This is a genomic window from Campylobacter concisus (genome assembly GCF_002913045.1).
GTDB lineage: Bacteria > Campylobacterota > Campylobacteria > Campylobacterales > Campylobacteraceae > Campylobacter_A > Campylobacter_A concisus_AP.
In genome coordinates, this window is sequence record NZ_PPAF01000008.1 from 1 (window position 1) to 57,671 (window position 57,671).

Annotated in this window: 51 protein-coding genes, 1 tRNA gene, 1 other RNA gene and 1 pseudogene (1 of these 54 running past the window's edge); 25 read left to right on the forward strand and 29 right to left on the reverse strand. The window is 37.8% G+C overall.

Annotated elements, in window-relative coordinates; all coding sequences use genetic code 11:
- Window positions 1-47: 47 nt before the first annotated feature.
- Together CYP43_RS01210 and CYP43_RS01215 are read left to right on the forward strand one after the other, a co-directional pair.
- Window positions 48-124 (forward strand) — tRNA-Asp (locus CYP43_RS01210).
- A 265-nt stretch (window positions 125-389) separates the two neighbouring features.
- Window positions 390-1,409 carry a bifunctional 3,4-dihydroxy-2-butanone 4-phosphate synthase/GTP cyclohydrolase II gene (locus tag CYP43_RS01215; RefSeq protein WP_103582204.1) on the forward strand — a complete coding sequence of 340 codons (1,020 nt, stop codon included), beginning with the start codon at window positions 390-392 and terminating at the stop codon, window positions 1,407-1,409.
- A gap of 36 nt (window positions 1,410-1,445) precedes the next feature.
- Here the strand turns inward: CYP43_RS01215 and panB are convergent, their stop codons facing one another.
- Window positions 1,446-2,255: a 3-methyl-2-oxobutanoate hydroxymethyltransferase gene (gene panB, locus CYP43_RS01220; RefSeq protein WP_103582205.1), complete on the reverse strand. Its 810-nt coding sequence runs from the start codon at window positions 2,253-2,255 to the stop codon at window positions 1,446-1,448.
- An 86-nt stretch (window positions 2,256-2,341) separates the two neighbouring features.
- Between panB and CYP43_RS01225 the strand changes: the two genes are divergently transcribed.
- Together CYP43_RS01225 and ssrA are read left to right on the forward strand one after the other, a co-directional pair.
- Window positions 2,342-2,746 carry a histidine phosphotransferase gene (locus CYP43_RS01225; RefSeq protein WP_035167557.1) on the forward strand — a complete coding sequence of 135 codons (405 nt, stop codon included), beginning with the start codon at window positions 2,342-2,344 and terminating at the stop codon, window positions 2,744-2,746.
- A 26-nt stretch (window positions 2,747-2,772) separates the two neighbouring features.
- Window positions 2,773-3,131: a transfer-messenger RNA gene (gene ssrA, locus CYP43_RS01230) on the forward strand.
- 44 nt (window positions 3,132-3,175) lie between these two features.
- Here ssrA and CYP43_RS01235 read toward each other — a convergent pair.
- From CYP43_RS01235 to CYP43_RS01245, 3 genes are read right to left on the reverse strand one after another with little or no spacing between them, the layout of a single operon-like run.
- Window positions 3,176-4,063: a cache domain-containing protein gene (locus CYP43_RS01235; RefSeq protein ID WP_103582206.1), complete on the reverse strand. Its 888-nt coding sequence runs from the start codon at window positions 4,061-4,063 to the stop codon at window positions 3,176-3,178.
- Window positions 4,056-4,427 (reverse strand): HIT family protein, encoded by a 372-nt coding sequence (locus tag CYP43_RS01240; protein WP_103582207.1) that lies wholly within the window; start codon window positions 4,425-4,427, stop codon window positions 4,056-4,058. Before CYP43_RS01240 ends, CYP43_RS01235 begins: the two co-directional genes overlap by 8 nt.
- A gap of 14 nt (window positions 4,428-4,441) precedes the next feature.
- Window positions 4,442-5,482, reverse strand: coding sequence for an AI-2E family transporter (locus tag CYP43_RS01245; RefSeq protein WP_103582208.1), 1,041 nt, complete (start codon window positions 5,480-5,482; stop codon window positions 4,442-4,444).
- 64 nt (window positions 5,483-5,546) lie between these two features.
- Here CYP43_RS01245 and CYP43_RS09440 point away from each other — a divergent pair, with 64 nt between their 5' ends.
- The gene (locus CYP43_RS09440; protein WP_180998624.1) at window positions 5,547-5,711 is read left to right on the forward strand and encodes a hypothetical protein; all 165 of its coding nucleotides are present in this window, start codon (window positions 5,547-5,549) and stop codon (window positions 5,709-5,711) included.
- Here the strand turns inward: CYP43_RS09440 and CYP43_RS01250 are convergent.
- The 13 genes from CYP43_RS01250 to galU form a co-directional block, all read right to left on the reverse strand.
- Window positions 5,699-6,778: a cytochrome C gene (locus tag CYP43_RS01250; RefSeq protein WP_103582209.1), complete on the reverse strand. Its 1,080-nt coding sequence runs from the start codon at window positions 6,776-6,778 to the stop codon at window positions 5,699-5,701. The two genes, CYP43_RS09440 and CYP43_RS01250, sit on opposite strands and share 13 nt — an antisense overlap.
- A 23-nt stretch (window positions 6,779-6,801) precedes the next feature.
- Window positions 6,802-7,812: a Holliday junction branch migration DNA helicase RuvB gene (gene ruvB, locus CYP43_RS01255; protein ID WP_009294236.1), complete on the reverse strand. Its 1,011-nt coding sequence runs from the start codon at window positions 7,810-7,812 to the stop codon at window positions 6,802-6,804.
- 49 nt (window positions 7,813-7,861) lie between these two features.
- Entirely contained in the window at window positions 7,862-8,968 is a 1,107-nt protein-coding gene (locus CYP43_RS01260; RefSeq protein ID WP_087580569.1) for a sensor histidine kinase, read from the reverse strand.
- Entirely contained in the window at window positions 8,952-9,620 is a 669-nt protein-coding gene (locus tag CYP43_RS01265) for a response regulator transcription factor (protein WP_054196949.1), read from the reverse strand. The genes CYP43_RS01260 and CYP43_RS01265 overlap by 17 nt, the downstream gene beginning before the upstream one ends.
- A gap of 90 nt (window positions 9,621-9,710) precedes the next feature.
- Window positions 9,711-10,646, reverse strand: a complete 936-nt coding sequence (nrfD, locus tag CYP43_RS01270) for an NrfD/PsrC family molybdoenzyme membrane anchor subunit (protein WP_103582210.1) — start codon at window positions 10,644-10,646, stop codon at window positions 9,711-9,713.
- Window positions 10,639-11,202, reverse strand: coding sequence for a 4Fe-4S dicluster domain-containing protein (locus CYP43_RS01275; RefSeq protein ID WP_103582211.1), 564 nt, complete (start codon window positions 11,200-11,202; stop codon window positions 10,639-10,641). Before CYP43_RS01275 ends, nrfD begins: the two co-directional genes overlap by 8 nt.
- A 9-nt stretch (window positions 11,203-11,211) precedes the next feature.
- Window positions 11,212-13,485 carry a thiosulfate reductase PhsA gene (gene phsA, locus CYP43_RS01280; protein ID WP_103582212.1) on the reverse strand — a complete coding sequence of 758 codons (2,274 nt, stop codon included), beginning with the start codon at window positions 13,483-13,485 and terminating at the stop codon, window positions 11,212-11,214.
- 294 nt (window positions 13,486-13,779) lie between these two features.
- Window positions 13,780-15,267 carry an anaerobic C4-dicarboxylate transporter gene (locus CYP43_RS01285; protein ID WP_054196953.1) on the reverse strand — a complete coding sequence of 496 codons (1,488 nt, stop codon included), beginning with the start codon at window positions 15,265-15,267 and terminating at the stop codon, window positions 13,780-13,782.
- A 91-nt stretch (window positions 15,268-15,358) separates the two neighbouring features.
- Complete coding sequence (locus CYP43_RS01290) at window positions 15,359-16,759, reverse strand: aspartate ammonia-lyase (RefSeq protein ID WP_072595163.1); 1,401 nt, start codon at window positions 16,757-16,759, stop codon at window positions 15,359-15,361.
- Window positions 16,760-17,423: 664 nt separating this feature from the next.
- On the reverse strand, window positions 17,424-19,013 hold the full coding sequence (locus CYP43_RS01295; RefSeq protein ID WP_103582213.1) for an ABC-F family ATP-binding cassette domain-containing protein: 1,590 nt from the start codon (window positions 19,011-19,013) through the stop codon (window positions 17,424-17,426).
- 63 nt (window positions 19,014-19,076) lie between these two features.
- Complete coding sequence (locus CYP43_RS01300) at window positions 19,077-19,622, reverse strand: DUF1287 domain-containing protein (RefSeq protein WP_103582214.1); 546 nt, start codon at window positions 19,620-19,622, stop codon at window positions 19,077-19,079.
- 3 nt (window positions 19,623-19,625) lie between these two features.
- Complete coding sequence (locus tag CYP43_RS01305; protein WP_103582215.1) at window positions 19,626-20,846, reverse strand: glucose-6-phosphate isomerase; 1,221 nt, start codon at window positions 20,844-20,846, stop codon at window positions 19,626-19,628.
- The gene (gene galU, locus CYP43_RS01310) at window positions 20,843-21,664 is read right to left on the reverse strand and encodes a UTP--glucose-1-phosphate uridylyltransferase GalU (protein WP_103582216.1); all 822 of its coding nucleotides are present in this window, start codon (window positions 21,662-21,664) and stop codon (window positions 20,843-20,845) included. The genes CYP43_RS01305 and galU overlap by 4 nt, the downstream gene beginning before the upstream one ends.
- 126 nt (window positions 21,665-21,790) lie before the next feature.
- Between galU and CYP43_RS01315 the strand changes: the two genes are divergently transcribed.
- The 16 genes and pseudogenes from CYP43_RS01315 to CYP43_RS01380 all read left to right on the forward strand — a co-directional run bounded on the left by CYP43_RS01315 (window position 21,791) and on the right by CYP43_RS01380 (window position 37,665).
- A complete protein-coding gene (locus tag CYP43_RS01315; RefSeq protein ID WP_103582217.1) occupies window positions 21,791-22,426 on the forward strand; it encodes an IMPACT family protein in 636 nt (211 codons plus the stop codon).
- Window positions 22,427-22,462: 36 nt separating this feature from the next.
- Window positions 22,463-23,278: a prolipoprotein diacylglyceryl transferase gene (gene lgt, locus CYP43_RS01320; RefSeq protein WP_103582218.1), complete on the forward strand. Its 816-nt coding sequence runs from the start codon at window positions 22,463-22,465 to the stop codon at window positions 23,276-23,278.
- A 119-nt stretch (window positions 23,279-23,397) separates the two neighbouring features.
- Window positions 23,398-24,096 (forward strand): fumarate reductase cytochrome b subunit, encoded by a 699-nt coding sequence (locus CYP43_RS01325; RefSeq protein WP_103582219.1) that lies wholly within the window; start codon window positions 23,398-23,400, stop codon window positions 24,094-24,096.
- A gap of 14 nt (window positions 24,097-24,110) precedes the next feature.
- Window positions 24,111-26,129 (forward strand): fumarate reductase flavoprotein subunit, encoded by a 2,019-nt coding sequence (locus CYP43_RS01330; RefSeq protein ID WP_103582220.1) that lies wholly within the window; start codon window positions 24,111-24,113, stop codon window positions 26,127-26,129.
- Window positions 26,122-26,841 (forward strand): fumarate reductase iron-sulfur subunit, encoded by a 720-nt coding sequence (locus tag CYP43_RS01335; RefSeq protein ID WP_021091811.1) that lies wholly within the window; start codon window positions 26,122-26,124, stop codon window positions 26,839-26,841. The genes CYP43_RS01330 and CYP43_RS01335 overlap by 8 nt, the downstream gene beginning before the upstream one ends.
- 362 nt (window positions 26,842-27,203) lie before the next feature.
- A complete protein-coding gene (locus CYP43_RS09445) occupies window positions 27,204-27,668 on the forward strand; it encodes a winged helix-turn-helix domain-containing protein (protein ID WP_180998625.1) in 465 nt (154 codons plus the stop codon).
- A gap of 50 nt (window positions 27,669-27,718) precedes the next feature.
- Complete coding sequence (locus tag CYP43_RS09610) at window positions 27,719-27,940, forward strand: restriction endonuclease (RefSeq protein WP_258032121.1); 222 nt, start codon at window positions 27,719-27,721, stop codon at window positions 27,938-27,940.
- Window positions 27,918-27,965 (forward strand): annotated as a pseudogene (locus CYP43_RS09615) (hypothetical protein); the annotation flags it as partial. The gene CYP43_RS09610 and the pseudogene CYP43_RS09615, both read left to right, overlap by 23 nt.
- A gap of 15 nt (window positions 27,966-27,980) precedes the next feature.
- Window positions 27,981-28,106, forward strand: a complete 126-nt coding sequence (locus CYP43_RS09620) for a hypothetical protein (RefSeq protein WP_258032126.1) — start codon at window positions 27,981-27,983, stop codon at window positions 28,104-28,106.
- Window positions 28,107-28,315: 209 nt separating this feature from the next.
- Entirely contained in the window at window positions 28,316-29,047 is a 732-nt protein-coding gene (locus CYP43_RS01350; protein ID WP_084041191.1) for a phosphatidate cytidylyltransferase, read from the forward strand.
- A complete protein-coding gene (dxr, locus tag CYP43_RS01355) occupies window positions 29,029-30,138 on the forward strand; it encodes a 1-deoxy-D-xylulose-5-phosphate reductoisomerase (RefSeq protein ID WP_103582222.1) in 1,110 nt (369 codons plus the stop codon). Before CYP43_RS01350 ends, dxr begins: the two co-directional genes overlap by 19 nt.
- Window positions 30,125-31,360 carry a uracil-xanthine permease family protein gene (locus tag CYP43_RS01360; RefSeq protein WP_103582223.1) on the forward strand — a complete coding sequence of 412 codons (1,236 nt, stop codon included), beginning with the start codon at window positions 30,125-30,127 and terminating at the stop codon, window positions 31,358-31,360. The genes dxr and CYP43_RS01360 overlap by 14 nt, the downstream gene beginning before the upstream one ends.
- Window positions 31,360-32,652, forward strand: coding sequence for a M99 family carboxypeptidase catalytic domain-containing protein (locus CYP43_RS01365; protein WP_103582224.1), 1,293 nt, complete (start codon window positions 31,360-31,362; stop codon window positions 32,650-32,652). Before CYP43_RS01360 ends, CYP43_RS01365 begins: the two co-directional genes overlap by 1 nt.
- The gene (gene tsaD, locus CYP43_RS01370; RefSeq protein ID WP_103582225.1) at window positions 32,649-33,656 is read left to right on the forward strand and encodes a tRNA (adenosine(37)-N6)-threonylcarbamoyltransferase complex transferase subunit TsaD; all 1,008 of its coding nucleotides are present in this window, start codon (window positions 32,649-32,651) and stop codon (window positions 33,654-33,656) included. The genes CYP43_RS01365 and tsaD overlap by 4 nt, the downstream gene beginning before the upstream one ends.
- Window positions 33,657-33,752: 96 nt before the next feature.
- Complete coding sequence (locus tag CYP43_RS01375) at window positions 33,753-35,840, forward strand: dynamin family protein (RefSeq protein WP_103582226.1); 2,088 nt, start codon at window positions 33,753-33,755, stop codon at window positions 35,838-35,840.
- The gene (locus CYP43_RS01380) at window positions 35,833-37,665 is read left to right on the forward strand and encodes a dynamin family protein (RefSeq protein ID WP_103582227.1); all 1,833 of its coding nucleotides are present in this window, start codon (window positions 35,833-35,835) and stop codon (window positions 37,663-37,665) included. Before CYP43_RS01375 ends, CYP43_RS01380 begins: the two co-directional genes overlap by 8 nt.
- Window positions 37,666-37,713: 48 nt before the next feature.
- Here the strand turns inward: CYP43_RS01380 and CYP43_RS01385 are convergent, their stop codons facing one another.
- Window positions 37,714-40,167, reverse strand: a complete 2,454-nt coding sequence (locus tag CYP43_RS01385; RefSeq protein WP_103582228.1) for a molybdopterin-dependent oxidoreductase — start codon at window positions 40,165-40,167, stop codon at window positions 37,714-37,716.
- A 161-nt stretch (window positions 40,168-40,328) separates the two neighbouring features.
- Here CYP43_RS01385 and CYP43_RS01390 point away from each other — a divergent pair, with 161 nt between their 5' ends.
- The 3 genes from CYP43_RS01390 to CYP43_RS01400 are packed head-to-tail and all read left to right on the forward strand — an operon-like array spanning window position 40,329 to window position 41,815.
- A complete protein-coding gene (locus CYP43_RS01390; RefSeq protein ID WP_103582229.1) occupies window positions 40,329-40,622 on the forward strand; it encodes a putative quinol monooxygenase in 294 nt (97 codons plus the stop codon).
- Between the two features lie 32 nt (window positions 40,623-40,654).
- A complete protein-coding gene (locus CYP43_RS01395) occupies window positions 40,655-40,876 on the forward strand; it encodes a hypothetical protein (protein WP_021091847.1) in 222 nt (73 codons plus the stop codon).
- Between the two features lie 51 nt (window positions 40,877-40,927).
- The gene (locus tag CYP43_RS01400) at window positions 40,928-41,815 is read left to right on the forward strand and encodes a hypothetical protein (RefSeq protein WP_103582230.1); all 888 of its coding nucleotides are present in this window, start codon (window positions 40,928-40,930) and stop codon (window positions 41,813-41,815) included.
- Between the two features lie 168 nt (window positions 41,816-41,983).
- Here the strand turns inward: CYP43_RS01400 and CYP43_RS01405 are convergent, their stop codons facing one another.
- The 6 genes from CYP43_RS01405 to CYP43_RS01435 form a co-directional block, all read right to left on the reverse strand.
- Complete coding sequence (locus CYP43_RS01405; RefSeq protein WP_103582231.1) at window positions 41,984-44,722, reverse strand: M16 family metallopeptidase; 2,739 nt, start codon at window positions 44,720-44,722, stop codon at window positions 41,984-41,986.
- A gap of 75 nt (window positions 44,723-44,797) precedes the next feature.
- Entirely contained in the window at window positions 44,798-45,514 is a 717-nt protein-coding gene (locus CYP43_RS01410; RefSeq protein ID WP_103582232.1) for a transporter substrate-binding domain-containing protein, read from the reverse strand.
- 194 nt (window positions 45,515-45,708) lie between these two features.
- A complete protein-coding gene (locus tag CYP43_RS01415; protein WP_103582233.1) occupies window positions 45,709-47,661 on the reverse strand; it encodes a methyl-accepting chemotaxis protein in 1,953 nt (650 codons plus the stop codon).
- Window positions 47,662-48,040: 379 nt separating this feature from the next.
- Window positions 48,041-48,814 carry a transporter substrate-binding domain-containing protein gene (locus tag CYP43_RS01425; protein WP_103582235.1) on the reverse strand — a complete coding sequence of 258 codons (774 nt, stop codon included), beginning with the start codon at window positions 48,812-48,814 and terminating at the stop codon, window positions 48,041-48,043.
- Between the two features lie 11 nt (window positions 48,815-48,825).
- Window positions 48,826-49,554: an amino acid ABC transporter ATP-binding protein gene (locus CYP43_RS01430; RefSeq protein ID WP_072595138.1), complete on the reverse strand. Its 729-nt coding sequence runs from the start codon at window positions 49,552-49,554 to the stop codon at window positions 48,826-48,828.
- Complete coding sequence (locus tag CYP43_RS01435; RefSeq protein WP_103582236.1) at window positions 49,547-50,257, reverse strand: amino acid ABC transporter permease; 711 nt, start codon at window positions 50,255-50,257, stop codon at window positions 49,547-49,549. The genes CYP43_RS01430 and CYP43_RS01435 overlap by 8 nt, the downstream gene beginning before the upstream one ends.
- Window positions 50,258-50,407: 150 nt before the next feature.
- Here CYP43_RS01435 and putP point away from each other — a divergent pair, with 150 nt between their 5' ends.
- Window positions 50,408-51,895: a sodium/proline symporter PutP gene (gene putP, locus CYP43_RS01440; protein ID WP_103582237.1), complete on the forward strand. Its 1,488-nt coding sequence runs from the start codon at window positions 50,408-50,410 to the stop codon at window positions 51,893-51,895.
- 58 nt (window positions 51,896-51,953) lie between these two features.
- Here putP and mnmC read toward each other — a convergent pair whose 3' ends face one another.
- The 5 genes in view from mnmC to CYP43_RS01465 are tightly spaced (at most 10 nt apart) and all read right to left on the reverse strand, a layout consistent with a single transcriptional unit that may run on beyond the window.
- Window positions 51,954-53,822, reverse strand: a complete 1,869-nt coding sequence (gene mnmC, locus CYP43_RS01445; protein WP_103582238.1) for a bifunctional tRNA (5-methylaminomethyl-2-thiouridine)(34)-methyltransferase MnmD/FAD-dependent 5-carboxymethylaminomethyl-2-thiouridine(34) oxidoreductase MnmC — start codon at window positions 53,820-53,822, stop codon at window positions 51,954-51,956.
- On the reverse strand, window positions 53,819-55,258 hold the full coding sequence (locus CYP43_RS01450; protein WP_103582239.1) for an N-acetylmuramoyl-L-alanine amidase family protein: 1,440 nt from the start codon (window positions 55,256-55,258) through the stop codon (window positions 53,819-53,821). The genes mnmC and CYP43_RS01450 overlap by 4 nt, the downstream gene beginning before the upstream one ends.
- On the reverse strand, window positions 55,255-56,346 hold the full coding sequence (locus CYP43_RS01455) for a nitronate monooxygenase (protein ID WP_103582240.1): 1,092 nt from the start codon (window positions 56,344-56,346) through the stop codon (window positions 55,255-55,257). Before CYP43_RS01455 ends, CYP43_RS01450 begins: the two co-directional genes overlap by 4 nt.
- Window positions 56,347-57,552, reverse strand: a complete 1,206-nt coding sequence (tyrS, locus tag CYP43_RS01460) for a tyrosine--tRNA ligase (protein ID WP_103582241.1) — start codon at window positions 57,550-57,552, stop codon at window positions 56,347-56,349.
- Window positions 57,553-57,562: 10 nt separating this feature from the next.
- Window positions 57,563-57,671: the final stretch of a RelA/SpoT family protein gene (locus tag CYP43_RS01465; protein WP_084041542.1), read on the reverse strand. It continues 2,081 nt past the right edge of the window; 109 of the gene's 2,190 nt are visible here — the last part of the coding sequence; its start codon lies off the right edge, out of view — the gene reads right to left on this strand; it ends in the stop codon at window positions 57,563-57,565.

Consider the following 57,671-nt stretch of genomic DNA (forward strand, 5'->3'; position numbering starts at 1 on the left):
AGGTGGATGTCATAAGTTCGAGTCTTATAGCGACCACCATTTTAGGTGCAGCGGTAGTTCAGTTGGTTAGAATGCCGCCCTGTCACGGCGGAGGTCGCGGGTTCGAGCCCCGTCCGCTGCGCCATCTATTATTCTTTGACTTTCATTTTCACCATTACTATAATTCTTAAAAATAGTGTATTTATTAAAAAATTTATGTTTTAAAATTTTACATATAAAATAAATTAAAAAGTAAAATCTAATTTATCGCCACTAAATCGCATATATTTAAAAATAAATCTTTTTCTAAAATTTCTAAATAATTGATACAAGACAAATCAAAATTAATATTTTTATCTCTAAGTTATCAAAAAATCAATATAATCGTAAAAATTTAATAAGGGAAATTTATGGCATTTGAAAATGTATTAAAAGCGATTGAAGATATAAAAAATGGCAAAATGGTAATTATGGTCGATGACGAAGACCGTGAGAATGAAGGAGACTTGGTCTTTTCAGCGGCAAGCAGCGATATGCAAAAGGTAAATTTTGCGATCACTCATGCAAAAGGTGTGCTTTGCCTTGCGATGGATGAAGCAAACGCAAAAAGACTTGATTTGCCGCTAATGGTTTCTAAAAATACATCTAGCCACGAAACCGCATTTACTGTCACAATTGATGCAAAGGAGGCAACAACAGGCGTAAGTGCTTATGAGCGTGATATGACGATTAGACTTGCTGCTAGTACTGATTCGGTGCCTGAAAATTTTGTAAGGCCTGGGCATATATTTCCGCTTATTGCAAAGAAAGGCGGCGTACTCGTTCGAACAGGTCATACTGAAGGATCAGTTGATCTTTGCAAACTTGCTGGCGTTAGTCCAATGGCAGCAATTTGCGAGATCGTAAAAGAAGATGGCACAATGGCCAGACGTGATTATCTGGAAGAATTCTGTAAAAAATTTAACCTAAATATGATAAGCGTTTCTGAATTAGTAGAATACAGACTTAGCCACGAAAGCTTAATAGAGGTTTCGCCCGCAAAGAGTGTAAAAATCTGTGGTTTTGAAGCAAAAAGATATGACATAAAAGATCACGAAAATAAAAATCACGCTGCCTATGTTTTCGGAGAGACAAAAGCGCAAGCTAATGTAAAATTTCAAAAAATAAGCAAAGACCATGAGCTTTTAAGCGGAGATAAATTTGATAATTTATTAAAGTCGTTGGATTTTTTAAGTAAAAATGGTGGAGTGTTACTATTTTTAGACAGTAATAAAAGCGATGCAAGCTCACAAAAAGATTATGGCATTGGGGCACAAATTTTAAAGTATTTTGGCATAAGCGAAATTGAGCTTTTAAGCTCAAATAAAAATAAAGAATTTGTAAGTCTTGCAGGCTTTGGACTTGATATAAAAGACTATAAAGAAATTTAATTTTGCCACGTTCTTTTAATGCGGATATTGATCATCCTAATAGCAAAATTCTTCACTTGGAAAAATTTTGCCTTTTACATCATTTGCGTAGGATTGCACACTCTTTCTTACAATATCCGCTCCATCAAGATATCTTTTTACAAATTTTGGTTTAAAGTCTTCAAAAAACCCAAGCATATCAGACCACACAAGTACTTGCCCATCGACGTTTACTCCAGATCCGATACCAATAACTGGTACATGAACTTGCTTTGTTATCTCGCTAGCCACGCTACTCATCGTGCCCTCAAGTAAGATACCAAATGCTCCAGCTTGCTCAAACGCCAAAGCCTCTTCAATTAGTTTTTTTACCTCGATCTCGCTTCTGCCTTTTATCTTATATCCACCTTCAAATTTATAAAACTGAGGCTTTAAGCCAATGTGAGCCATAACGTTTATGCCCTCTTCACAAAGGCGCTTCACTAAATTTACTTGGTGCATGCCAACTTCGAGCTTTACTGCATCGGCATTTGTCTGTTTGAAAAATTTCATCGCATTTTTTATCGCTTGCTTTTCATTTGTGTAACTACCAAATGGCATATCGGCCATGATAAAAGTATTTTTAGCTCCATTACAAACGGCCTTTGTATGATAAAGCATGGTATTCATGTCCGCACTTATCGTACTTTCTTGCATATTAAAACTCATATTTAAGCTATCGCCAACCAAAATAATATCAGCATAATCATCAAAAAGCTTAGCAAATAACGCATCATAGGCAGTTATCATTATAATAGGCTCAATGCCTTTTTTATTTTTTATATCATTTATGCTTAGTTTTTTCTTCTGAGTTTTTTCATTTTTCATTGCAAGCTCCAAGGATTTTTAGCTAAAAGGCTAACAATTTTATCAAATTTTTGCTACAATTACGCCAATTTCTTAAGGACATAAAAATGGGTATATTAAAAAGGCTTGAAATAGATTACTCTTATGATATAGTTGAAGAATTTTTATCTCACTATGCTTTAATGTGCGATTTACTTGAGCCTTTGATAATAAATTTAGGAAGAGCTGATAAATATAAAGATAGTATCTTAGAGCTTACTAGGATTTTTCATAATATTAAATCAGCAGCAGGATTCATGCATCTTGATCCGATATTAAAGCTTACAACTTTAGCTGAAGAGATAACTCAAGAGGCAAGAAGTCTAAAAGGGCCAGCAAATGATAAATTTATAGATTGGTTGCTACTTATTAGCGATCAGTTTAATAAATATAAAGATGATGTCGAGAACGATTTTGAATATTTTAGCGTTCTTGAACCAAAAATCATTGATGTGCCTGCAAAACTTAACTAAATAATTCACTAACCATTTTATTTTTTGGGAGCGACTTGGCTTCGACAGGAGCAGAGTGTGTACGGTGGCACGTCGCTTTGAGCAAAGCGTAAAAAGCTCAAATTAAATTTAAACGCAAACAACGTTAATTTCGCTCCTGCTTACGCTAAAGCTGCGTAAGTTCAGTTGAGCCTTGCTTAGTCTAATTCTAGCTAGGACAAAAGCAAGTAATTTAGCTAGAGTAGGCTCGCAAAGTGACTGCTTGCTAGCTGAAATTTTAGTCTTAGTCTAAATTTTGGTTTTGGAAAGTGAGCCTTTTTAGATGAAATTTTCACTTTTGCTAAGCGTGTAGAGGCTGTATGCATTTTGTTTTTGGACAGGGGTTCGATCCCCCTCGCTTCCACCATTTCTATCTAAAATACAAATAAAAATTTTATTAAATAGCTTAAATTAAAAAAGCTCTTCTGACTCAAAATAATTTTGTGAAATATTTCGCTCTTTTTCATTAGTATTTACATGAAGCACATAATAGCCTATATGTGTGTTGCTAGCATCTATTAGTGGTACCACGCAAAAGTAGTGCGTTTTATAAACGTAAAATTCATATTCTTTAAAATTAATATCACGCAAAAAACCTACTATGTTTAAATTTGCACTGCTTAAATTTTCGATGTAATAATCATTTAAAATTTGATCACTCGGAATGCTTTTACGTGATGGCATCTTGTCTTTTGCCAAAAGAACAAATAGATCAATTCCTTGCTTTTTAAAATAATTTCCAAGTGAGTCAAAATTTAACAAAACCTCGATGTTGCCAATAATTTTACCATCACGTACTACGTTTGAGACAGCCCTTATATGCGTTCCAGCATACCACGCCTCGATGCCGACCATGGGCTTGTTTTGATGCCTTGACTCTTGCACTAAAAACCTACTACTAGCGATCATATCGCCATATCTGTTTAGATCCCAACTCCTTACATAGCTTTTTAGATCTTTATCATAAATGTGAAGCTTAATGTTGTTATACATCGAAGCTGCGCCAAGGGTTTTGGTTAAATTTTCGATATTTTTTATGCATTCATCGCGGCTTTGACCTAGCAAGCACATTTGTATAGACTCATTTTGAGCAAGCAATATAGAGATTGCCATTGATGAAAATTTCTCATCATCTATACTTTTATTAAGCTGTTTTACCTGGTAATCAAAAAAGACTCGCATATTATTTTGCATCTTTTCAGCCATATAAGAGCTGTAAAGAAAGTAAAAAAGCCCTCCAAGCACTATGATAAAGATAAAAATGATATAAAAATTAAGATATTTTTTATACTTATTCAAAACTAGCCCTTAACTTTTCTTCTAAAAATTTTGCAAATTTATCAAATTCTGGCAACGCAAGCTCGCTTTTTCTTTTTGGATTAGCCCAAACGCTATCTGGAAAAAATGCGTCATCACTAAATCTAGCAATAACATGAATATGCACATGTGGCACGTAGTTACCAAAACTAGCGATATTTATCTTGGTTGGTTTATAAAACTCAAGCATCGCCTTTTCACTTATAAGCATCGCCTCAAAAAGCCTAACCCTACTCGCTTCATCACAATCGCTTAGCTCACGAAATGGCTTAATGGTAAAAATTTTTATCCAAGGAAGTTCATTGTCTTCACGCTCGATTTTTATAAATTTATCTTCATAGATCATATTTGTTCCTATTTTTATACAAAATTTCTCTCTCTTAAAAGCGTATAAAGTTTGATAGTCGAGATAAAAAATGTTACGATCGCTGGTCCAAGGATCACACCCCAAAACCCAAATGTCGTGATGCCGGCGAGCATCGCAAAGAATATAAGAAGTTCATTTATTTTTGTTGGTATTTTAACCAGCTTTGAGTTTATAAATTTAATAACAAGTGGTTTTAAAAGCGTATCAGCTGCAAATGAGATCACTACGATCGTATAAATTGCGATAGTTATCGATGCTGCTATGTTGGCATTTGCAAATTCATAGATACTAATAGGCCCCCATGCCAAAATGCCGCCAACAACTGGAATAAGCGAAGCAAAGCTAAAAAAGATACCAGTTAGCACGCCATCATATCCGTAAAAGCTTGTGATAATAGCAAACAAAAAGCCTTGGATTATCATATTTGCAATGGTTGAATAAAAAACCACACTCATCACGTTGCCAACTTCGCTTAAAATAGACTCTGTGTCATCTTGTTTTAGCGGAAGTGCATATTTTAGATAGCTGATTAGTTCATTGCCGTAAAGATTGCAAAAAAAGAAAAAGACCAAGATAATGATCATATCAATGCCAAATTTAAGGCTTAGCTTGCCTAAATTTGCGAGATTTGTAGCAAGCTGGGAAAATAGCATCTTAATATCAAGTCCGCCTATAAATTCTTTTATTTTTGGCTCTAAAAAATTTATCGACTCAGGCATCCTAAAATCATAATTTTTGATAAATTCGATAGTCTTTGTGACATTGTTTATATCAAAGCCAGCTGCGTATTTTGCGATCTCAACTACCGCATAAAGAAGTGGGGCGATAAATAAGCAAAGAAGCACAGACGTGGTAAGAGCCGATGAAAGTGTCTTGCGGTTTTTAGTGAGCGATAAAAATGCGATTTGGACATTTGAAACTGCGACAGCAAGCAGTGCAGCGATAAAAATATCAAGCAGATATGGTTTAAAAAGATAGACCACCAAAGCCAAAGCACAAAATACAAAAATTCCAAAAAATAGTCTATTATTCATCTTGCTCCCTTAAAATGGGGTAATTATAGCAAATTTATCAAAGCTGCTCATTTGCTTCCCAAATTTGCTCAATCTCTTTGCCATCAAGCTTGCAAAGCTAGCAAGTACGGCTAGGCTTTTGGCATTTTTAGCATGCTACTGGCGCTTAGTAAATTTAGATAAATTTATAGTTTTACGCAAAATTTCTAGCTCAAAAGCTCCTACAAATTTAGACATTTACGTGCACTGAAAATTTGCCCCGACGATCTCGCATTCATCACATATTTGAACATATATAGTTCCCTCGCCATCTACTAGACTTCCAAGAGGAATTTGTGCTAGATATTTCATGCTTTTGCTACATTTTGGACATTTTAAATACTCAGCATCTTGCTCCCACTGTGGATATCCACCAAGCAAAATTTCACTATCTATCATATACGAGTAGTGAGCGTAAACCTCGCTGGCTAGCTCGAAATTTTGCCCATCAAGCGTTGCCACAGCGTCTCTTAAATAGTCCTCACTCTCACCCTCGCCTACTATCTTTGTTTGCACGCTATTGCCGCCATTTTGGCAAAAATACTGCACAAGACCAACGCATGTTGGACAAAATTTAAGTACAGCATCGTTTTTTAGCTCTAGTCCAAGTCGCTTTAGACTCTCTTTTTTGATGATAAATTCTAGCATCTCGCCGCTACAAAATTTACATTTTTCATCGCTTAGTGCTTTAAATTTAATGCTTGCATCTGCGTTTTGGCTTGGCCCACATGTAAAACATTTATCAAAAACTAGGCTTCTTCTCTTGCCACTCTCGTCAAAGCTCCAGCCAGCAACCTGCGCATATCCGTACATATCAACATGAAGCTTCGCCTTCCAAGGCTTTGGCGCATTATAGAGCTTAAAAAATAGATCCCTTACCACCTCATCGCCCTGCCAGGCAAGTGCGCAAAGGATGTGATTTATTTTTACGATATTTTCAGCACCATTTAGACTATTTATGAGCTCATCTCTTACGTCACTTGAGGCGTTTTTGTAAATTTCAAATGGATAGTATTCACACTCTTTGGTCACTTCTCTTATTATCTGCTCGTCGCAAATGCCGTGCAGGTAAAAAATATAGACAAGGTCGCTATAAATTTCATCATATTTGCCTATCTCGTCTGTGTGAGCTAGGACATTTTTTAGCTTTTGCTTAATCTCAGCCTCGCTTAAGCCTTGATAAAACTCGAGCTTCTCTTTTTGTCTGCAATCATAGCAGATCCCATCAAAGTAAATCGTCCTTTGCTTGCACTTAGGACAAAGATATGGCTCACCCATTTTTGCTCCAAATTTAAATTTTGCTACTCAAAAAGCCCTTTTTCGATGTCGATCTTGACGTTAAAGGTCTCAAAGCACTTCGCACTTGCGATCCTGCCCTTTGCAGTGCGCTCGATAAAGCCATTTGCAAGCAGATATGGCTCGATGACGTCCTCAACTGTGCCCTCATCCTCACTAAGTGCCGCAGCGATCGTGCTAAGTCCCATAGGACGACGCCTTGCTTGCATCAAAATTTCTAAATACCTAATATCCATCTCGTCAAACCCAAGCGAATTTACACCAAGCGCGTTAAGCCCCTCTTTTGCACGCTCGTGGCTGATGATTAGCTCGTCATTTACCTCAGCAAAGTCGCGAATCCTCTTTAATAGCCTAAGAGCAATCCTAGGCGTGGCACGTGAGCGTTTGGCGATCTCAAGTGAGGCGTTTTTGTCGCACTCTTTGCCAAGCTTAGCTGAGGCGATCTGCACAATACGGCTTAGCTCGCTGCTTGTATAAAACTGCAGCCTAAAGTCCATTCCAAAGCGGTCTCTTAAAGGCGCTGAGATCATGCCAGCACGTGTCGTTGCTCCTATTAGCGTAAATTTTGGCAAGTCTATCTTGATAGTCTGGGCAGCTGGGCCAGAGCCTATGATAATGTCTAGCCTAAAGTCCTCCATCGCAGGGTAAAGCACCTCCTCGATAGCTGGGCTTAGGCGGTGGATCTCATCGATAAAAAGCACGTCGCCCTCTTGTAAATTTGTAAGGATCGCCGCAAGATCACCACTCTTTTCTATCATCGGCGCTGCGGTCATTTTGATACTTACACCCATCTCGTTTGCGATGATGTGAGCAAGGGTGGTTTTACCAAGTCCTGGAGGGCCGTAAAATAGCACGTGATCTAGGCACTCATTTCGCTTTTTGGCTGCTTTTATAAAGACATCTAAATTTTGCTTGATCTTTTCTTGTCCGATGTAGTCTTCAAATTTTGTCGGTCTAAGCGAGACTTCAAAGTCATTTTCAAAGCTTACTTTTTCGATTTCAACGATTCTATCCAAAGTTTTTCCTTCTAAATTTAAGGCTTCATTTTACGCTTTTATGCTTAATTTAAGCTCGTTTAAATTTATAATAAAAGGTGCTGCCCTCGCCGTAGACGCTATCAACGCCGTATGTAATTTCATGTTTTTGGCAAATTTCACTGACGATATTTAGCCCGAGACCAAAGCCACCTTGGATTTCATCCTCTCTGACGTATCTTTTCCAGACCTTTTTGACGTCCTTTATCCCCTTGCCAAAGTCCTGCACACTAAGCTTTATGCGCTCATCCTCAAAGCTTAAATTTATTAGTATCTCGCTCTCTTTTTGGCTGTATTTTATAGCGTTTGTAATCGTATTATCAATGATACGTTGAGCCTCTACTTTGCTTAGTATGATATAGGCATCATCTACCAAATTTGTATTTATAACTATGTGCTTGACATCTGCCACACTTTGTAAAAATTTCACCCTTTCACTCACGTACTCGCCTAAATTTAGCCGCTCATTTGAGAATTTGATGTAGCCACGCTTTATAAAATACTCAACATCTTCGTAGGTTATTTGCATCTGTTTTAAAGCGTTTTTGATGCGGGTTATATACTTGTTTTCAAGTCCAAGCATCTCAAGGTTCATGCCAGCCACGCCAAGTGGGGTCTTTAGCTCGTGCATGGCGTCATTAAAGAAATTGTTCATATATTTTTGAAACTCTTTATAGGGCTTAACGCTGCTTAGATATAAGAAATATACGATAAAAAGCACAGCCACAAGGATGACAAGGAGCATAAGTGCCGCTAGAAATATACTTTTTTCATTATCAAGCTCTTTTTCAACGACAATATAATAAGGCGTTTTATCCTTTATAAAAAAACTTTTATAAAACAAGAAGCCATTTTCTTCAAGTGTTACAAATTTAAAGTTACTTGGCTGCTTGGCGAGATTTGAAATAATTGGATTAAAATTTACATCATAGATTGCAAATTTATACTTTAAAGAAGGAGTTATATTTTCATTTTTTAAAAATGAATTTTTGATAATAGTTTCATGCTTCATCGCACCAAAAAGAGCTTTTGAAGTGCTATTTTTTTGGCTTAAATTTAAGATCACAAAGCTTTGAAAACAAAAAAGCGACATTATCACAAATGTCGCTATGATCTGGATCTTAAAGCTCTTGTGCATCTATCTTGTAGCCTATACGCCTCTTTGAAGTGATAAAGTCACTAGTTGTTTTGTTTCTTATCTTTAAAACGTGCATTCTGATATCAGCGCCTTCTATCTCTTTATCGTTCCAGACAAGATCTCTTAGCTCTTCCATGCTGACGTAAGAATTTAGATGTGAAACTAGACACTCAACAAGTGCGACTTCTTTTGCGCTAAGATCGACCATTTTGCCGTTTTTAAATAGCGCACGCTTGTTTAGATTAAAGCTAAATTCGTCATTGATCTTTACTATGTTTTTATCGTCAGTTCCATAGTATTTTCTCATAAGCTCAGCTACTCTAAATTTAAGCTCAGCAAGCTCAAATGGCTTTTTTAGGTATTCGTTACAGCCAAGCTCATAGCCAATAGCCATATCGCCTATATCAACTAAAGATGTTGTTATCATGATAGGAGCGTTTGGATTTAGACTTCTTATATACTTGATAACTTCATGTCCATTTACACCAGGTACTTTTATATCAAGTATAAAAAGATGATAGAAATTTTTCTCTATCAGATCACACGCTTCTTGTCCATCGCTCACCGCTGTAACTTCATAACCAAGCGTCTGTAAAAACTCACAGACGCTCTCTTGAAACCCTAAATCATCTTCTAAAAGTAAAATTTTCAAATCTCTCTCCTAAAAAATAAGTCTTATTAAGATTTAGCCCTATTGTAATATTTAATAGGTAAATTCAAAATTAAAATTATTTTTTAAGCATTAAATAAAAATTTGCCCCGCATAGACAATGTAACACCTTAGCAAAAAGACGCCACATATTACGAATAGCGCGTTGATCACGGCAAATTCGCGTTTAAAATCATGCACCTTTAAAACGCTTAAATCCAAAATGATAGGCAATGCCATACCAAAACCAATAACACCTATATAAAACATCAAACCAAGAGAATTTACACTGAGTGCACTAGCAACTGTATTTGCGCCGCTTGCACTTGCATTTGAAACAAGTACAAAAAGTACAACTATAAGTAAAAACTCAACTATAATCGCAAAAAAGTCAAATTTTAATAAATAGTGTGCAGCATCGTTATGTTTTTTCTCTTTATCTTTTAGTACACCGATTAATAATGTAAATGCACCAGCACAGCTTAAGCCAGACACCAAGAATAATACTGGTAAAACTGGTGTGTTCCAAAGTGCGATCTTGTGAGCTGCGCTTAGCAAGAAGCCTGTATATGCACCAACGCCAATGCCTAGGATAAAAAGCAAAATTTCAAGTAGGCTTGAAAGCTTGCTAGCAAAATTTGCAACCACATCAAAAAGAGGAATTTTAAGCAATGCAATCTCGTTTTTAAATGCACCAACTGCATATATAACGCTAAGAGGCGTATAAACTAAAAGTAGTGCAACGCCTATTGACATAACTGAGTCAAAGTTATAAAGCAACAAGATCCAGTAAAAGCTAAGCGGCTTGCCAAGATCAAGCACCAAAAGAGCAAGTCCAAGGACGATCGCCACTGGAGCGATAAGAGCAGCTGCTTTAAAATAGTAGTTCTCTTTGCCATACTTTTTTGAAATGAGCACAGCAACGATGCTAGCACCCGCACTAAGTCCTGCTAAAAATAGATAAACGGCTATCGGCCAACCCCAGTAAATTTCAGAGTATTGAGCTAGGCTTCCTGACATGTTATTCATGGTGTACTCCTTTTGTATTTGCGATCATCGCAAGTGAAGGTTTTGTGTTTAGCTCCGCTTTTGGCAAGTAGTATTTGCTCTCTTTTAATTTCTTTGAAATTTTAGAGTTTTCATCATTTACATCGCCAAAAGTTAGGGCATTTGTAGGGCAGACGCTAACGCAAGCTGGCTCTTTGCCCTCTTCTAGCCTACTCTCATAGCAAAATGTGCATTTGCCTATCTCGCCATCTGGCATGACGTAGCGAGCGTCGTATGGACAGGCTAGGATGCAATACTTGCAACTAACGCAAATTCTATGATCAAGCAGCGTTACGCCATCAGCTGTTTTAAAGCTAGCGCCAGTTGGGCAAACCTCAACACAAGGTGCATCTTCGCACATAACACAGCTTTGACGTAAAAAGTCAGTCTTTAAATTTGGAAATGTCCCACTCATCTTTGCATGCACCTGCAAGCGGTAAAGTCCCCTTGGTACGTTGTTTGCACTTCTGCAAGCTACCGAGCAGCCTTGACAGCCGATGCATAAATTTTCATCATGTATCATCATATATTTTTTCATTTTCTATCCTTACGCTTTACTTATGCTAACGCCAACATTTGTAACCATAGTCGCAGCCACTGGCCCTTCGGCTGGATTAAGAAGCACGCTTGTATTTAGCCCCACGTGATCTATACTCTTAAGAGCTGGAGTGATGTGTCCAAAGCCGTGATAGATAAAGAGTGTATCTTCTCTAATGCCATCAGTCACCATAAGCTTGCCCTTTTGCTCGCCAAATTTATTTTTTACCACGACCATATCGCCATCTCGTAAATTTTTACGTTTAGCTGTTTTTGGATTTATCCAGATAGGGCTATCACTCATAAGATCATGAAGCGACGGCACCGCCTGAGTGTGGCCGTTGGTATGAATAGGCGTTTTGCCACAAGTTAAACAAAGATCATGTCCATCAAATGTGTCCATATCTTTATCATTTAGCGCGCCATATCCTGCAAACTGCGCCTCGACATCAGGCAAAAATAGCTCTATCTTGCCGCTTTTTGTTTTAAGCTTAGCCATATCATCCATTAGACCATTTTCACCTATAAATTTAGTAGCGACTGGATATTTAGCAACAAATTTATCGATCATGCCTTTTTCTCTAAACAAAATTCCCGGCTCATCCCACGTGATAAAGCCATCTTTTTCCAGCGCAGCAAGTAAATTTACATCTCCGCCAGCTTGCTGCATCCTAAACTCACGTATATCGTTCCAAGTGTAAAGCTCATCTATCTTCATGCGGCGTGCTAGCTCTCTAAAGATAAATGCCCCATCTCTTGTGTCGCCAACTGGATCAATAACTTTATTTCTTATCATATAAGCTGGCTTTAGACCTGACTTATCCTCTATGCCCTCGTCGCGCTCTAGGTAGCTACTCTCAGGCAAGATGACATCAGCAAATGTCGCCATATCGTTTAGATAAACATCGCTTACCACGATAAAATCAAGCTTCTTCATAGCCTCTATGCTCTTCATCGTCTCAGCAACGTTTATTAGGTGGTTAAAGCGGATGTTAAACCAGCCTTTTATGGCGTAAGGCTTCTCGTTTAAGATAGCGTCATTTATATCCATCAAAACGCCATGTTTTCTACTTACAAATTTATGCCTACCAGCCTCGCCAGCGAAGTCTAGTCTAGTGACTTTTGGCACTTTAAATTTCTCATCTGGATTTTTAAGAACTGGAAATTTATCCTCGCCAACTAGCTTGTTAAAGGTTTTTGCATTTTTGCCACCAAAAAGACCACCTTTGACCTCCCAGTTACCCATCATCGCATTTGCCACCATGATGGCTTTTGTTCGCATATATTCAGCTCTTGTAGTGGTTGTCTTATGCCCAAAATCAAAAATAACTCTTGGGGCAGCTTTATAAATTTCATCAGCGATGCGTCTAACATCACTTGCTTTTATGCCGGTGATCGCCTCTTGCCATTCAGGCGTTTTGCCCTCTATGCTTTTAACGATCTCATCAAAGCCAATTGTAAATTTCTCAATAAATTCTTTATCATAAGTACCATTTTGTATCCATGTATTTATGATAGCTAGCACAAAAGCTAGATCAGTGCCAGGTCTAACTGGTAGCCACTCATCAGCCTTTGAAGCCACCACGCTAAATCTTGGCTCAAGTACAAGTAGCTTTGTATCTTTTTTAGCCGCAAATTTAGCAAGTTTTTTAGCATCGGCTATAACTATGCCTTCAAAGAGATTGTGACCAAAATTTACAACGTATTTTGCATTTGCAAAGTCTCTTTTTAGCTTAGCTATGCCATACATCTGCTCGCAGACCATTTGATATGTGATAGGACAGCATGAAAAGTGTGAAAAGCAGTTTGGCGAGCCGTAAGCTGAGGCAAAATTTACCATTAGCTTATGCGTTTGCGAGCTTTTACAGGTAAAAACGAAGCTTTCAGGGCCATACTTTTGCTTTATCTCAAGCATTTTTGAAGCAACTAGATCAAGTGCTTCGTCCCAGCTGGCCTCGCGCCACTTATTTTCGCCTCTCTCACCAACCCTGATCAAAGGCTTTTTGACTCTATTTTCGTCATAAAGCTGACTAAAACCAGAGCCACCTCTTGCACAAAGCGAAGTTGCCGTACCACCAGCTTTCGGATTACCACTTAAGAAGCAAATTTTATTATCAACGACCTTTGCTTCAATAGGGCATCTTGAAGAGCACATCTCGCAAAAGCTGCGGACATACTTCTCATCTTGCTTTGCAGTATTTTCTAAAGCACCACCCGGTAAGGATGATGCAACCATACTAACTCCAGCACCGAATTTTAAAAATTCTCGTCTATTTAAGCTCATCTTTCTCCCTTTAAAAGATATTTGCCTTTAGTTATTCTAGTATTTAAAGTTGAAAATAAAATTAAATTTTACTTAATATTTATATTTAGATTTTTAGTTTTAAAAAATTGGTGTTCTAATATCAAAATGAGTAAAATTCTAAAAAAGATAAATTTAATTAATATAATTTTTAACGCAATCTTATAAAAATTTTGAATATAAAATTTTGATTAAGGATTTTGAATAGAAATTAAAAAATTTTCAAGGGATTTAAAAAGCCGAGAGAGATCTCGGCTTAAGTTTGATTTAAAATACTTATAAAAGTATCGGAGCTATCAAAAATCCAAGTGCAACAGAAAAAGCAATAGCTAAAACGCCTGGAATAAAAAAGGAGTGGTTAAATATATATTTACCTATCCTAGTTGTTCCAGTATCATCCATTTGAACGGCTCCAAGTAGTGTCGGATATGTTGGCAACACAAACAATGCTGAAACTGCAGCGAATGATGCAACTAAAATATATGCGTCACCGTTATTTGCAGCAGTTAAGCCAAGTGCGGCTATAACCGTAGGAATAAGCGCCTTTGCGGTAGCGGCTTGAGAGTAAAGAAGCATACTAGCAAAAAATAGCGCAACAGCTAGCATAAACGGATAGTCTTTAACAAAATCGCCGGCAAAATTTTTGATCGCATCGGTGTGATTTACCACGAAAGTATCTCCAAGCCACGCTACACCTAGCACGCAGACGCACGCGGTCATACCGCTTTTAAATGTAGCTGTATTAAATAGCTTATCGACTTTAACGCCACAAGTTAGTGTGATTAAAGTAGCGATAACTAGCATAAAGCTCATAATAGCGTTATCTCTAGTTAATACCAACACCTTTGTAGGTTTATCTGGATCTTCTACATATTTTACATTAGTAGTTGAGTCAGTTTTGACTTTTATATCTTTTGCAACAAGTTCATTAAATTTATCTGGGCTTTTGGTCTCATAAATTTTTTCATAGCCTGTTACATAGCTTGGTTTTATCCAGCCTACGTTTTTACTAATAGCAGTAGCATATAAAACGACAGAAATAACGCCAACTAAGAATATTAAAACAGATAATTTAGCTCCTTTTGGAAGCTCTTTTTTCTCTTCGATTTTAACATCTTTGATTAGCCCTTCTTTAAGTCTTCTTTGATACTCTTTATCGCTACTTAGATCAAGATTATAAAATATATTTATAACAAGAGCTGTTAGCATACAACCAATAAAAGTTGTAGGTATCCAGATAGCTAATAGTAATGGATAGCTAATGCCAAGTCCACCCAAAGCATGCTCACCAGCCATAAATACAACCGCTGCTGAAACCGGGCTTGCAGTAATGGCTATCTGACTAGCAACAACAGCTATACTAAGAGGCGCACTAGGCTTAATGTTTTGTGTCTTTGCGACTTCGGTAATAACTGGAATCATAGAAAATGCTGTGTGTCCAGTACCAGCAAATACAGTTAGCAAGTAAGTAACGACTGGGGCTAAGAAATTTATATATTTTGGATGTTTTCTTAGTATCCCCTCAGCTATTTGCACCAAATAATCAAGGCCACCAGCTACTTGCATCGCTGTAATAGCAGCTATAACGGACATGATGATTAAAATAACATCCCAAGGTATACTACCTGCTTTTAATCCAAGTCCTAAAGTTAAAACTACGACGCCGATGCCACCAGCATAACCAATAGCCATACCGCCTAGTCTAACACCCAAAAATATCGCGCCAAAGAGCACGATCAACTGTAATATCAATGAAATATCCATTGAAAACTCCTCTATTAAATTTTATAACTAAAATTTTTACTTAAGCGTGTCAGAATTTTGACACGCTTTTAATAATACTTTGCTTAAATTTTTACCTAACCATGCTTGGATTTAGCATATTTTTTGGCTCTAAAATTTTGTCGATCTCTTCTTTGCTTAGATAACCTCTCTCTAGGCAGATATCGCCAACTGCTTTACCAGTTTGCAAAGCTTCTTTAGCGATGCTTGCAGATTTTTCGTAACCGATGTATGGGTTAAATGCTGTTACGATACCAACTGAGCCTAGAACTGATTTTAAGCAAGCTTCTGGATTTGCTGTTAGTTTTCTTACAGCTTTTTCAGCTAGTGTTTTCATCGCATTTTCAAGGATAAATATAGAGTTAAATAGCGCATAAGCGATGCCTGGCTCAAACGCATTTAGCTCAAATTCGCCTCTTTCTGAGCAAAGCATGATAGTTACGTCATTGCCGATTACTTCATAGCACGCTTCGCCTACGACCTCAGCGATAACTGGGTTTACTTTGCCTGGCATGATAGAGCTGCCTGGTTGCATTTGTGGTAAATTTATCTCGCCAAGGCCGCATCTTGGACCTGAGTTCATTAGGCGAAGGTCGTTTGCGATTTTTGAAAGTCTAACAGCTGCAGTTTTTAACGCGCCACTTACGTGAACGAAGTCTGCTGTATCTTGTGTGGCTGCAATGAAATCATCAGCTTTTTTGAAATCAACACCAGTGATATCTTTTAACTTTTTAACAACTACATTTTTATAATCAGGGTGGCAGTTAATACCTGTACCAATCGCAGTTGCACCCATATTTAGATATGTCATTGACTCGCGTGCAGCTGTAATCTTTTCGATATCGCTTTTAATGTAGCTTGCAAATGCATTAAATGTATTTCCAAGTGTTGTAGGAACTGCGTCTTCAAGCTCAGTTCTACCCATTTTAATGATATCTTTAAAATCTTTTGCTTTTTTATCAAGTTCATCTTTTAGCAGATTCATCGCAGCAAGCAAATCAGTAAGTTTTGCGTAAGTTGCTACTTTTATTGAGCTTGGGTAAGTGTCGTTTGTGCTTTGTCCAAGGTTTGTATGATCGTTTGGATGGATGTATTGATACTCGCCTTTTTTATGACCCATGCTCTCAAGTGCAATATTTGTAATAACCTCATTTGCATTCATGTTTGTACTTGTTCCAGCACCACCTTGAACCATATCAACCACAAATTGATCTAAAAACTCACCAGCTATTACTCTATCAGCGGCCTTTGCTAGTGTATCAGCGATCTTAGGGTCTAAAACGCCAACCTCTTTATTTGCAAGTGCAGCTGCTTTTTTGATTTGTGCAAATGCTTTTACAAAGTATGGATACTCTTTTAATGTTCTACCACTCATATGAAAATTTTCGGTAGCTCTAAATGTTTGGATACCATAATAAAAATCGTCAGAGATTTCCAACTCACCTATAAAATCGTGTTCTTTTCTGGTTGCCATAACCATTCTCCTTATAAAAAAAATGTATTAATGAAATTATATAGATATTTAATATTTTAAATATTAATTACTACTTATTTTTTTTAAGCTTTTACTTTTAGCCTAGATAGAACGACTTTTGGAGAGAAATTTATAGTATCTTTTAAGCTGTATTTAATAATATAGCTTAGATAAATTGTTATTTTAATAATAATATCACTTTTTTATTATATAAAAAGCTCATAATTAGCTCAAATTTATTTAAATTTTTAAGCTTAAAAGGTAAATATATAGAAAATTAACATAAAATAAATATTAGATCACACTTTTTATATCCAAAAATATAAGAAATAAAGTTAAATTTTATTTCTAATATTACATTAGAAAGTAAAGACTAAGTAAATATCACCATATTGCAAAGTAAATTTATTAAATTTTTAAGTAGAGCCCTTAAACTAAGCATCATAAAAATATTATTTAATAAATTTTATTTTACAAATCTTACTAATACTTTAGAAATTTCTTATTAATTTTCTTTCTTATTTATAAAGTCTTTTTATTGGACTTTAATAATTTTTATAAGCTATTTTTAATTTATATAATTTAGATTAATAATTGCAAGAATTTTGTAGTAAATATAAATTTTAATCTTGCCCCTACAATCAGGAGCAAGAAATAACAAATTTTAGCTCTCAAGCCCCAAATTTGCTCTATACTCTTCATATGTACCTTTAAAATCAACCACTTCGCCATTGCCTTTTAGGTGTAAAATTCTATTTGCAAAGGCGTCTATCAGCTCCCTATCGTGGCTCACGCAGATGACTGAGCCGTTAAAGTTATAAAACGCCTCGCCAAGCGCGATGATAGCTTCAAGGTCGAGGTGGTTATTTGGCTCGTCCATAACAAGTAAATTTGGCCTATGAAGCATGAGCTGAGCTAGTCTTACTCGGTGTTTTTCGCCACCACTTAGCGCGCCAACTGCCTTTTCTTGCTCGGCACCGCTAAAGAGCATCCTACCAAGGCACTTTCTGATCTCGTCGATGTCCTTGTTTTTGGCATCTTGCAAGTACTCATAAAGCTTTAGCTCGCCATCTATCTTATTTACCGTATCTTGCGCAAAATACCCTAGCTCGATGGTCGCGCCTATATGTACCTCTCCCGCGTCAGGCTTTAGCTCGCCCATTATGATCTTACAAAGCGTACTTTTACCAACGCCGTTATGACCGATGATGGCTAGCTTGTCGCCCTTTTCAAGCTTAAAGTTAAAATTTTCAAATATCACTTTATCATCAAATTTCTTACTTACATTTTTAAGCTCTATTAGCTCGTTTCCTATCTCGCGGTTTGCACGAAATAGAATGCTTGGATCACGCCTGCTTGATACTGCGATCTCCGCGATATCAAGCTTTTCAAGCTGTTTTGCACGAGAGGTTGCTTGCCTTGCTTTGCTCGCATTTGCTGAAAATCTCGCGATAAATTTCTCCAGCTCCTCTTTCTCTTTTAGCTTCTTATCACGCTCCATCTCATGCTGCTTTGCGATCAAATTTGCAGCCATATACCAGTCGTCATAGTTGCCTGAAAACTCGCGAATTTTCTTAAAATCTACATCCAAAATGTTTGTACAAACTCTATTTAAAAAATGCCTATCGTGGCTGATAACCACAAGTGTACCCTCGTGGCGGTTTAGCTCGTTTTCTAGCCATGCGATTGCGTCTATATCAAGGTTGTTTGTCGGCTCGTCTAAGAACAAGATGTCTGGCTTTGGAAAGAGTACTTGAGCTAGCAAAACCTTAACTTTATCGGAGTTTTCAACCTCGCTCATAAGCTTATCAAATTCATTTAACCCAAGCGAGCTTAGGATTTTTTCTATCCTAGTCTCGTACTCGTAGCTTGGATCTTCCTCGGCGCTTATCATTTCAAGCTCACTTAAGCGCTCATTTATCTCATCTGTAAATTCCTCGCTCATATAGAGCTTTTCTTTCTCTTTCACAGCGTCATATAGGCGTTTGTTGCCATAAAGTACCGCGTCTTTTAGCGTGAAATTTTCAAACGCAAACTGATCTTGCCCAAGCACGCCAACCTTTAGTCCATTTTCTATGATGATCTCGCCGCTAGTTGGCTCGATAGCTCCGCTTAAAATTTTTAAAAATGTCGATTTACCAGCGCCATTTGCACCGATTAGTCCGTATCTGTTGTGGCGATTTAGCTTTAAATTTACATCCTCAAATAGCAAACTGCTTGCAAATCTTTGAGTAAGTCCCCTAACTTCTAACATTATTTTTCCTTGAATTTATTTTTTTGCGATTTTGCCTAAAATTTGATTAAAAAGCCATTTTTGCTACTTTAGCCTAAAATGACCTGTGATTTTGTAGCTATAAAGTATATTTTCTTCTTGTACGCCAGAGCCGATATTGTGGATTACAAGCGGTGTTTGGCCTTCAAATTTATCTGAGATCACGCCAATGTGAGGTAAATTTTTTGGTAGCATCCATGTGACGATATCGCCTGGCAGAAATTTATCATCGCTCACCTCAAAACCTTTCCTTTTTAGATAGGCGGCAATGTTTAAAACACGCCTGTGATCGATGTTTTTATCAGCCTTTTTAAGTCCCCATTTTTTAGGATAGCTCGCGAAATTTCTACTCATATCTTCAAAAATGAGCCTTTGCAGATCCATATCCTGATAACGTAGCGCCCTTACCACAACGTCGGCGCAAACGCCCTTTTTGATATCCACGTCGCCCATAGGATAGGCGAGCCTTTCGTAGCTTGGATCGTAACTTAGCGTCACGCCGATCTGCAACCTAGCATCATTTACAAATTTACTCGCCGAAAAGGCAAAAATTTGTGTGGCAAAAAGAGCCAAAAGCAGAAATTTCTTCATTTCTTACTTTAAAAGCATGGTTTTTAGGATACGTTTTCCTATCTCAACGCCAGGCTGATCATAGGTGTTGATGCCTAGCATGATGCCAGTGGCCGAGGTGAGCAACTCGTAGTAGAAAATGAGCCAGCCAGCATGAAACTCATCAAGCCTCTCAAGCGTGATAGTATCGACACTTATGCCCTCTTGCACCAGCGCCATAGCTGTCGCGTCGCACTGCAAATTTATAAGCTCATTTAGGCTTAGACCTGCCACAAAATCGCACTCTTCAAGCCCTTTTAGGCTCAAATTTGGGATAGCCTTGTCGCTCGCGTGATCTTTTATCTTTATAAATGTCACACTCTTATCTTTTACACCGTCCATGATAAGCTGCAAAAAGCTGTGCTGATCGCGACTACCGACAAGTCCAACTGGCGTAAGACCAACCCTTTTATAGCCTCTTTTTTTACCAAGGCTCTCCGCCCAAAGCTGCACGTACCAGTCGTTAAATTCAAAAAATCTATCGCAATAGCTAAATATGACATTTATGCTCGCATTTCTGCTAGTGGCGTAGTGGTAAGCTTTAGCGACTATTGAACTATCCTTTTGCTCGATGTATTGCTTCTTGCAAGCAAGCGCGCCATCCAAAAGTGCCCTTATATCGTAGCCACAGATACCAAGAGGCACAAGACCTATCGCACTTAGCACGCTAAATCTCCCTCCAACATTTTTTGGGATATTAAAAAATTTAATGCCATTTTCTTTGGCAAAATTTTCTAAATTTGTCCCAGGATCAGTGATGATGAGGAAATTTTTGCCTAAATTTTGAGGCTTAAAGTCATCAAGCAGGCACTTAAAAATAGTGATCGTCTCGATCGTATTGCCTGATTTTGAGCTTATTATAAAAAGCGTTTCGTCAAAATTTAGCCCATCAAGCGTGCTTTTGTAGCTGCAAGAATCAACGTTATCTAAAAATAAAAGCTCTCTTTTTATCCCCTTTGTGCCATCAAGCATCAATTTTAGCGCCTTTACGCCAAGACTGCTGCCGCCAATGCCAACAAGTACTACATTTTTGATATGAGCTAGCCCCTTTTCATACTCCTCGATCTCGCCTAGTAAATTTTGCCCAAGCACTGGCAGGTGGTAGTAGCCTATCTCGCCGCTTTCGTACTCGTCATTTATGCGTTTGGCGTATGAGTCGATGACATCGCTACTTGCAAAGTTAAATTTAAATGAAGTTTCTATCATTTACTGCACTCGTAAAAGAAATTTGTAGCCTCGACGAACCCATCGATACTGCCGCAGTCAAACCTCTTACCCTTAAATTTATAAGCCAGCACCATGCCATCTTTTGCCTGCGTTTTTAGCGCGTCTGTAATCTGAATTTCGCCGTTTTTGCCTGGGTTTGTTCGCTCTAAGATATTAAAAATATCTGGCGTTAGGATGTAGCGCCCGATTATCGCTAAATTTGTCGGAGCCTCGGCAGGATCAGGCTTTTCAACCATATCATCAACCATTATAAGATCATCTTCTATAAACCTGCCGCTTACGACGCCATAAGACTTAGTCTGCTCTTTTGGCACCTCCATCACTGCAACGACGCTGCAGCGATATTTCTCATAAATTTTAACCATCTGTGAAAGCACACCCTCGCCGTTTTCATTTATACATAGATCATCTGCCAAAATGACCCCAAATGCCTCGTCACGAACTAGAGTTTTGCCCGTATAAATGGCGTGTCCAAGCCCTTTCATAGCATTTTGCCTAGTAAATGAAAATGTGCATGAACTCATTAAATTTCTAACTTCGCTTAGCAGTGACTCTTTTGAGCTACCAGCGATCTCTTTTTCCAGCTCATAGCTTATATCAAAATAGTCCTCAAGCGCCCTTTTTCCGCGTCCTGTGACAAAGGCCATATTATCCATGCCAGCCTCAAGTGCCTCATCAACGCCGTAGTGAATGAGCGGTTTTGTAAGTATCGGCAACATCTCTTTTGGGAGCGATTTTGTAGCTGGCAAAAACCTCGTTCCGTATCCAGCCGCTGGAAATAGGCAAGTTTGTATCATTTTAGTCCTTCATGAAAAATTGCAAAATTCTACTATCTTTTCCTTAATAATATAAATTTGTCTGAATTTACAAGGCTTTAATTAGCAAATTGATAAGATTTTTAAAATTTTAAAAAAAGAGCAAATTTGCAGACGATTGATAGGATTTTTAAAGCACAGCTTGATATAAAAAAGTCAAATTTTTTAGCATTTTTATGCCCGATTAGCTCGTTTAAAAGTTTGCATGAACACCTAAAAGAGGAGTATTTTAAGGCCGTTCATGTAGTTTGGGCAACAAGAGAGCTAAACAAATACGGACAAATCGTTGAAAATCAAAGTGATGATGGCGAGCCAAAGGGCACTAGCGGCCAGCCAAGCCTAAATGCGCTAAGAGGAGCCGAGCTTATAAACGTTGGGGTCTTGATAGTTCGCTACTTTGGGGGGATAAAGCTTGGCACTGGAGGGCTTGTCAGAGCCTACTCAGGGGCTGTGAATGAAGCGATAAATGAAGCGATAAAAGATGGTGGTGTGATGAAATTTGAGATAAAAGATGAGACTAAATTTTTTACGCCATTTTCGCTGATGAGCCGCTTTGAGCACTACTTTGCTACTAAAAATTTAAGCGAGTTTGAAAGAGAATTTAATGACACTGGAGCGATCTGGAGCGTAAATTTAAACGAAGCCGAGTTTGCCGAACTATTTAAATTTTGCAAAGAATTTGAAGCAAGCGAGTTTAAATTTCTAGCCTTGCCACTTGGCAGCAAAGCGCTGTTTATTTATTAATTGTAAAATCGCACAAATTTAAAAAGAAAGTAAAAAATGGAAATTTGGAACGACATTTATAACCACTTTAACCCAGTCGCCTTTAGCCTCTTTGGTTTTAGCGTGCACTGGTATGGGCTTATGTATATTTTAGCCCTTGTTTTGGCGCTCGCTATGGCAAAGTATCTCGTTAAAAAAGATGATATCCCTATCTCAAATCAACTTTTAGATAACTACTTTTTTTGGGTAGAAATAGGCGTCATTTTAGGCGCTAGACTTGGCTGGGTTTTAGTATATTCAGGTGAAGCAAGCTACTATCTAACGCAGCCTTGGCAAATTTTTAATCCAATCCATAACGGCGAGTTTATAGGAATTCGCGGCATGAGCTATCACGGCGCCGTGGTTGGCTTTTTACTAGCGACAATTTTATTTTGCAAAAGATATAAGCAAAACGCTTGGCAGCTACTTGATCTTTGCGCCATCTGCATACCTTTTGGCTACACCTTTGGCAGGATAGGAAATTTCTTAAATCAAGAGCTTTTTGGACGTGTCACAGACGTGCCTTGGGCGATAAATGTCTTTGGTCAGCCAAGACATCCAAGCCAGCTTTACGAGGCATTCTTAGAAGGTTTAGTTATTTTTATCATTTTATTTTTATATAGAAAATATAAGAAATTTAATGGCGAACTCATAGCACTTTACGCCATTTTATACACATTTGCAAGATTTATTTGCGAGTTTTTTAGAGAGCCTGATTCTGGACTTGGATTTATTATTTTTGATCTTTCAATGGGTCAAATTTTATCACTTATCATGTGTGGGTTGGGAATTTTTATCTATATTAAACTTTATAAGAGTTTTACGAAAATTTAATGTCAATATTTAAAATTTATTAAAGTAAAGTTCTGATAACATTAGCTTTATCAATTAATGCTAATGTTTAAATTAGTATTAAGAAATGATAACTTATTTCAAATTTCTTAGGAGGGCTCATGACCGGGCTTATAGAAGGTTTTTTGGGGAAACGGTCGGACGGCAAAAAAAGCCGCACTCCAGCCGCTTGGGATAGATGGCAAAGTATTACAGGATTTATTCTAGCCTGTTTCATATTGTGCCATATGGTTTTTACTTCTACTATACTACTTGGCAAAGACGCATTTAACGCTGTCGTAGGATTTGCAGAGGCTAAATTTTTATTTGGCGAGGCTACTTGGTGGATCACAAATGTTATAGCTGCTGTTATCTTTGTAGTTTTTGTAACTCACGCCTTCTTGGCAATGAGAAAATTTCCTGCGAACTACAGACAATATCTAATGTTTAGAGGCCACAAAGACCGCATGAAGCACCTTGATACCACACTTTGGTGGTTCCAGTTTTTAACAGGCTTTGCTCTATTTTTTGCAGCAAGCGCCCACCTCATCGACATCATCTTTGGTGGTCACATCACTGCTGATAAGTCAGCTGCTGCATTTCACAAACTAGAAATTTTCTACTTCGCACTACTTGTTTTCATGGTCGTTCACGCTGGCGTTGGCATGTACCGCTTATATGTTAAATGGGTAAGTATTGATGGCGCAAACAAACACGAAATGCTTGCTAAAAGAAATAAGGCAAAGACAGTTGTATTTGTCATTTATGGCATACTTGCTGTGATCGCGCTAATCGCCGATTTCGTGTGGATCAGCCATTAAAAAGGAGCTAGAAGATGAATGTAAAATATTATGACGCATTGGTAATTGGTGGTGGTCTAGCTGGTCTTAGAGCTGCTGTGGCTGCTGGAGAAAAGGGCTTAAGCACCGTAGTTTTGAGCCTCATCCCTGTAAAACGCTCTCACTCTGCTGCTGCACAAGGCGGCATGCAAGCAAGCCTTGGTAACTCTAAAATGAGTGAAGGTGATAACGAAGATGTGCACTTTGCTGACACAGTAAAAGGTAGTGACTGGGGTTGCGACCAGCAAGTTGCACGTATGTTTTGTCAAACTGCTCCAAAAGCTATCCGTGAGCTTGCAGCTTGGGGCGTGCCTTGGACTAGGATCACAAAAGGCGAAAGAAGCGCTATCATCAACGCTCAAAAGACAACTATCGTTGAAAAAGAAGAGGTTCATGGCCTTATCCACTCACGTGACTTTGGTGGTACAAAAAAGTGGAGAACATGCTATACAGCTGACGCAACTGGTCACACCATGCTTTTTGCTGTTGCAAACGAAGCGCTTAAACACAATGTAGAAATTCACGACCGCAAAGAGGCGATCGCTTTGATACACCAAAATAATCGCTGTTACGGCGCGATCGTTCGTGACCTAGTAAATGGCGAGATCACAGCTTATGTTTCAAAAGGCACACTTATAGCAACTGGTGGCTATGGTAGAGTTTATAAACACACTACAAACGCTGTTGTTTGCGAAGGTATCGGCGCTGCGATCGCACTTGAGACTGGCGTAGCTCAGCTTGGCAACATGGAAGCTGTTCAGTTTCACCCAACTCCGATCGTCCCATCTGGCATTCTTTTAACAGAAGGTTGCCGCGGCGACGGCGGAATTTTGCGCGACGTGGACGGATACCGCTTTATGCCTGATTATGAGCCTGAGAAAAAAGAACTAGCTAGCCGCGACGTCGTAAGCCGCCGCATCATGGAGCATATCCGCGCAGGCAAGGGCGTACCTAGCCCGTACGGATATCATGTTTGGCTAGATATCTCTATCCTAGGACGCGAGCATATCGAGAAAAACTTACGCGATGTTCAAGAAATTTGCGAAATTTTTAACGGTATCGATCCTGCCGACACCGAAGTGTATACCGACGAGAATGGACGCCAACGCGGCAAGGGCTGGGCGCCGATCCTTCCTATGCAGCACTACTCTATGGGCGGCATAAAAACCAAGCCTACAGGCGAGAGTCCTACGCTAGCGGGTCTATTTAGCGCCGGCGAGGCTGCTTGCTGGGATATGCACGGATTTAACCGTCTAGGTGGCAACTCCGTTTCAGAAACGGTCGTCGCGGGCATGATCGTGGGAGATTATTTTGCCGACTACTGCGGTAGCCACGAAATAGATATAAATACCGCAGATATAGAAAAATTCGTTAAAAAAGAGGAAGACTATCTAAAAAGTCTAGTAGAAAAAGAGGGCAAATTTAACGTATTTGAGATCAAAAACAAGATGAAAGACATCATGTGGGAGCACGTGGCGATCTTTAGAACCGGCGAAGGTCTAGCCGTAGCGGTAAAAGAGCTAGAAGAGCTTTATAAGCAATCTTTAGATGTCAAAGTCACCAACAAGGCGCTATTTGGCAACCCTGAGCTTGAGGAAGCCTACCGCGTACCAAAGATGCTAAAACTAGCCCTTTGTATCGCAAAAGGCGCGCTTGATCGCACAGAAAGCCGCGGAGCGCACTGCCGCGAAGACTATCCGAAACGCGACGACCTAAACTGGCTAAATAGAACTCTAACTAGCTGGAAAGAGGGCGATACGCTACCGACTATCGTGTATGAGCCGCTTGATATTATGAAAATGGAGATGCCACCAGCATTTAGAGGCTATGGTGCGAAAGGTAATATTATTGAGCATCCAGATAGTGCCATCCGCCAAAAAGAGGTTGATGAAATTCGTGAGAAAATGCAAGCTGAAGGTAAGAGCAGACAAGAAATTCAAGAGGCTTTAATGCACTATGATCTTCAACCAAAATACAAAGCACCAAACGAAAGAGCAGGAATAGGATATGAGTAGAAAAATAACCATAAAAGCATTTAAATATAATCCGTTAAGTAAAATTTCAAAGCCGCATTTTGCGACCTACGAGCTAGAAGAGACTGATGGTATGACATTGTTTATCGCGTTAAATATGATTCGCGAGAAATTTGACCCAGATCTTAGCTTTGACTTTGTTTGTCGTGCTGGAATTTGTGGAAGTTGTGGCATGCTTGTAAATGGTAAGCCAAGATTAGCTTGTAGAACTCTTACTAAGGATTTTGAAAGCGGAGTAATCGAGCTTATGCCTTTGCCAGTATTTAAGCTACTAAAAGACCTAAGCGTAGACACCGGCAACTGGATGAATGCGATGAGTAGGCGTGTGGAGAGCTGGATACATACAGACCACGAGACCGATATCTCTAAGCTTGAGGAAAAGGTTGAGCCTGAAGTAGCGCAAGAGGTATTTGAGCTTGATCGCTGCATTGAGTGCGGTATCTGCGTAGCTGCGTGCGGTACGGCTATAATGAGGCCTGATTTCATCGGTGCGGTCGGACTTAACCGTGTAGCTAGATTTAAGATCGACGCGCTTGATAAACGAACCGATGAGGACTTTTACGAGCTTATCGGCGACGATGACGGCGTATTTGGCTGTATGACTTTGCTAGGCTGTGAAGACAACTGCCCTAAACACTTACCACTTCAAAGTCGCATAGCTTATATGCGTAGAAAAATGGCTGCTATAAAGTAGCAAAGGGGCTGTAAAAGCCCCAAATTTACTTCTAAATTTGTTAAAAAAGACTGCAAAAAGATGCCAAAAGGTATAAAAAGATATCAATAGATACAAATAAGAAAAATAAAAATATCAAAAATGGGATTGATAAGAGTGCGCCCATTATATAACCAAGTGGAAATGCGATAAATATAAATACGATTCCGACACCAGAAACAAAACAAAAAATTAGCGCAAATATCGTAGCAAAGGTGTTTACAAATAAACTAATATTTTCTAAAAGAAAATTTGTTAGGCCAAGACTTCTCATGTCTTGATTATAACTTTCAAGCCAAAAAATTTATATAATTTCAAAAATTTGCTTCATTTAAGGATATAAAATGTTACCAAGCTATAAAGATATGATGCTACCTATTTTAGAATTTGTCGCACAAAAGAAAGAGGCAAATATAGCTGAAATTTATAAATTTATAATTGAATATTTCAAATTATCAGATGATGAAATTTTACAAAAAATAAAAAGTGGAACTTTTACATATATAAGCAGGACGGGCTGGGCTTTATCCTATCTAGCCACAACAGCTCAAGTAAAATCAAAGCCAGAAAAAGTGCCACTTCAAAAAGTTGGTAGAAGCCTATTTGCTATAACAAATTTTGGCAAAGAGCTAGTAAGTAGCAAGGACAAAAAGAGCAAATTTCTCTCTTGGTACGATGAAATTTACAAACAAGAGATAAGGCAAGAGAAAAAAGAAGCCACAGAAAATACCCCAGATGACAATATAGATGAAGCGCTTTGCAAAATAAAAGAAGAGCTAAAAAGTGAAATTTTATATCTAGCATTTTAGAAAAAGAGCCAAGATTTTTTGAATACCTTGTAATAAAGCTACTTGAAAAGATGAATTATGGAGCTGGAAATCTCACAAATAAAGGCCCAGACGGCGGAATAGATGGCATCATAGATGAAGATGAACTTGGGCTTTCTAAAATTTATATCCAAGCAAAAAGATACAAAGACGGTAGTAATATACGTAGACCAGAAATTCAGCAGTTTATCGGCGCCATCTCAAATAAAAATACTAAAAAAAGGTGTCTTTATCACTACGGCAAAATTTACTAAAGAAGCTGAAAATTTCGCCAAAGATAATCAAAATTTTAGTGTGGTTTTGATAGATGGCGACAAGCTTGCAGAGCTAATGATAAAATACAAAGTCGGCGTTCAAACAAGCCAAATATATGAAATTTGCAAAATCGACACCGACTTTTTTGAGGAAAATAATTTTTAAAATTTTAAGCCATAAAGCACTACTGCTTGGGAACATTTCAGTCTTACTTTATTTGTGTACTTAGAAAACAAATTTAAATCTTTACTAACGCCAAAATAGTCTAAATTTACCAGCTTAAAATGCTTTTTAAACCAAATTTTACTCTTATAAACGCCGTCTAAAATTTAAGTGTTATAATTACAGCGAAATAACGATTTTAAGGAGAGGATATGCAATCTCGCATAATCACTGGCGTTTTGATGTTTGTTGCTATTTTAGTAGTTTTTTTTATTGATAATTATATTTTAAATTTTATCTTGCTCGGCGCTGTGCTTTATTTTGCATTTAATGAGTCGCTCAAGCTTTATAATATAGATCACAAACAGCTAGTTTTTGCCGCACTTGCTTTTTACGTGCTTACATATTTTACAAATCCAATTTTCATAGCGATCCTTGCTATCATGCTGGTTGCTTCGATCCTAGCTCACATAAAAAGTGAAAATTTAAAGCTAGTCGCACCTTTTGTCTATCCGACCACGCCAATCTTTATGATGTGGATGCTTTACTCAGAGTATGGCGTAGGCTATCTTGTATGGCTTATTTTAAGCGTAGTTGCAAGCGATAGTGGTGCATTTTTTGTTGGCAAAATGTTTGGCAAACATCCATTTAGCCCAAGCTCACCAAATAAAACGATCGAAGGTGCAGCAGGCGGTGTGGCGATAGGCACTGTGATTGGCTGCATTGTTGGAAATTTTGTAACTGAAGGATTTTTCCAAATTTTATTTTCAAGCTTTTTAGTCTGCGTGTTTGCGGTTTGGGGAGATTTGTTTGAGAGTTACCTAAAAAGACTTTGCGGCGTAAAAGATAGTGGTTCGCTCTTCCCAGGACACGGTGGCATGCTTGACAGGATAGATGGCTATTTATTTGGCGTAGTCGCCCTACTTTGGTCGCTCTCGTGGTAATACTTGGCTCAACTGGTTCAATCGGCAAAAACGCCCTTAATCTTTGCGAGAAATTTAGCGTAGAGGTTGAGGCGTTAAGCTGCGCTAAAAATGTAGTTTTACTAAATGAGCAAATTTTAAAATTTAAGCCAAAATTTGTTTGCGTAGGCGATGAAAAGCTAGCTAAAAATGTAAAAAACATAGAAGCTAAAAATATATTTTTTGGCGAGGCTGGGCTACTACAAATGCTAGAAATTTCAAGCTCAAAAAAGGTAATAAACGCCCTTGTTGGCTTTGCCGGCCTTGCTCCTAGTTTAAAGACACAAGCTCTTGGAAAAAGACTTGCGCTTGCAAACAAAGAGAGCCTTGTTGTTGGCGGCAAATTTCTAAAAACTAGAGAAATTTTACCAATAGACAGCGAGCATTTTGGGCTTAAATTTCTACTTGAAAACAAAACTGCACCAAAAAGACTCATCATCACAGCAAGTGGCGGTGCATTTTATAAAAAGCCGATCAAATTTCTAAAAGACGCCACGCCAAGTGATGCGCTAAAGCATCCAAACTGGGATATGGGCGCAAAGATCACGATTGATAGTGCGACGATGGCAAATAAGCTTTTTGAGGTGATGGAAGCTTACTGGCTTTATGGCATCAAGGAGATCGAAGCTGTGATAGAGCCAACTTCTGCGATACACGCCGTAGTTGATTTTATAGATGGCTCAAGCACGATGCACCTCTCGCGACCTGACATGAAGCTAGCTATCGCTCATGCTATGTTTGAAAATGTCAGTGAAAATATTGTCTCACACGCAAATTTACTTGATCTAAAAAATATAAAATTTCATAAAATCAGCCTTAAAAAATATCCCATTTTTTCGCTAAAAGATGAAGTCCTAGCAAACCCTGATCTAGGTGTGGTGATAAATGCTGCAAATGAGGTTGGAGTATTTAGTTTTTTAGAGAAAAAATGCTCATTTTTGGATATCTCAAGGCTGATTTTAGGCTCAGTGAAAAAATTTAGAAATTTAAAGATCAATGATCAAGATGAAATTTTTGAAGTTGATAAAGAAGTTAGAAATTACGCAAAAAGGATGCTAAATGCAAAGGTATGAGGGCTATAAATTTGATCCCAAACAAAGCTTAATTGGTGTTCAGTTTTTATTTGTTGCTTTTGGTGCACTGGTATTAGTGCCGATACTTACTGGACTTGATGCAAATGTAGCTCTCTTTACGGCCGGTCTTGGCACGCTACTTTTTCAGATAATTACTAGAAAAAATGTTCCCCCTATTTTTCTAGCAAGCTCCTTTGCTTTTATCGCGCCACTTCAGTATGGTATCGAAAAATGGGGCATAGCCGTGACGATGGGAGGCGTTATATTTGCTGGATTTTTCTACGTTGTTTTAAGCCTCGTGGTCCGATTTGGCGGAGAGAAAATTTTGCATAAAATTTTACCTCCAGTTGTCGTTGGCCCAGTCATCATGACAATAGGCCTAATCCTTGCTCCAAATGCCGTCAAAATGGCAACATCAGCCACTGAAATTTATACTCAAAATGAGGCGATGATCGTCGCTGGCATTTCGCTAGTGGCTACTATTTTGGTAATGATGCTTGGGCGCGGCATGTTTAGGCTTATACCTATTTTGCTTGGTATCATCACCGGATACATCGTAGCTTACTGCTTTGGCATGGTTGATTTTACTCCTATCTTTAATGCACCTTGGTTTAGAATGCCAAATTTCACCACACCAAAATTTGAGTTTGAAGCGATCATTTATATGATACCTATCGCCATAGCTCCAGCGATCGAGCACATAGGCGATATGCTTGCTATCTCAAATGTCACAAAAGAGGATTTTCTAAAAAATCCAGGCCTTAAAAATACGCTCCTTGGAGATGGACTTGCTACTTCGCTTGCTGCTTTTTTTGGTGGCCCGCCAAACACTACATACTCAGAGGTCACAGGCGCAGTTAGCCTTACAAAAGCTTATAATCCAGCGATCATGACCTTTGCGGCGATCACTGCCATCGTGCTAGCCTTCGTTGGCAAGCTAGGAGCTGTGCTCTCAACTATCCCAGCCCCGGTCATCGGCGGTATCATGCTACTACTTTTTGGCATCATTGCAAGCGTTGGCATGGAGACACTTATAAAAAATAAAGTCGATCTTGCAGACCCTAGAAACATGATAATCGTAGCCCTCATCTTCATCTTTGCCATCGGCGGCATGGTGCTTGACCTTGGAGCGGTTAAATTTTCAGGTATAGGGCTTGGCGCGGTTACTGGTATAGTTTTAAATTTGCTTTTGCCAAAGACAAAGCATTATGAAGGATATTAATGCGTAAATTTTTACTTTTTTTACTAACCTTTACCACTGCTAGTTTAGCTAATACTTTAGACTATGCGCTTATCAAAAAAGGTGAGCCAAGCGAAAATACGATGTTGTTAATCGGTGGTATTCAAGGCGATGAGCCGGGTGGATTTTTGGCAGCCTCTATCGTGGCAACTGACTATAACATCACAAAAGGTTCGCTTTGGGTCGTGCCAAATTTAAATTTCCCAAGCATAATCGAGCGAAGTCGTGGCACAAAAGGCGATATGAATAGAAAATTTGCCCATGTAGATAAAAACGATCCTGATTACAACTCAGTGATGAAGATAAAAGACGTCATAACCGATAAAAACGTCACACTTATCTTAAATTTACACGATGGAAGTGGATATTACAGAGATAAATTTATAAACAAAGATGAAAATCCAGATAAATGGGGCAATACTTGCATAATAGACCAAAGCACGCTTCCTGGCTCAAAATATCCAGAGCTTGAAAGTATCGCTTCAAGCGTAAAAGATGTGCTAAATAAGCATCTAATAGATCAAAAGCACCAGTATCACATCAAAAATACGCACACTGCGATGGGTGATAAAGAGATGCTAAAAAGCCTAACTTACTATGCTATCACGCAAAATAAATCAGCCTTTGCAAACGAAGCTAGTAAAAATTTAAACGCCGAGCAAAGGACTTATTATCATCTAATCGCCATTGAAGAATATATGAAAAAGGCTGGCATTAGCTTTACTAGGCCGTTTAACCTTGATGTTAAAAGCGTAAAAAAAGCAATCGAAAAAGAGATTAGACTCGAGCTTGAAAATTCATACGCGATAAGTCTTAAAAATCTAAAACCTTTAATAAATTTTGTCCCGCTTAAAAAAGGTGAGTTAAATTACAGCTCGCCAAATCCGCTAATAGCTGTTATAAAAGAAAATGGTAGCTTCAAAGTGCAGTATGGCAACCGCTTTGTTACTAGATTAAAACCACAATATTTTGAGTTTGCAAAGCCGCTTGATGAAATTTCACTAATAAGCGATAGTAGTGAGCTTACATTAAAAAGTGGCGATAAATTTAGCGTAAAAAAGAGCTTTAAAATAAAATCACTCAAAAACGTGCGCGTAAATGTCATAGGATACGGCACAAAAAGTATAGATGAGAGCGAGCAAGAAGTAACTAAAAATAGCCTAAATAAAAGCTATAGCATCGATAAAGATGGCAAAATTTATAGAGTCGAGTTTTATAAAAACGAAGATGGCAAAGAGAAATTTGCTGGCATGATCTTAGCGGAGTTTAAATGATACTTGGCATCGAAAGTAGCTGCGATGATAGTTCGGTCGCACTAATAGATGAACGCACTTTAGAGAAAATTTATTATAAAAAAATTTCTCAAGAGGAGGAGCACGCTATCTTTGGTGGCGTGGTTCCTGAGCTTGCAGCTAGGCTTCATACAAAGGCACTGCCAGCACTTTTAGAGGATATCTTGCCAAATTTTAAAGATATAAAAGCGATCGCTGTGACAAATGAGCCAGGTCTTAGTGTGAGCCTAATAGGTGGCGTCAGCATGGCAAAAGCGTTAAGCGTGGCTCTTAATATCCCGCTAATTGCCGTAAATCATCTAGTTGGTCACATCTACTCACTATTTTTAGATCGCGAAGCCACCTTTCCACTTGGCGTCCTGTTAGTAAGTGGTGGGCATACGATGATCTTAGAGATTGACGAAAATGATGAAATTTTGGAGCTTGCAAGCACTGGCGATGATAGCTTTGGTGAGAGCTTTGACAAGGTTGCTAAAATGCTTGATCTTGGCTATCCAGGCGGTGCCGTAGTTCAACAAAATGCCCTACTTTGTAAAGACAAAGAGAGGTTTCTTTTTACCATTCCACTTCTTCACGATAAACGTCTTGAGTATAGTTTTTCAGGGCTTAAAAACCAAGTCAGAGTCGAAATTTCAAAGCTAGAAAGTATCACTCCAAAAGATATCGCTGACATCTGCTACGCATTTGAAAATACTGCCTGTGAGCACATTTTAAACAAGCTTGAAAAGGTCTTTTGTTTAAGAAATTTTAAGCGTTTTGGCGTAGTTGGCGGTGCAAGTGCAAATCTAAATTTACGAAAAAGGCTTGAGATACTTTGTCAAAAAAACGAGTGCGAGCTTTTGCTAGCTCCACTTGAGTTTTGTTCTGATAACGCCTTAATGATAGCAAGAGCGGGACGTGAGAAGTACCTGAAAGGCGAGTTTGTAAGCCATAGCGAGCTAAATATAAACCCAAGAGTTAGCTTTAAAAAGCTTGAGTTAAATTAAACTTTTTAAAAAATATAAAATTTTGCGCCTAAATCTTGATAGCTTCGTAAGTAAAAACGTAATAAAATCTAAAAAAATTTAAAAAAAGAATCTTTAATGGACGAGTTTTTAAATCACGCTTGGCATTTAAATAAAATTTACGCCAACACTGATGCGAGCGTACCTTTTTACCCAGATCTACTGGCGCTTCTTTTATCTTGTGATGAGAAAAATTTAGATGAGTTTATGGCTCTTGCCGAGTTTAGAACTATCTTAAAAAAGCTAGGTGTAGGACTTGATATCTTTAGCATACAAAGTGCTCAGCTAGCCACGCTAAAAGCACTAAATGAGGCAAAAATTTCAAGCGATGAACTCATAACCCGCTTACAAAAGCTACGTGATGAAAAGATAATTAGCCATGAAAAATTTGATTTTTTAATAAAATTTATAAGCAAAAACTCAAATCAAAATAAAGCTGAAATTTCTAATGTAAAGCCAAAAGATCATTTTCACAAGAGCTTGGATTTTCTAAACGAGATAAATGAAAAAGCAAGCATGCTTGATGAAGATAAAGAATTTTTACTAGCTTTAAAAAACGCCAAGAAAAGATCAAATGAAACGCTTTTTAACATCGCAGTAAGCGGCATCATAAACTCTGGCAAATCAACGCTTTTAAATGCACTTTTAAACAAATCCGTCCTTGGCACTTCAAATGTGCCTGAGACCATAAATTTAACCATCTTAAAGCACGCATCAAATAGCCATGCAAAGGTAAATTTTTATAGCCAAGACGAGCTAGAAAAGCTTGGACTTTCAAGCGAAAATTTACTAGCTAGTAGCGTAGAGATCAGCCTAGATGAGATCAAAAACTATACATCTTCAAGCTCAAAAACGGCAAATCTCGTAAAAAGCGTTGAGCTTTATGATGACTTGGAGCTTTTAAGAGATAATGTCTGCATTATAGACACTCCGGGCATAGACGATGCGATCGTTTTAAGAGAGCAAATAACTACAAATTTTATGAAAGAGTGCGACCTTTTGGCTCATCTCATGAATGCTTCGCAAAGTGCAACGCAAAAAGACGCACTATTTTTGAAAAAATGCCTTGAAAACTCGCACATCGTAAGAGTTGCTATCGTGCTAACTCACGCTGACGAGTTAAATCCAAAGGATATTAATGAAACGCTTAACTACGCAAAAAAGGCGATTGGCGAGCAGATAAATGACATTAAGATAGATTATTTTGCCCTTAGTGCAAAGGCTTATCTTGATGGTGCTTTAAATAGTGGCGTGCCGGAGTTTAAAGAGTATCTTTACGATGTGCTTTTTGGTAAAGACTCTAAAAAATCAGCTCTCATTTTAAGCTCATATCAAAAAGAATTGCAAAATATTTTAAAAACGAAACTAGAAGCCACAAAGGCTGAAATTTTGGAGCTTAAGGCATTTGGTTTAGAGCTAGAAGCTTTGCAAAACGAGCAAGCAAATATCAAAAATTCTCTTAATGAAAATTTCACAAAACTTGAAAGGCTTTTAGAAAGCGAGCTAAAAAAACTCGATGATAAAAACGCAAAAGATATCTATAAAATGGGTCTTGAAGCATTACTTCAAAATCTAAATGAAAAGATTAAGAGCGAGATCACTTACTGCAAAAATAAAAGAGAAAATTTAAATCTAAAACGTCTTACACAAATAGCAAAAACTACACTTCATGACGGAGTTGCGGCACTCATGAGAGAGGCTAGAAATGAAACTTTGGTACAGACAAAGTCGTGCGAGCAAAATATCGCTTTAAGCTTTGATGGCTTTAAGGTAAGTGAAAATAAAGTTTTTAGTATAAATGACTTTTTAAAGCAAATGGGCGTGGATCTTGATTTTAGCGAGCTTTTAGATGAGCTTGAAGCTAAAATTTTAAGTAAAAATGAGCCAGATGAGGCACTTTTAAGTTTAAGACAAAATTTACTTAACAATAAAAGCATATCGCAGTTTTGTGAGACGCTAGCAGAACATGAAAAAAAGCTGCTAAAAGAGCGAGTAAAGGCTTATGAGATGAGCCAAAAAGAGGCTTTAAATAAAAGGCTTTTAGTGCTCAATGAAAAACTTAATGAGCTAAATTTACAAAATCAAAGCTCAATTTCAAAGCTTAAACAAAAGACCTCCTTACAAGATGAAATTTACTCACTTTTAGAGGATATGAAAAATGTTTAATGAGTTTATAAATGCCTACAAAGCGAGATACTTTAAGGTCTTTACAAATGATTTTAAGGGCGAGCTAGCTAGGCTCGTAAATGATCTAAACGATCCTAGTTTGCATATAAGCGAGCAGATAAAAGAGAGCTTAAATTTACTAATAGATACTCTAAATGAGCCACCACTAATAGCTGTTATCGGTCAATTTTCAAGTGGAAAATCAACATTTTTAAACGCACTTCTTGGTCAAGATATCTTGCCATCAGGACTAACTCCAGTCACCGCAAAGGCTGTGAGGCTAAAATTTGCAAAGATGCCACTTCTAAGCGTGAAATTTATAAACGGTAGCGAAAGCTTGCTAGCAAGTAGCGATCTAGCCGAGCTAAATAAGCTAGGCGATCAAGTTTCTGGTATGACGCTTTATGCACCAAGTGAAATTTTAAAAGAGATAAATTTCATCGACACTCCTGGCCTAAACTCGCTAAGAGATGCTGACACAAAAGAGACAAAAAATACACTAAAAAAGGTTAGCGGCGCAATATGGCTAAGCCTTGCAAACAACGCCGCAAAGGCAAGCGAGCTTGAAAGTATCAAAGAAATTTTAAAAGCCAATGATCTAAAAGCGATCTGCCTAATCAATCAAAAAGACAAGCTAAATGAGGACGAGCTTGAAAATTTGCTAAAACACACTAGGCAAACTTATGGCGAGCTTTTTGAGGACATCATCGCTATCTCATCAAAGCAAGCTCTTCTTGGCATTACAAATAATGATATTAGCCTACTTGAAGCTTCAAATTTTAACGAAGCTCTAAAGGCCATTAAAGAGTGCTTTTTAGACAAGAGCTTTAAAGAAAATTTCATAAAAGCAAGGGCAAAAAAGATCGTAAAACTCCTAACTAACGAGCAAGAAAAACATCTAGAAATTTATGACAATGCACAGTTGATTTTAGATGAATTTAGTGGCTCATTAGATGAGAGGCTAGAGGCGATAAAAGAGGAGTTTAAACCAAAGATCGCTTTAAGATATAGTCAAATGAGTGAAGTTATAAAACTTGCTGCCGATGAGGTATTTAAGCTACTTAAACCATTTTCAAAGACAAAATTTAACGCTTCAAAGACGCTTTTAAACAAAGAAATTTATAAGCGTGAAAATTTTGAGGTAATAAGTCTTGATAGCGACGAAGTCTTTTCAAAACTTATCTACGAAGATGTAGTTTTTAATAAATTTTTTAAACGCTACAAAAAAGATTTAAAAGAGCTAGAAAATGCAATAACCTCAGTATTTAATGAGCTTTATAAAAATTTAGAGGATAAATTTTTAATATATAAATCCCGCTATGAAAATTACGCTAGCTTTGATGATCAAGTCTTGGCTTACGAAACAAAATCCATAAATACCTATGCCGGACGGACATATGAAAATTTTTTAAGAGAGTATGAAACTGCCAAATTTAAGGCTATACAAAAGGTCTCTTTATTCTTTGAAAAGCTTGATATAAAGCTAGCCTCAAACTATGAAAATGCACTCAAACTCGCGGTTTATTTTATAAAACAAAAGATAGAAAAGACGCTAGAATCGCATCTGCAGATGAATACGCCACTTTATATTCCAAGCGCAAAAGACGTCTATGAGCGTATGCTTGATGCGTTTAGTCTTTATGAGTTTGAAGCTTTAATGTGCTCAAATAGCTCGTTTTTAAATAAAATTTTGCTTGATATAAAGAGTGATTTTAATGAAATTTATACTTTAAAAATAGCAATGCTTGATGGCTTAAAAGCAAGAGTTAAAGAGCAAATTTCAAAGATCGAAGAGCTTTGTGAAAATTCATTGCTATTAAGATAAATAAAATTTTTAAAGCTTAGAGCTATCCATTTAAGGATAGCTTTTATTTTATGCGTGCATTATGCCGACCTTTGGTGCGTCAAATGCAGTTACACGCTTTGGCATGCCTTTAAATTTCTCGACATCCACAAGGCTTGTGTGAGCGGTGTTGCTCTGGCTCATCTTGCTTGATGGCACGTCTTTTGTGAGCACGTTTAAATTTCCGTGCAAGCAAAGGCTCTTTTCACCCGGTTTTTCAGGATCATACCACGCACCTTCGCTTACTATTACGACATTTTGTGGCACATCTTCGGTCACAAAGGCACCGCACAAAATTTCTCCCCTATCGTTAAATACACGCACCACATCGCCCATCTTTATTCCTCTAGCCTCGGCTGTTTTTGGATTTATAAGCACTGGCTCGCGCTCTGCGATCTCGTTAAAGTTGCGAAGTACGGAGTTGTTTAGCTGCGAGTGAAGCCTAAATTTAGAGTGCGCACCGCTAATTGCGATAGGATATTTTTTGTTTTTTGCACCCAGCCACTCAAATGGCTCAAGCCACGTCGCATGCGGTGGGCAGTCATCATAGCCAAAGCCAGCAACCATCTCAGAGTAAATTTCTATCTTGCCAGATGGCGTTTTTAACGGATTTGCTACTGGATCGTCGCGGAATTTCTTGTAGTTTGTAAAGTAGCGTTTTTTCTCATCGATCTTGTCAAATCTAAAATATCCCTTCTCCCAAAATTCCTCAAAGCTAGGCATGCTCTCATACCCAAGCTCAGCAGCCTTTTTAACGGCATCTTCATATATTGTCTTGACCCACTCTAGCTCACTTTTACCCTCGCTAAATGCCTCTTCCCTGCCCCACTCTTTGGCGATCAGCCTTGCGATCTCGAAGTCACTCTTACTCTCGCCAAATGGCTTAACAAGTGGCTTCATTGCAAATAAATACTCGCTCGTTGAGTTTGCCATTTCGATGTCAGTTCGCTCGTATTCAAGCGCAGCTGGCAAGACTATATCGCTAAATTTAGCTGTACTTGTCCAAAACGGCTCGCAAGTGATGATAGCATTGACATTTCGCATAGCTTTTATCGCTCTATTTGCGTCAGGATGCCTTGTGAAAGTCGAGCCATTTGCGTTAAACATCACTCTAATCTTTGGCAATTTGTAGCTCTTGCCATTTCTTGTTATCTCCTTGCCTGGCTTAAGAAGTGCGTCTATTAGCCTTGAGTTTGGCATGTCATAGCCCTTTGTCTTTGGTACCAGCCCGCTATCAATAAATTTTTGAGGTACCTTTGTCTCAAACGCCGCTAGTTTAGGCGCTATGAAGCTCTCATCAGCATTTTTGTGCATGCCGTCATTTGTGACAAAACCACAACCCTCTTTGCCGATGTGTCCAAGCATCGCATTTAGCGTCACAAGCGCCCAGTATGCCATCTCACCGTGATCTTGCCTTTGTATGGCATAGCCACTAATTATCACTGAGTCGTTTTTGACTAGATCCTCGCTAAATTTAGCTAGATCTTTCTCGCTCACACCACAAATTTTGCTAGCCCAAGCTAAATTTTTATTGACCCCGTCTTTTGTGCCGAGCATATACTCTTTAAATTTATCAAAGCCAACTGTGTATTTTTCTATAAATTCTTTGCTGTAAAGCCCCTTTTCAAAAAGGTAGTTACACATACCTATCATCATCGCCGTATCGGTGCAAGGCACGACTTCAAGGTATTTTGAGTCAAAGTATTTTGCGCTATCGTTGTGATAAACGTCAACGCTATAAATTTTCATCTCGCCGCTCTCGCCTTTTTTTCTGATCTCATCATAGTATTTATATGAGTTGTGAAGTGGCACGCCAATGGCGATCTTGTTTGAAACGACTGGGTTTGTGCCCCAAAATACGATCGTTTTGGCGTTTTTTAAGATAGCCTCCCACTTTGTTGGCGCTAGCGCAGGATCGACAAAGCCAGTGACGTGAGGCATGATGACAGTCGCTGCGCCGTATGAGTAGCCACCTAGCTCATTTACGTAGCCACCAAGCACGTTAAGTAGCCTTTTTGCGGTCTTTTGGCTGTGGCCAACTTTGCCAAGGCTACCCCACTGATAAACCTGTCCGTAGATCGCTTCAGCACCGTATTTATCAAAATTTTCTTTTAAAATTTTTGCACTTAGCTTTATAGCCTCGTCCCAGCTCACACGCACAAATTCCTCTTTACCACGAAGCTCTGGCTTTGGGTTGTTTGGATTGGCTAAAAAGCTCTTTCTAACAAATGGATATTTTACTCTGCTCTCATTTTGGATGTAGTCAATGACTGCGTTATTTAGCTCGTTTGGATAAGCATCGCCCTCAAATGGCACGGTCTCAACCACGCGCCCTGCGATAGTTCTTACGTAAAATGCGCCAAATTTATTTGCGCTTAGTCCGCTTTGTTTGTCAAATAACGCTTGCTCTGCGCTTCCAAGCTCTTTTGCTTGAAGGCTAGCCGCGCCTAATGCGCTCAATCTTAAAAAGTCTCGTCTTTTCATTTTCTCTCCGATTTTGGTTAAATTTATTGTTTTTGGTTGGTTTTAGAAATTATAAATTTAGGGTTTTGTATCATTTCATCGTTTAAAGGCCTTGTAATGTAATACGCAAACTTGCGTCTAAATTGCGCTATTTTAGCCAAAAATTTTTAAAGGATGGGCAGATGATTGGATTTTATGTAAATGTAAAGTTAAAAGCTGGGTGTGAGGCAAAATTTGAAGAAATTTTAAAAGAGATTGTGCCAGCTTCAAGGAAAGATAAAGGCTGCATAAGCTACGAGTGCGGCATAGTTGTGGGCGGTAAAAACGAATACTGCTTTATGGAAATTTGGGAAGATCTTGCAAGCCAAAAAGAGCATATGAAAAGCGCTCATATGGTGAAAAACGCAGCTGCACTGGAGGCTTGCAAAGAGAGCCAAGAGGTAAAAATAGTAAATTTTGTGAGCGTAAAGGAATAATATTTGCTTTAAAAAGGGCAAAATCCACAAAAATGAGCGAAGAAAAAATGCTTGAGATGATAAATGCGACTGCTGATATTATATTTATGGCCGTACTTAGAGGGCGAGTGAGCTTTGAGGCTTGCAAAAAAGATAGGGAATTTATCGACTCTTTAAGAGAAGAGCTACTTGGCAAAAATCCAAATAAATTTAAAATCGCCCAAAACTCATACCAAATGATCGCCATTTTTGAAAAATACCGCAATAAAAAATAATTCCACTTAAAATTTAAATCCATTTGCCGATATAGTGTTAAAGGATTTGACATGATAAACGCACTAAATGGATTTAATCAAAGCTTTAGCTATCAAGACGCTTTTAGTAAGCGCCAAGCCACAAACACGAATTTAAACAAAGTAGAAATTCCCGCTGAAACTGCGGACATCAAGCATCTACCGCTCTCTGGCTACTCATCAAATGATAAAATTTCTATCTGGGGCAAGATAAATGGCCTTGATAGCGGAGCGAGCAAAGATGAAATCTCTAGCCTTAAAAATTTCATTGATAGCACGAAGCTTTGGCGAGCAAGCTACATTCTAACTAGCGAGAAAAACGGCTTTAGCGTAGATGAGTTCATCAAAAACCACAAAATGAGCATAAATAACAAAATAATCAATAATGCTTTTGGCGCTCTTTATCTAAGCCGTGAGGCTACAAATTTGCTAGACTCTGATCTAAGTATCGATGAGTTTAAAGATAAATGGCTGGAATTTACCGCCGAAAGGATACTTGGCGAGCACGCAAATGTAAAAATTTCTTTTAAAGATGGGGCTTTACATTACGAGCAAAGCTCGGATAAAAAACGTATAGAATTCTTAGGTCAGCCTATGTTGCACCGTGTAAGCTACGCTGATAAAAATAGTAAAGATGAGTTTTTAAAATTTCTAAAAACAAGTTATCAAAAGGGTGAGAGCATCGCTGATGTGCTTCAAAATATCGCTATTACGCCAGTTAGAGAAAATGGCGATGAAGAGATGGAAGAAGAGAAATTTAAGCCTATGCAAGTTACCAAAAAGAGCGTGACCTATACGGATAAAGATATAAAACGTGAGTTTTTTGAGGAATTTATTAGGCGCGAGGTCGAAAATGGAGCAAGCTTTGATGACCTGGTGCAAAAGCTAAATAAGCTAAAGCCAAAGGATATCCTCGCTTAGCTTTGGCCTTATGTTTAAATTTCTAGGGGCTGGCTTAGCTCTTTAAATTCTACTTAGATTTGAATTTAAAGAGCTAATTAGCCAACTAATTTAAAAAGCTAGCTTATCTTAATAAATTTTTACTCGCGTTTAAATTTTAAGAGCCAGCCAGCTTGACTCTTAAAATTTCTACTTTGGATTATTTATACTTATCACCATATTTTTCTCATCAAGATATAGTCTAGCTGCCTCTTTGATGTCTTCATTTGTGATGGCTTTTACCGCACTTATGTACTCATCAGCCGTATAAAGTGGCGTGTTAAAAATTTTATTTGAGATGATGAGCTTTTGCCAAAACTCAGGCTTTTCGTAATCTTTTTTTATAGAAATTTCACTCTGTGCCTTAAAATCTTCCAAATGCTTTGGCAAAATCGCGCCACTACGCTTGATACTAGCTATTATCTGCTTTATCTCAGCGATGATCTTGTCCGTATTTGCAGGATCGCAAGTAAAGCTAATTAGCATATCTGAATGCTCAAAAGGATAGCGCGAGAGCTTGGCATTTAGGCTAAAACCGTATGTTTGACCCTTATCTTCTCTGATTTTTTCTCGAAGCGCTGTTTTTAAAATTTCACTTAATGCCCTTAGCCTAATCGCTCCTTCAAAGCTATATTTAGCATCAGAATTTATGATATTTATGCCAACATCGCTTCTTTTTGAGGTCTGATACTCTCTTTTAAATGTATGCTGACCCTTGATACTTCGCACGCCATCGTCTTTAAAATTTTCAGCCTCGCCAAGCTTTGGCAAGGTGGCGATATACTTTTTAACAAGTGGCAAAAGCCTCTCTTCGTCGGTGTCGCCGATGATTACAAAAGTATATGAGGCTGCATTTGTAAATTTATCATGCACGATCTTTGTAAGCTCTTCTAGATTTAAAGAGTCGATATCAGCCATCTCAAGTGGCGTGACACGTTTATTATTTTCATAAAAAAACTTGCTAAATTCGGTACTAAATTTATATTCGGGCAAATTTTGCTCTTTGCTTAGCTCATCTTTTGCTCTTTGTTTTATCCTCTCAAGCACGTTTGCATCGGCTCTTGGAGTATTAAACTCTAAATTGATGACAGCTAGCAGCGAGCTAAGATCGCTTGTGCTTGATGAGCCATAAATGCCTTGCGTAAGCGCTTCTATACCCTTTTCATAGCTTACGATCTTTCCATTTAGTGCCTTTGAGAGCTCATAGTTATTAAATTTACCAACGCCACTTTCATTTGTGAGTGCCACTGCAAAGCTACCAAGCTTTGGATCAGTCAAATTTGATGTGCCTCCTTTGCTGACGGCTGCAAACAAAACGCTATCTTTTTTAGTAACTAATGGTTTAAAGATAACTTGCGAGCCATTTTGCATTTTGTAGGTATAAATTCCATTTTTTTCATCAAAGCTTCTTGAGCTTATCTCTTTTGGCTCTAAATTTTCATTGCCTAGGCTCTTATCGTTGTTGCTAGCAGATAGGCTTGTGTTATAAGCAGGCGCCTTGGCAAAAAGCTTTAAAAACTCATCTTTGCTAAGCCTAAAGCCATCTTTGCTAAAAATTCTTACACGTTCATCAGAAATGGCCAAAATTTGCCTAAATCTAGCATTCACGTCAGCTAGCGTAATCTCGTTTAATAGCTTTAAACTAAGCTCTTTGTCGTCTTCGTCGCTTAACACAAAGCCACCATTTTCTATCATATTTAAAATTTGTCCAGCGTAAGCGCTTGATTTTTTAGTCTTTGAGCGTTTAAATTTTGCATCTACGTTTGCCACAAACGCCTTTTTTACATCTTCGAAATCATCTTTATTAAAGCCAAACTCTTTAATGCCTTTTATAACGCCAAGCATATCTTTAAGGCTTGCGTTAAAATCGCCTCCAAGTACATTTGTTTCAAAACTATAAATTTTCTGCTTTGCTTGAAGTGTTTGAGCTATAAAATCAGTACTTAAATTCGATGAATTATCTGCATTTTTTTGCTCATAAAGCATATTTATTAGGCTTGCGATAAGTGCATCTTCTAGATTTCTCTTTGCGTCAGCTTCATTTAAAACTGGACTAAATTTATCAAAATAGCTAAGTCTAACTAGCTCCATTCCAGTCTCATTTGAGTCGTAGTTAAAAATATTTAAACCATTTTTAAAGCTGATATTTTTTTCTGGATGAATGTAAGAATTTGTATTTTTTGCTTGGCTAAAGCTTTTTTCGATTAAGTTTTTTATCTCATTTTTATCAAAGTCGCCAACAGCGACAAAGCTCATAAATCTTGGCTGATAAAGCCTCTCGTAAAATTCTTGCATGTGCTTAGCATCTACGCTTTTGATGACGTTCATATCGCCTATTGGCACTCTTTTTAGATAGATACTGCCCTCAAAAATATCCTTTACTTGAGCCAAATAAAGCCTATATCCTGGCGTATTTCTCTGGCGCTCTTCTTCCATTATGACGCCACGCTCTTTATCAAGCTCCTTAGGATCGATTTTAACGCCATCTATCCAATTCGAAAAGACCTTAAATGTATCTTGTAAATTTTTCTCATTTACATTAATCGTTAAGATATAACTCGTCTGATCGTAGCTCGTCTGTGCGTTTAGATCAGCTCCAAATTTTACACCAAGGCTCTCAAGCTGTTTAATGAGCTCATTTTTACTAAAGTCACGGCTGCCATTAAACGCCATGTGCTCCAAAAAGTGAGCAAGACCTTGCTCGCCATCTTTTTCATCAGTTGAACCAGAATTTATAACAAGATAAAAAATAGCTGTTTTTTGTGGAAATTTATTCTCTTTGATATAGTATTTTAGCCCGTTTTTTAGCTCTCCATTTAACATATCTTTATCGTTTTGAAGCGCAAAAAGACCCATTGCTAGACAAAAAAGCAACAAAATTTTTCTCATTATTTTCCTTTTTAAATTTTAATCGATAGACAAAGCAGAATTTGGCATAAGCCTGCAAAATTGCAGGCTAGAAGATTATTTTAGATCGTATTTTTTAAGTAAAGCTTCGTAGCTTCCGTCTTTTTTCATTTCATCTAAAATTTGATTTATTTTTTCTATTAACGTGCTCTCTTTTCCTTTATCAAATGCTATTGAAAATCCCTCGCTACCATCAACTTCTTTGAAAAATGCTTCAAGTTCTGGATTTTTCTTGATAAAGCCATATCCGATAGAGCTATCAAGGATGACTGCGTCAAATTTGCCAACTTTTAATCCCATGATGAGTGGCACAGTATCTTCTGAAGGCACTACTTTTACACCATTTATAGCATTTGCTGCTAGCTCTTGGACGGTGCCTTGTTGCACGCCAACTCTTTTGCCAGCTAGCTCTTCTTTAGCTTTTAATGCGTCATTATCTTTTTTCTTTAGATAGAGGTTTTCAGTTAAATAGTATGGCTTTGTAAAATCAATCGATTTTAATCTATCTGAAGTCGCACTCATCGCACTTATAATGCCATTTATTTTGCCAGCTTTAAGTGCTGGGATAAGGCCGTCAAAACTCATATTTATGATCTTATATGAAAAGCCTGCACGCTTTGAAATTTCATCGATTAGCTCGATGTCAAAGCCTGTTATTTTGTTATTTTCATCGATATATTCAAATGGCGGATAGTTCGCCGCTGTGCCAAATTTTAGCTCGTTTGCACAAAGAGCAATAAAAGCTGTGAGTAAAAGAGCAAAGATCTTTTTCATAATAGTGTCCTTTAAGGTGATTTAGTGGCTTAATTATCAGTATTTCTCTATTAAAAATTGTTTAAATCCGTAATAAAAGAAAAATGCTATAAATAATCGTATAGCAAAGTAGCATATAAATTTTTATAGATAAATTCTATCCCTTAATTATCTTAAGGGATAGAATAATAAGAGCTCTAAGAGTAAGTCAAAGATTAAAATTTACTTTTTCTAACTTCGTTTACTATTGCCTTAGCCATGTCGTCAACATCAGATGTTACTTCATTTGCCTTATTAACAATTACTACATTTTCTTTTGTAAGTGTGTCTATTTGAGCAACTGATTGATTTATCATGTTAATTCCTTCACTTTGCTCTTTTATAGATTCACTCATTTCATTTATTGATTGAGCTAGTACGTTTGTATTTGCTTCGATCTCTGTTAGAGATTTTTGAGTTCTCTCTGCTAGTTTTCTAACCTCATCTGCAACAACCGCAAAGCCTCTACCATGCTCTCCTGCACGTGCCGCCTCGATCGCGGCATTAAGAGCTAGTAAATTTGTTTGATCAGCTATATCTCTAATAATAGTTATGATGTTTTTAATCTCATCACTTTGTCTAATAACATCAGATGTTTTTTGAGATATTGCATTCATTGAGCTTGACATTTGCTCTACTGCGGCAGCAGACTCTTGAAGTGAGCTTGCTTGTATATTTGCGCCTTGAGTTAGTTCTTTCATTGACTGACTTAAAGACTCAGCCTTTTCTTCTAGCACATGGGCTTGATCTAAATTTGCTCTTAACATCTTGGCTATCTCTTCACCAAGAGCATTTATACCAACCGCCATTTTGCCATCATCTTCAAGCCTTTTAGTAAAGTCTTGTTTTTTAAAGCTTTCTAGTAGATTTAACACATCATCGCCGTTTTCCGCAATAGCATGTTTAAGTGCGATTTGTAAGTCTTTGAAAGTTTGTTTTAGCTGGCTAAGTGCAGGATTTGAAGTATCTGCATTAAGCTGAGCTACGTAGTTACCTTTTCCGATTTGATTTACAAAAGTATTTGCTTCTTTAATGAAATTATTTTGTTCAGATAAATTTGCCTCGATTTGTTTGATATTCTCATTTATTAGTGCACTCATCTGTCCGATCTCGTCGCTACCGCTACGATCTAAAAATTCAGCCTTATTAGTTTTGTTATTTAAAAAGTCAAAAAACTTAACTAAGCCATTTTTAGTCTGATCTATACCAGAGATCAGATTTTTACCTATTAATGTAGATACTAGCAACATAAGTAAAATACAAATCGCAATCACAATAGAACTTATAATAAGTTCGGTATTTGCATCACCCTTAATACGTCTTGCATCTTTTTGCATATTATCAAGTAGTTTAAGTTCAAGCTCTCTCATCGCATCTATTGAAATGCTTATCTTTGAAAACCAACTCGCTGCATCATAAGATACATCTTCGGTAGCAACTACATTTTTAATAATATTCATCGCATCTATAAAATCAGCCTTTTTTCTAGCGATAGCATCAAATTCATCGCTAAATTCTTTTGGATTGTAATCGTCAAAATCCTGCATAAATTTATTTATAACGCTATTTAGTGCAACTACTTTATTGTAGTCCTCTTTGCTTATGCTCTTTTTAGTAAAAACCCCATTTAAAGTAGCACGCAAAATACCAAAAGACTCTTTTATCTCACCAACAATAATGATACGCTTTAGATCATCTACCAAGCTAGGCTCAAGCTTATCACTATATCCATTTATAGCAATGACCTCTTTTCTTAAAATTTTTGTTATACGACTAATTAGATCATTGCCACTTTTTTGATCCACATTTGAGCGGATACTATTTATCTCTGAAACTATTTCATTTTTCTCTTCAAGCTTATCAAGCGCAGCATCTACTTTTTTACGCTGCTCTAATAAATTTTTATTATCCCCTCCCGCTAGCACACCTGAGCTAAATCCGCGTTCTTTTTGCATTTCATGGATAAAATTATTTTGATTTATTATTGTATCCACGATTTTCTCGCTAAACTCTGCTTTTGAGCGAGTTTTTAAGATACCATTTAGCATGTATGCACTCATGATACCAAGGCCAATAAGACTGACGATAACTATCGCCATAATCTTTGATTTAATACCTAGATTATTCATTTTCTCTCCTTTTAGTTTTTCTTAATATTTGCTTCAAAAATAAAGTCATACGACTTTAATACTTAAAATTTATCAACCAAAAAATGCTTTTGGTTGTTTTTATAAAAAATATTGATTAGTCTATTTATGTAAAATTTTATTTTATATTTAGCTTTATTAATTAGTAGTAATTTTTTAACAAAATTGTGATACATGCAAATAGAAAATAGCACATTTAAAATAAATGCCGTTCTCATCCTGAGAAGCTTCATTTTTTCTCCTTGAAAATAATTAAGTCATTTTATTAATTTTACTTTTAAAAGATGTTAAATTTTAAAAATTAGAAAAAAGTGAGTTTTTGCAGAGAATTCCTGCTTCTCTGCAAATTTTGTATTTAGATTTATTTCTTTAATCCATATTTATCTAGCATTTTGTCAAATTCGCCAGATTTTTGTAGCTCATCGATTGTTGCGTCTATCTTCTTGATAAGCTCAGTATGTTTGCCTTTATCAAATGCCATTGCAAATCCTTCCGTGCCATCAGGAACTCTTAAAAATTCTTCTAAATCTGAATTTTGTTTTAAATATTCAACTCCTATCGGACTATCAGTTAGTACAACGTCGATTTTGCCAGCGTTTAGTGACATGATGGCAGCTGCTACATTTTCAGCAGGTATCGACTTAGCAGTTATGCTTTTGGCTGCTTCTTCTTGAAGTGTGCCAACTTGAGCTGAAATTTTCTTATCCTTAAGGTTGTCTTTATTTACATCTGAGCCTTTTTTGCGGATAAATAAATTTTCTGAAAAATAATATGGCTTGGTAAAATCAACCGATTTCCTTCTCTCATCAGTTGCGCTCATTCCGCTTATGGCAATATCGATTTTACCAGTTTTTAATGCTGATATCAGTCCATCAAAGCTCATATTTGCAACATCAAATTTTATTCCAGTTTTTTTGGTGATCTCATTTAATAAATCTATCTCAAAGCCAACAATTTTATTGTTTTCATCAAGATATTCAAAAGGTGGATAATCAGCACTTGAGCCAACTTTATAAACTACATTTTTACTAGCTTCTTCGGCATTATTTGCTGCATTTTTTTTATTAGCATCATCGCCACAACCTAGTAAAAATAAAACTAAGCTTGCCATCAAAAATTTTAAAATTTTACTCATTTTCTACTCCTTTAATGATTTAAAATTTTGCCTAAAAACTCTTTTAAGCGCTCATGTTGCGGATTTGTAAAGACATTTTTTGGTGTGTCATCAACTGCGATTTTGCCTTTATCCATAAAGAAAATTCTATTTGCCACGTTTCTTGCAAAACCCATTTCGTGTGTAACCACAAGCATCGTTATACCCCTTGCGGCAACATCTTTCATAATATCAAGCACCTCTCCGATCATCTCAGGATCAAGTGCACTTGTCGGTTCATCAAAAAGTATCACTTCTGGCTCCATCGCTAGGCTTCTAGCGATCGCGATACGTTGCTTCTGTCCGCCTGAAAGCTTGTGCGGATAGGCAAATTTCTTATCACTTAGCCCAACACTTTTTAGCAACTCATCGGCTCTTTTTTCTGCGCTTGCTTTATCTAAAATTCCCGCTTTTATCGGAGCTAGAGTTAAATTTTGCAAGACGTTTTTATTTGCAAAAAGATTAAAGTGCTGAAAAACCATGCTCACTTTTTGGCGAATTTTATTTATGTCTGATTTTTTATCTAAAATATCTTCGCCATTTATCTTTATGTGTCCACTATCTGGCTCCTCAAGGCGGTTTATACAACGTAAAAACGTACTTTTGCCACCACCACTCGGACCAATTATCGCTATAACTTCACCTTTTTTTATATCTACGCTAATATCATTTAAAACTCGCAAATCGCCATAACTTTTGTTTAAATTTTTAATCTCAATCATGGCGGTTTAATCTCCTCTCAAGTAGTTTTACCAAAAGTGTAAAAAATTTAACACTCACATAATAGACAATACCTGTAAAAATGACTGGCTCTGGACTATAAAAGACCGCTTGCAAGCTCTTACTTTGCATCGTGATATCAACGACGCTTATATAGCCCACGACTGATGTCTCTTTAAATAGTGATATAAACTCATTTGCAAGAGCTGGTAAGATATTTTTTGTAGCTTGTGGAAAAACTATCTCGCGCATCGAAACATAGTAGTTTAGGCCCATCGCACGAGCCGCTTCCATTTGTCCTTTATCGACACTGTTTATGCCACTTCGCACGATCTCGGCCACATAAGCAGAACTATTTAGTCCAAGTGCGATGAGAGCTACATAAAAATTATCGCTCCATGTTGCAAAAATGACAACTGAAAATATTAAAAGTTGAAGTATTACAGGTGTTCCACGTAAGATATCGATATATTCATCAATTATAAAATTTAAGATTTTAATATTTAAAAATTTAATAAACGCCAAGGTAAATCCAAGTGTTATGCCTATGGCAATACCGCCTATAGTAAGCCCTAAAGTCACTCCGTAACTTTTGATATAAGCGATCTCTTGAGCCTCACTAAGATCTCTTGGATAGAAAAAATATGCTCCAAGTGAGACGATTATTATAAAAAATAGAAATTTAGCTAAATTTTGAGCCTTCAACTTCGTCCTTCTCTTTAAAATATGGCTTTAAATAATACGAAAAAATTTATATCATTTTGCTTAAAAGTGTTTAAGGATCGGCACTGAATGTTGTAATTTAAAAAAATTTATATTAACATAAGCCATTTATCTTAATTTGAAAGGAAATTTATGAGCTTTGGGTCTTATTTAGCCATCGCCATCTATTTTGGCTTTTTGCTCTTTATCGGACGATATTTCTACGATAAAAATGCAAGTATGAACGAGTATCTGCTAGATAACCGTCGAATGGGTCCAGTGGTTACTGCACTTAGTGCTGGTGCTTCTGATATGAGTGGTTGGATGCTACTTGGCGTGCCCGGAGCATTATACGCAACTGGCATAGCAAATGTGTGGATGATAATCGGTCTTATCATTGGAGCTTACTGCAACTATCTATTTTTAGCAAAGAGGCTTAGAATTTATACTGAGGTTGCGAGTGATAGCATCACAATACCAGACTTTTTAGAAAATCGCTTTAAAGATAGGACTAAAATTTTAAGAATTATCTCTGGTCTTATCATTTTGATCTTTTTCACACTTTATGTAAGTAGCGGCATTATCGCTGGCGGAAAGACATTTGAGAGCTTTTTTGGTTTAAAATTTGCCTACGGAGCGGTCTTTACACTTGTCATTGTGGTCTTTTACACATTTTTTGGTGGGTTTAAAGCAGTTAGTATAACTGACGCATTTCAGGGGCTTTTGATGTTTTGTGTCCTAGTCTCAATCCCAGTCGTGGCATATCTAAATTTAGACTTGCCAAGCGATACAAATTTACTAAAAGAGATAAGCAAGCTTGATGCAAATCACCTAAATCCATTTAGAGATCAAACTTTTTGGGGAATTTTAGGACTTATGGCTTGGGGATTTGGCTACTTTGGACAGCCACATATCATCGTTAGATTTATGGCGATACGCGACTCAAAAGAGCTTGCTAAAGCAAGAAGAATAGGCATTGGCTGGATGACGATCGGCCTACTAGGCGCAATTATGAGCGGACTTATCGGCTTTGTCTACTTTAGTCAAAGAGGCGGACTTAGCGATCCTGAGACTGTATTTTTAAAGCTTGGCGAGTTACTTTTCCCACCATTTTTTATAGGCATTATCATCTCAGCTGTGCTTTCAGCGATTATGAGTACTATCTCAAGTCAGCTTTTAGTTACATCTAGCTCGGTAACAAAGGACTTTATCTTTGCATTCTATAAAAAAGAGATTAGTCAAAATACACAAACGGCGATCAGTCGCTATGCTGTCGTAGTAGTGGCCATAGTTGCTACAATACTTGCCTTTATCTCGACAGATAATGTCCTAAACGTAGTTGGCAACGCTTGGGCTGGATTTGGTGCGAGCTTTGGACCAGTGCTACTTTTTAGCCTTTACTGGAAGCGCATGAGTGCACTTGGAGCACTCGCTGGTATGATAGCTGGAGGCGCGACCGTAATATTTTGGATCACTTCGGGGCTAAACGTATATGTTTATGAAATTTTACCTGGCATCATAGCATCTTGCATAGCGATCATTAGCGTAAGTATCTGGGGAGACGCGATAAATAAAATGACGAGCGAACCTCACGAGCAAGTCATAAAAGATGAATTTGAAAAGATGAAAACAAGGCTTTAAGCCTAAACTTACAAGAAATTCCTAGTATCTTGTGCTAGGAATTTCTGCTAATTCCTTCTTAAAATTTTAATCCCTTTTTTAGTTTTCTTATCAAAAATCTAGCTGGATGAAGCTCGTGAAATAGCGATCTTTCTATGCAAAGTGGGCGATCAAGCACAAGATCAGCTATCAAATTTGCTCCAAGTATCGCTGTGCCAAGACCTCGTGAGCCATGAGCAAAATTTACAAAGACATTTTTTTCGTAGCTTGCCTTTGGGTTGTTATCTTTATTTTTGCTCCAAAATAGCCCTTTGTAGTTTTGCTTGTAAAATTCTTCATCATGCAAGGCGCCAATTATCGGAAACCTATCTCCGCTATAGCTCCTATATCCCACACGTGAACCGATAATGGTGGCTTTTGTGGTGTCAAAAAACTCGCTTACATCACTTAAATTTTTAGCATTATCCTCAACTTTAGGCGTATCGCAAATTTCATTTCTAGCATAAGTTGCACCGATAACTTGTACGCCTTTGACGGCTGGGCAGATGTAGCCTTTTGCGCTTAGCGGTAAAGTATTTTTAAATATTGGTTTTAAGTGGGTTACTTGGCCTCGGACACTGCTTATTTGCATGTCGTAGCCCTTAAAAATTTCACTGCTCTTACTGCCAGTGCAAAAGACCAAAATATCGGTCTCTAAATTTTTACCATTTTTAAATTTAACGCTTATCTTGCCGTTTTGTAGATGCGCCCTACTCTCATACTCGTGATTAAATAAAATTTCAAAGTTGCTTGAGAGAAATTTACAAATTTCTCTTGGCCTAGCGTATGCACCGTCTTTTATAAATATCCCAGGATATGGCTTTAAGTTCTCATCAAATTTAAAAATATCCTCTACGCTTTGAGTTTGCCACGAGCCATATCTTTTGATGAGCTCATCATCAAATGCGTAGTCGATGCAGCCACTAAATTTAATAAGGCTTTTTGGCAAAGTTGCCTTGTAAAATCTCACTGCTTGCAAAAATGCGTTTAAATGCATGCGGCCTAAATTTACCCCGGGCTTGGTAACTAACGGCATCAAAGCGCCACAGTGATTACCAGAGCCATTTGTAGCCACTTCGACCTTTGCCTCGGCGATCACCACTTTAAAGCCATTTTTGGCTAGCTCGCCAGCTGTTGCAAGTCCAGCCACGCCAGCTCCTATGATAAGCGCTGTTTTACCATTTACACTAGCAACTGGTTCGCATCTCACAAACCAAGCATCCTTTAAATTTTCATCCTTTTTCTCTAGCACGGCACTACTCATCTGACGTTTTCTAGCGTAACCCTCTTTTAGGCTTAGCAAAAAGCCAGCGCCCTTTAGCCCGTCTTTTACTATTTTTGCGCATGAATAGGTTCTAGCAATCGTACCAACCCTGCTTAGTCTTGCGATCTGTCTAAAAATTTCTTCGCTCCAGATCGAGTCATTTTTACTTGGAGCAAAGCCATCTAGAAACCAGATGTCAGCGCTAAAATCAAGCTCAGGTAAAATTTCTTTAGCCTCGCCGTAGCAAAGATCAAGTGTGATATTTGGGGCAAAATTTATACGGTGTATGCCCTCAATAAGAGGTGGATAGAGCGAAACCAGCTTTCTAGCATAAGCTTTAAAAATGCCTAAATTTTCATAAATTTTTAAAATATCTTCTTTTTTAATAGGGCTTTTTTCGATGCTAACAAAGTGAAGTTTTTTAGAACTATTTTTAAATTTCTTACAAAGTGTGAAGAAATTTAGCCCGGCACCAAATCCTGTCTCAGCGATGACGAAGCTATCTTTACTCTGCCAAATTTCATCAAGTGCACTTGCAAAGACAAATTCGCTCTCAAGCCAAGGTTTGTCGGTATTGAAATAGATATCGCCAAACTCCTCGTTAAATGGAATTTGCCCTTTAAAGCTTAAATTTGCATTTTTCATCTATTTTTTGCAAAATATCCGTCAATGCCGTTTGCAATGCCATTTGCAAGAGCGTTTTGATAGGCATCATTAAAGAGCTTTTCACCCTCGACTGGATGCGTGATATAGCCGATCTCAACAAGAACTGCTGGCATAAGAGCGCCTACAAGCACCCAAAACGGCGCCTCTCTCACACTGCCATCACTTGCAGCATAGACCTTTCTAGCACTTGCTAAAATTTCTTTTTGGATATCGATGCCAAGCTTATTTGACGCGATAATCTTCTCGCGGTTTAGCACGTTTAAAAACGTCTGCTGCGAAAAGTAGTTCATCTCTTCGATATCTGATTTGTTCTCAAGCGCAGCCGCGTTTTTACTACGTTCACTTCTTGCAGGCGATAAGAAAAATGTCTCAATGCCGTGCATGCTCTTTGCCTTTGTGGCATTTGGAGCAGCATTTGCGTGAATGGAAACAAAAAGATCGGCCATCTTATCATTTGCAAATTTTGTTCTTGTTCTTAAATTTATAAAGACATCGGTTGACCTGGTAAAATAGACCTTGTAACCACGCGCTTTTAATATGTCGCCAAGTTTTTTGGCCACGCCTAAAACGGCTGTTTTTTCTTGCAGTTTGCCATTTACCGCGCCAGGGTCTGTGCCACCATGTCCTGGATCGATGACGATCGTTTTGTTGCGTGAAAATTTACCAGTCGCAACTGGTGGCAAAGGTGCTGCCACTGGCTCGCTTTGTGCGGGCTGTGGCTTTAAATTTGGCTCAGGCTCTTTGTGTGGCACTTCTTCGTTTTTGTTTTTAGTTTTATGAAGTGGTGCTTTTACATTTTCGTTTGAGATAAAATTTTGAGCGCTGATTACAAGCAGATCGCCTGTCGCATTTGCTTTTATAGTCTTTTGGATCTTATCAGAAAAAATAACTCTAACAGTGTTTTTATCATACTGCGAGATATGAATATAATCAGATATAAAATTTTTATAAGTTAGCGGATTGCCATTTAGTCTACCATCAATATCCATAATGTTTTTATATGTATTTTGCTGCTTTAAAAAGGATGTTTTTAATTTTGCAGTATCAATTTTTGTATTAAACTTAAGCACTAAAGTGTCATTTACCTTTGTAGCACTAAGTAGCGTCAGAGCAGCACTAGGCGTACTGGCACTCTTTACGCCATTTAGTGCATTTAGATCTTTTACATACCCACTTGAGTCAAAACCAAGCGATTTTGAGCTGGTTATGAGTCTTGTGAGTGCTTGTTTTTTTATATTTTTGTCATTCTTTATGATCGCGTCGACATAGATATCTTTTATATCGTTGTGAAATTTGATCTTTGCACTTCTGCTTGAGCTGGCAAAATTTTTATCAAATTTTGCAAATATATCTGAATTTGTCGCAGCAAAAAGGAAATTACAAACAATAAAAAAGAGGATTATCGCTCGTTTCATTCACCATGTACCAGCTTGTGCATTAGCTCTTTTACGCTTATTAGCTCTTTTAGTTTATATCCATTTGCTCCCGTGAAAAATAACCCGGTCTCTTTTTTGCCGCTAAATGAGTCAAACAGCCTATCAGCGATGCAATATCCAACCTCTTTAGCACCTTTGCCCCTTTGACAAGGGCTCACGCAGTTGCTTATACACTGAATCTTTGGTCCCATCCTTTTTTCTACCAAATTTATCAAATTTGTTCTAATCCCACGAGCCGGATAGCCAACTGGACTTTTTATAAGCTCTATGTCCTTTTCCTCGGCTGCTAGTATCACTTCTTTAAAGCCAATATCTGCGTCACACTCATGAGTGCCGATAAAGCGTGTGCCCATTTGAACGCCGTCTGCGCCTAGCGATATTGCTTTTTCGATATCATTTTTATCCCAAATTCCACCGGCTGCAATAAGCGGAAAGTCACCCCACTCTTTTATCTCGGCCTTTACCTGTGGGATTAGATTGAATAACGAAAACTCAGGATCAAGGCACTGCTCGTAAGTAAAGCCCTGGTGTCCGCCGCTTAGTGGCCCCTCAAGCACGACAGCATCTGGTAAGCGGTCATATCTTTGTAGCCAACGTTTACAGATGATCTTTAGTGCTTTTGCACTTGAGATAATAGGAACTAGTGCAACCTCTTTAAAATTTTGTGTAAATTCTGGCAAATTCGTAGGTAGTCCAGCACCTGACACGATGATATTTATACCGGCTTCACAAGCATCTTTTACCACTCTTGCGTAGTCATTTGCAGCGTACATTATATTTACGCCAAGTGGCAAATCTCCACAAATTTTTCGGGCATTCTCAATAATTGCTCTAAGCCCTCTTGTAGAGTAGAAATTTTCACTTCCAAATGGCTTTGCGTTAAGCTCTTTATCTATAAATTTTCTATTTTCATAATATCCAGTACCAACTGAGCTGATTATCCCAAGACCGCCTTCTAAGCTTACATTACCAGCTAGTTTGTCCCAGCTGATACCAAGTCCCATACCGCCTTGAAATATCGGATACTTTATCTCATATTTTCCTATTTTTAATGGCTTTAACTCCATCTATTCAACCTTTACTTTTGCAAATTTACGCTTTCCGACTTGCAAGATATATTCACCTGTCTCTAATTTTAACTGCTCATCACTAATCTTTTCTTGATTAATGCTAACCGCATTTGCCTTTATGTCACGTCTTGCTTGAGAATTTGACTCACTTAGCTCACACTGCGATAAAGCTTCCACTATCCACGCTGGTGCTTTTAGGCTAAATTCTTTGATATCAGTTGGGAGCTGATTTTGAGAGTGCACGCTATTAAACTCAGCCATTGCAGCCTTTGCAGCCTCCTCGCCGTGATACCTTGATGTTATCTCGTAAGCAAGATCCTCTTTTGCTTTTTTTGGATGATACTTGCCGTTTTTTACATCGTTCATTAAATTTTCTATCTCGCCAAGGCTTTTTGTACTTAAAAGCTCATACCAACGCCACATTAGCTCATCGCTTATACTAAGCGTTTTTGCAAACATATCATTTGCATTTTCGGTTACGCCGATGTAGTTTCCAAGACTTTTGCTCATCTTATTTACACCATCAAGCCCTTCAAGAAGTGGCATCATGATGACAGCTTGCTCTTTGCCAACATTATATGTTCGCTGTAAGGTTCTACCCATTAGAAGGTTAAATTTCTGATCCGTACCGCCCATCTCGATGTCGCACTTCATCGCAACGCTATCATAACCTTGAAGAAGTGGATACATAAATTCAGAAATTGAAATTGGACTGCCAGATTTTATCCTTTTTTCAAAATCATCGCGCTCTAACATTCTAGCGACTGAAAATGTGCTAGTTAGTTCTATCATTCCAGCAGCTCCAAGCTCATTTGACCATTTTGAGTTAAACATTATCACGGTCTTTTTTGGATCTAAAATTTTAAAAACTTGCTCTTCATAGGTTTTAGCGTTTTTTAAAACCGTCTCTTGATCTAGCTTCTTTCTAGTTACTGATTTACCGGTTGGATCGCCTATTTGAGCAGTGAAGTCGCCTATTAAAAACTGTACGATCGCGCCATGTTTTTGAAGCAAAGCCATCTTGCTTAAAACGACTGTGTGTCCTAAGTGAAGGTCTGGAGCAGTTGGATCAAAACCAGCCTTTACATAGAAATTTTCACCTTTTTCATAATAGTTTTTTATTAAATTCTCAACTCTTTCAAAGTCAATAATCTCGGCAACACCGCGTTTTATCTCTTGTAAAATTTCAGCTATATCTTGCATTATCTTTCTCCTAGTTATGGTATGGATCGCTTTGCGAAACAAAATCTATAATCTTATATCTATCTTTGATCTTCTCTCTTAGCTCGTTTGCATCGATGTTTTCAGCTATCTCAACACTT

Excerpts from the sequence above, each read along its gene's own strand:
- panB (WP_103582205.1), bottom strand. The coding sequence starts at position 2,255 with ATGAAAAATGAAAAAACTCAGAAGAAAAAACTAAGCATAAATGATATA.
- mnmC (WP_103582238.1), bottom strand. The coding sequence starts at position 53,822 with ATGAAAAATGCAAATTTAAGCTTTAAAGGGCAAATTCCATTTAACGAG.
- CYP43_RS01295 (WP_103582213.1), bottom strand. The coding sequence starts at position 19,013 with ATGTTAGAAGTTAGGGGACTTACTCAAAGATTTGCAAGCAGTTTGCTA.
- CYP43_RS01375 (WP_103582226.1), top strand. The coding sequence starts at position 33,753 with ATGGACGAGTTTTTAAATCACGCTTGGCATTTAAATAAAATTTACGCC.
- CYP43_RS01240 (WP_103582207.1), bottom strand. The coding sequence starts at position 4,427 with ATGATCTATGAAGATAAATTTATAAAAATCGAGCGTGAAGACAATGAA.
- CYP43_RS01395 (WP_021091847.1), top strand. The coding sequence starts at position 40,655 with ATGAGCGAAGAAAAAATGCTTGAGATGATAAATGCGACTGCTGATATT.
- CYP43_RS09610 (WP_258032121.1), top strand. The coding sequence starts at position 27,719 with ATGAATTATGGAGCTGGAAATCTCACAAATAAAGGCCCAGACGGCGGA.
- tyrS (WP_103582241.1), bottom strand. The coding sequence starts at position 57,552 with ATGCAAGATATAGCTGAAATTTTACAAGAGATAAAACGCGGTGTTGCC.
- putP (WP_103582237.1), top strand. The coding sequence starts at position 50,408 with ATGAGCTTTGGGTCTTATTTAGCCATCGCCATCTATTTTGGCTTTTTG.
- CYP43_RS01290 (WP_072595163.1), bottom strand. The coding sequence starts at position 16,759 with ATGGCAACCAGAAAAGAACACGATTTTATAGGTGAGTTGGAAATCTCT.
- CYP43_RS01275 (WP_103582211.1), bottom strand. The coding sequence starts at position 11,202 with ATGAAAAAATATATGATGATACATGATGAAAATTTATGCATCGGCTGT.
- galU (WP_103582216.1), bottom strand. The coding sequence starts at position 21,664 with ATGATACAAACTTGCCTATTTCCAGCGGCTGGATACGGAACGAGGTTT.
- CYP43_RS01425 (WP_103582235.1), bottom strand. The coding sequence starts at position 48,814 with ATGAGTAAAATTTTAAAATTTTTGATGGCAAGCTTAGTTTTATTTTTA.
- CYP43_RS01350 (WP_084041191.1), top strand. The coding sequence starts at position 28,316 with ATGCAATCTCGCATAATCACTGGCGTTTTGATGTTTGTTGCTATTTTA.
- CYP43_RS01415 (WP_103582233.1), bottom strand. The coding sequence starts at position 47,661 with ATGAATAATCTAGGTATTAAATCAAAGATTATGGCGATAGTTATCGTC.
- CYP43_RS01300 (WP_103582214.1), bottom strand. The coding sequence starts at position 19,622 with ATGAAGAAATTTCTGCTTTTGGCTCTTTTTGCCACACAAATTTTTGCC.
- phsA (WP_103582212.1), bottom strand. The coding sequence starts at position 13,485 with ATGAGCTTAAATAGACGAGAATTTTTAAAATTCGGTGCTGGAGTTAGT.
- CYP43_RS01405 (WP_103582231.1), bottom strand. The coding sequence starts at position 44,722 with ATGAGAAAAATTTTGTTGCTTTTTTGTCTAGCAATGGGTCTTTTTGCG.
- CYP43_RS01250 (WP_103582209.1), bottom strand. The coding sequence starts at position 6,778 with ATGGGTGAGCCATATCTTTGTCCTAAGTGCAAGCAAAGGACGATTTAC.
- CYP43_RS01245 (WP_103582208.1), bottom strand. The coding sequence starts at position 5,482 with ATGAATAATAGACTATTTTTTGGAATTTTTGTATTTTGTGCTTTGGCT.
- CYP43_RS01260 (WP_087580569.1), bottom strand. The coding sequence starts at position 8,968 with ATGCACAAGAGCTTTAAGATCCAGATCATAGCGACATTTGTGATAATG.
- CYP43_RS01225 (WP_035167557.1), top strand. The coding sequence starts at position 2,342 with ATGGGTATATTAAAAAGGCTTGAAATAGATTACTCTTATGATATAGTT.
- CYP43_RS01385 (WP_103582228.1), bottom strand. The coding sequence starts at position 40,167 with ATGAAAAGACGAGACTTTTTAAGATTGAGCGCATTAGGCGCGGCTAGC.
- CYP43_RS01215 (WP_103582204.1), top strand. The coding sequence starts at position 390 with ATGGCATTTGAAAATGTATTAAAAGCGATTGAAGATATAAAAAATGGC.
- CYP43_RS01430 (WP_072595138.1), bottom strand. The coding sequence starts at position 49,554 with ATGATTGAGATTAAAAATTTAAACAAAAGTTATGGCGATTTGCGAGTT.
- CYP43_RS01410 (WP_103582232.1), bottom strand. The coding sequence starts at position 45,514 with ATGAAAAAGATCTTTGCTCTTTTACTCACAGCTTTTATTGCTCTTTGT.
- nrfD (WP_103582210.1), bottom strand. The coding sequence starts at position 10,646 with ATGAATAACATGTCAGGAAGCCTAGCTCAATACTCTGAAATTTACTGG.
- CYP43_RS01400 (WP_103582230.1), top strand. The coding sequence starts at position 40,928 with ATGATAAACGCACTAAATGGATTTAATCAAAGCTTTAGCTATCAAGAC.
- CYP43_RS01455 (WP_103582240.1), bottom strand. The coding sequence starts at position 56,346 with ATGGAGTTAAAGCCATTAAAAATAGGAAAATATGAGATAAAGTATCCG.
- tsaD (WP_103582225.1), top strand. The coding sequence starts at position 32,649 with ATGATACTTGGCATCGAAAGTAGCTGCGATGATAGTTCGGTCGCACTA.
- CYP43_RS01390 (WP_103582229.1), top strand. The coding sequence starts at position 40,329 with ATGATTGGATTTTATGTAAATGTAAAGTTAAAAGCTGGGTGTGAGGCA.
- CYP43_RS01330 (WP_103582220.1), top strand. The coding sequence starts at position 24,111 with ATGAATGTAAAATATTATGACGCATTGGTAATTGGTGGTGGTCTAGCT.
- CYP43_RS01360 (WP_103582223.1), top strand. The coding sequence starts at position 30,125 with ATGCAAAGGTATGAGGGCTATAAATTTGATCCCAAACAAAGCTTAATT.
- CYP43_RS01365 (WP_103582224.1), top strand. The coding sequence starts at position 31,360 with ATGCGTAAATTTTTACTTTTTTTACTAACCTTTACCACTGCTAGTTTA.
- CYP43_RS09445 (WP_180998625.1), top strand. The coding sequence starts at position 27,204 with ATGTTACCAAGCTATAAAGATATGATGCTACCTATTTTAGAATTTGTC.
- lgt (WP_103582218.1), top strand. The coding sequence starts at position 22,463 with ATGGAAATTTGGAACGACATTTATAACCACTTTAACCCAGTCGCCTTT.
- CYP43_RS01305 (WP_103582215.1), bottom strand. The coding sequence starts at position 20,846 with ATGATAGAAACTTCATTTAAATTTAACTTTGCAAGTAGCGATGTCATC.
- CYP43_RS01335 (WP_021091811.1), top strand. The coding sequence starts at position 26,122 with ATGAGTAGAAAAATAACCATAAAAGCATTTAAATATAATCCGTTAAGT.
- CYP43_RS01450 (WP_103582239.1), bottom strand. The coding sequence starts at position 55,258 with ATGAAACGAGCGATAATCCTCTTTTTTATTGTTTGTAATTTCCTTTTT.
- CYP43_RS01285 (WP_054196953.1), bottom strand. The coding sequence starts at position 15,267 with ATGGATATTTCATTGATATTACAGTTGATCGTGCTCTTTGGCGCGATA.
- CYP43_RS01380 (WP_103582227.1), top strand. The coding sequence starts at position 35,833 with ATGTTTAATGAGTTTATAAATGCCTACAAAGCGAGATACTTTAAGGTC.
- CYP43_RS01325 (WP_103582219.1), top strand. The coding sequence starts at position 23,398 with ATGACCGGGCTTATAGAAGGTTTTTTGGGGAAACGGTCGGACGGCAAA.